Source organism: Bacteroidetes Order II. bacterium, from assembly GCA_016788705.1.
Lineage (GTDB): Bacteria > Bacteroidota > Rhodothermia > Rhodothermales > UBA2364 > UBA2364.
In genome coordinates this window covers 1-57671 of record JAEUSQ010000053.1, presented here as the reverse complement: position 1 = coordinate 57671, position 57671 = coordinate 1, and the positions used below count along the sequence as shown (strand labels likewise).

At 45.4% G+C, this 57671-nt stretch carries 45 protein-coding genes (1 of these 45 running past the window's edge); 19 read left to right on the top strand and 26 right to left on the bottom strand.

The genetic code is table 11. From position 1 onward, the window contains the following. From JNN12_13835 to JNN12_13820, 4 genes are all read right to left on the bottom strand, one after another. A protein-coding gene (locus JNN12_13835; protein MBL7979416.1) for a hypothetical protein crosses the window boundary here: on the bottom strand, nucleotides 1-51 show its start. Its footprint begins 909 nt before the window's first position; 51 of the gene's 960 nt are visible here — the first part of the coding sequence; it begins with the start codon at nucleotides 49-51; the stop codon falls past the left edge of the window. Between the two features lie 156 nt (nucleotides 52-207). Further along, entirely contained in the window at nucleotides 208-1065 is an 858-nt protein-coding gene (locus tag JNN12_13830) for a hypothetical protein (GenBank protein ID MBL7979415.1), read from the bottom strand. A gap of 147 nt (nucleotides 1066-1212) precedes the next feature. Next, entirely contained in the window at nucleotides 1213-2574 is a 1362-nt protein-coding gene (locus JNN12_13825; GenBank protein ID MBL7979414.1) for a hypothetical protein, read from the bottom strand. A 63-nt stretch (nucleotides 2575-2637) separates the two neighbouring features. Next, nucleotides 2638-3612, bottom strand: a complete 975-nt coding sequence (locus tag JNN12_13820; protein ID MBL7979413.1) for a hypothetical protein — start codon at nucleotides 3610-3612, stop codon at nucleotides 2638-2640. 275 nt (nucleotides 3613-3887) lie between these two features. On the opposite strand from JNN12_13820, the gene JNN12_13815 reads away from it, so the two are divergent. Beyond that, nucleotides 3888-4679: a M48 family metalloprotease gene (locus JNN12_13815; protein ID MBL7979412.1), complete on the top strand. Its 792-nt coding sequence runs from the start codon at nucleotides 3888-3890 to the stop codon at nucleotides 4677-4679. A 61-nt stretch (nucleotides 4680-4740) separates the two neighbouring features. Here the strand turns inward: JNN12_13815 and JNN12_13810 are convergent, their stop codons facing one another. The 4 genes from JNN12_13810 to JNN12_13795 form a co-directional block, all read right to left on the bottom strand. Then, the gene (locus JNN12_13810) at nucleotides 4741-5724 is read right to left on the bottom strand and encodes an amidohydrolase family protein (protein MBL7979411.1); all 984 of its coding nucleotides are present in this window, start codon (nucleotides 5722-5724) and stop codon (nucleotides 4741-4743) included. 388 nt (nucleotides 5725-6112) lie between these two features. Next, a complete protein-coding gene (locus JNN12_13805) occupies nucleotides 6113-9115 on the bottom strand; it encodes a TonB-dependent receptor (protein MBL7979410.1) in 3003 nt (1000 codons plus the stop codon). A gap of 75 nt (nucleotides 9116-9190) precedes the next feature. After that, nucleotides 9191-9883, bottom strand: a complete 693-nt coding sequence (locus JNN12_13800) for a DUF2064 domain-containing protein (GenBank protein MBL7979409.1) — start codon at nucleotides 9881-9883, stop codon at nucleotides 9191-9193. Between the two features lie 155 nt (nucleotides 9884-10038). Further along, nucleotides 10039-10452 carry a hypothetical protein gene (locus tag JNN12_13795; protein MBL7979408.1) on the bottom strand — a complete coding sequence of 138 codons (414 nt, stop codon included), beginning with the start codon at nucleotides 10450-10452 and terminating at the stop codon, nucleotides 10039-10041. A 450-nt stretch (nucleotides 10453-10902) separates the two neighbouring features. On the opposite strand from JNN12_13795, the gene JNN12_13790 reads away from it, so the two are divergent. Continuing rightward, complete coding sequence (locus JNN12_13790) at nucleotides 10903-16194, top strand: T9SS type A sorting domain-containing protein (GenBank protein ID MBL7979407.1); 5292 nt, start codon at nucleotides 10903-10905, stop codon at nucleotides 16192-16194. A 90-nt stretch (nucleotides 16195-16284) separates the two neighbouring features. On the opposite strand, the gene JNN12_13785 is transcribed toward JNN12_13790, so the two are convergent. Beyond that, on the bottom strand, nucleotides 16285-18120 hold the full coding sequence (locus JNN12_13785) for an excinuclease ABC subunit C (GenBank protein ID MBL7979406.1): 1836 nt from the start codon (nucleotides 18118-18120) through the stop codon (nucleotides 16285-16287). A 37-nt stretch (nucleotides 18121-18157) separates the two neighbouring features. On the opposite strand from JNN12_13785, the gene JNN12_13780 reads away from it, so the two are divergent. The 7 genes from JNN12_13780 to JNN12_13750 all read left to right on the top strand — a co-directional run bounded on the left by JNN12_13780 (nucleotide 18158) and on the right by JNN12_13750 (nucleotide 24754). After that, nucleotides 18158-19261, top strand: a complete 1104-nt coding sequence (locus JNN12_13780) for a hypothetical protein (GenBank protein ID MBL7979405.1) — start codon at nucleotides 18158-18160, stop codon at nucleotides 19259-19261. A 43-nt stretch (nucleotides 19262-19304) separates the two neighbouring features. After that, nucleotides 19305-20468, top strand: a complete 1164-nt coding sequence (locus tag JNN12_13775; protein ID MBL7979404.1) for a ThiF family adenylyltransferase — start codon at nucleotides 19305-19307, stop codon at nucleotides 20466-20468. 34 nt (nucleotides 20469-20502) lie between these two features. Then, nucleotides 20503-21822: a DUF2157 domain-containing protein gene (locus JNN12_13770; protein MBL7979403.1), complete on the top strand. Its 1320-nt coding sequence runs from the start codon at nucleotides 20503-20505 to the stop codon at nucleotides 21820-21822. Then, a complete protein-coding gene (locus JNN12_13765) occupies nucleotides 21819-22340 on the top strand; it encodes a GDYXXLXY domain-containing protein (GenBank protein ID MBL7979402.1) in 522 nt (173 codons plus the stop codon). The genes JNN12_13770 and JNN12_13765 overlap by 4 nt, the downstream gene beginning before the upstream one ends. 8 nt (nucleotides 22341-22348) lie before the next feature. Beyond that, complete coding sequence (locus JNN12_13760; GenBank protein ID MBL7979401.1) at nucleotides 22349-22978, top strand: nicotinamide mononucleotide transporter; 630 nt, start codon at nucleotides 22349-22351, stop codon at nucleotides 22976-22978. After that, complete coding sequence (locus JNN12_13755) at nucleotides 22936-23934, top strand: AAA family ATPase (protein MBL7979400.1); 999 nt, start codon at nucleotides 22936-22938, stop codon at nucleotides 23932-23934. The genes JNN12_13760 and JNN12_13755 overlap by 43 nt, the downstream gene beginning before the upstream one ends. Nucleotides 23935-24145: 211 nt before the next feature. Then, on the top strand, nucleotides 24146-24754 hold the full coding sequence (locus JNN12_13750) for a DUF2911 domain-containing protein (protein ID MBL7979399.1): 609 nt from the start codon (nucleotides 24146-24148) through the stop codon (nucleotides 24752-24754). A 3-nt stretch (nucleotides 24755-24757) separates the two neighbouring features. On the opposite strand, the gene JNN12_13745 is transcribed toward JNN12_13750, so the two are convergent. From JNN12_13745 to JNN12_13715, 7 genes are all read right to left on the bottom strand, one after another. Then, complete coding sequence (locus JNN12_13745) at nucleotides 24758-25135, bottom strand: RidA family protein (GenBank protein MBL7979398.1); 378 nt, start codon at nucleotides 25133-25135, stop codon at nucleotides 24758-24760. A 4-nt stretch (nucleotides 25136-25139) separates the two neighbouring features. After that, nucleotides 25140-26102: a formimidoylglutamase gene (gene hutG / locus JNN12_13740; protein MBL7979397.1), complete on the bottom strand. Its 963-nt coding sequence runs from the start codon at nucleotides 26100-26102 to the stop codon at nucleotides 25140-25142. 2 nt (nucleotides 26103-26104) lie between these two features. Further along, nucleotides 26105-27346, bottom strand: coding sequence for an imidazolonepropionase (gene hutI / locus JNN12_13735; protein MBL7979396.1), 1242 nt, complete (start codon nucleotides 27344-27346; stop codon nucleotides 26105-26107). Nucleotides 27347-27360: 14 nt separating this feature from the next. Then, a complete protein-coding gene (locus JNN12_13730) occupies nucleotides 27361-29043 on the bottom strand; it encodes a urocanate hydratase (protein MBL7979395.1) in 1683 nt (560 codons plus the stop codon). Continuing rightward, on the bottom strand, nucleotides 29015-30556 hold the full coding sequence (hutH, locus tag JNN12_13725) for a histidine ammonia-lyase (protein MBL7979394.1): 1542 nt from the start codon (nucleotides 30554-30556) through the stop codon (nucleotides 29015-29017). Before hutH ends, JNN12_13730 begins: the two co-directional genes overlap by 29 nt. Before the next feature lie 259 nt (nucleotides 30557-30815). Continuing rightward, nucleotides 30816-31439: a phosphatase PAP2 family protein gene (locus tag JNN12_13720; protein ID MBL7979393.1), complete on the bottom strand. Its 624-nt coding sequence runs from the start codon at nucleotides 31437-31439 to the stop codon at nucleotides 30816-30818. Beyond that, the gene (locus tag JNN12_13715; protein ID MBL7979392.1) at nucleotides 31436-32362 is read right to left on the bottom strand and encodes an NAD(P)-dependent alcohol dehydrogenase; all 927 of its coding nucleotides are present in this window, start codon (nucleotides 32360-32362) and stop codon (nucleotides 31436-31438) included. Before JNN12_13715 ends, JNN12_13720 begins: the two co-directional genes overlap by 4 nt. A gap of 243 nt (nucleotides 32363-32605) precedes the next feature. On the opposite strand from JNN12_13715, the gene JNN12_13710 reads away from it, so the two are divergent. Continuing rightward, the gene (locus JNN12_13710) at nucleotides 32606-32959 is read left to right on the top strand and encodes a helix-turn-helix transcriptional regulator (protein ID MBL7979391.1); all 354 of its coding nucleotides are present in this window, start codon (nucleotides 32606-32608) and stop codon (nucleotides 32957-32959) included. 74 nt (nucleotides 32960-33033) lie between these two features. On the opposite strand, the gene katG is transcribed toward JNN12_13710, so the two are convergent. Continuing rightward, the gene (gene katG / locus JNN12_13705; protein ID MBL7979390.1) at nucleotides 33034-35241 is read right to left on the bottom strand and encodes a catalase/peroxidase HPI; all 2208 of its coding nucleotides are present in this window, start codon (nucleotides 35239-35241) and stop codon (nucleotides 33034-33036) included. Nucleotides 35242-35410: 169 nt separating this feature from the next. Then, entirely contained in the window at nucleotides 35411-37243 is a 1833-nt protein-coding gene (gene aspS, locus JNN12_13700; protein MBL7979389.1) for an aspartate--tRNA ligase, read from the bottom strand. A gap of 352 nt (nucleotides 37244-37595) precedes the next feature. Between aspS and JNN12_13695 the strand changes: the two genes are divergently transcribed. Beyond that, complete coding sequence (locus tag JNN12_13695; protein ID MBL7979388.1) at nucleotides 37596-38939, top strand: NAD(P)/FAD-dependent oxidoreductase; 1344 nt, start codon at nucleotides 37596-37598, stop codon at nucleotides 38937-38939. Between the two features lie 43 nt (nucleotides 38940-38982). Next, the gene (locus tag JNN12_13690; GenBank protein MBL7979387.1) at nucleotides 38983-39510 is read left to right on the top strand and encodes a DinB family protein; all 528 of its coding nucleotides are present in this window, start codon (nucleotides 38983-38985) and stop codon (nucleotides 39508-39510) included. On the opposite strand, the gene JNN12_13685 is transcribed toward JNN12_13690, so the two are convergent. The 3 genes from JNN12_13685 to JNN12_13675 form a co-directional block, all read right to left on the bottom strand. Then, nucleotides 39500-40066, bottom strand: coding sequence for a GNAT family N-acetyltransferase (locus JNN12_13685; protein ID MBL7979386.1), 567 nt, complete (start codon nucleotides 40064-40066; stop codon nucleotides 39500-39502). The genes JNN12_13690 and JNN12_13685 overlap by 11 nt on opposite strands. An 18-nt stretch (nucleotides 40067-40084) precedes the next feature. Further along, the gene (locus JNN12_13680; protein MBL7979385.1) at nucleotides 40085-41023 is read right to left on the bottom strand and encodes a hypothetical protein; all 939 of its coding nucleotides are present in this window, start codon (nucleotides 41021-41023) and stop codon (nucleotides 40085-40087) included. Nucleotides 41024-41161: 138 nt separating this feature from the next. Then, nucleotides 41162-42493, bottom strand: coding sequence for a vanadium-dependent haloperoxidase (locus tag JNN12_13675; GenBank protein ID MBL7979384.1), 1332 nt, complete (start codon nucleotides 42491-42493; stop codon nucleotides 41162-41164). A 115-nt stretch (nucleotides 42494-42608) separates the two neighbouring features. On the opposite strand from JNN12_13675, the gene JNN12_13670 reads away from it, so the two are divergent. From JNN12_13670 to JNN12_13660, 3 genes are all read left to right on the top strand, one after another. After that, nucleotides 42609-43679 carry a galactose mutarotase gene (locus tag JNN12_13670; GenBank protein ID MBL7979383.1) on the top strand — a complete coding sequence of 357 codons (1071 nt, stop codon included), beginning with the start codon at nucleotides 42609-42611 and terminating at the stop codon, nucleotides 43677-43679. Between the two features lie 94 nt (nucleotides 43680-43773). Further along, a complete protein-coding gene (locus tag JNN12_13665) occupies nucleotides 43774-46146 on the top strand; it encodes a thioredoxin family protein (protein ID MBL7979382.1) in 2373 nt (790 codons plus the stop codon). Nucleotides 46147-46158: 12 nt separating this feature from the next. Further along, nucleotides 46159-47004, top strand: coding sequence for an alpha/beta fold hydrolase (locus JNN12_13660; GenBank protein MBL7979381.1), 846 nt, complete (start codon nucleotides 46159-46161; stop codon nucleotides 47002-47004). Between the two features lie 77 nt (nucleotides 47005-47081). On the opposite strand, the gene ppk2 is transcribed toward JNN12_13660, so the two are convergent. The 3 genes from ppk2 to JNN12_13645 all read right to left on the bottom strand — a co-directional run bounded on the left by ppk2 (nucleotide 47082) and on the right by JNN12_13645 (nucleotide 49919). Then, nucleotides 47082-48065 carry a polyphosphate kinase 2 gene (ppk2, locus tag JNN12_13655; GenBank protein ID MBL7979380.1) on the bottom strand — a complete coding sequence of 328 codons (984 nt, stop codon included), beginning with the start codon at nucleotides 48063-48065 and terminating at the stop codon, nucleotides 47082-47084. Nucleotides 48066-48267: 202 nt separating this feature from the next. Continuing rightward, a complete protein-coding gene (locus JNN12_13650; GenBank protein ID MBL7979379.1) occupies nucleotides 48268-49314 on the bottom strand; it encodes an alkane 1-monooxygenase in 1047 nt (348 codons plus the stop codon). Between the two features lie 77 nt (nucleotides 49315-49391). Beyond that, complete coding sequence (locus JNN12_13645; GenBank protein MBL7979378.1) at nucleotides 49392-49919, bottom strand: hypothetical protein; 528 nt, start codon at nucleotides 49917-49919, stop codon at nucleotides 49392-49394. 455 nt (nucleotides 49920-50374) lie between these two features. Here JNN12_13645 and JNN12_13640 point away from each other — a divergent pair, with 455 nt between their 5' ends. The 3 genes from JNN12_13640 to JNN12_13630 are packed head-to-tail and all read left to right on the top strand — an operon-like array spanning nucleotide 50375 to nucleotide 54207. Continuing rightward, nucleotides 50375-52912, top strand: a complete 2538-nt coding sequence (locus JNN12_13640) for a peptidase M14 (GenBank protein ID MBL7979377.1) — start codon at nucleotides 50375-50377, stop codon at nucleotides 52910-52912. Between the two features lie 17 nt (nucleotides 52913-52929). Next, entirely contained in the window at nucleotides 52930-53607 is a 678-nt protein-coding gene (locus tag JNN12_13635; GenBank protein MBL7979376.1) for a nitroreductase family protein, read from the top strand. A 30-nt stretch (nucleotides 53608-53637) separates the two neighbouring features. After that, nucleotides 53638-54207, top strand: a complete 570-nt coding sequence (locus JNN12_13630) for a hypothetical protein (protein ID MBL7979375.1) — start codon at nucleotides 53638-53640, stop codon at nucleotides 54205-54207. Nucleotides 54208-54617: 410 nt separating this feature from the next. On the opposite strand, the gene JNN12_13625 is transcribed toward JNN12_13630, so the two are convergent. Then, nucleotides 54618-55844 (bottom strand): glycosyltransferase family 1 protein, encoded by a 1227-nt coding sequence (locus JNN12_13625; GenBank protein ID MBL7979374.1) that lies wholly within the window; start codon nucleotides 55842-55844, stop codon nucleotides 54618-54620. Nucleotides 55845-56339: 495 nt separating this feature from the next. Between JNN12_13625 and JNN12_13620 the strand changes: the two genes are divergently transcribed. Further along, nucleotides 56340-56567 (top strand): hypothetical protein, encoded by a 228-nt coding sequence (locus tag JNN12_13620; GenBank protein MBL7979373.1) that lies wholly within the window; start codon nucleotides 56340-56342, stop codon nucleotides 56565-56567. 267 nt (nucleotides 56568-56834) lie between these two features. On the opposite strand, the gene JNN12_13615 is transcribed toward JNN12_13620, so the two are convergent. Further along, complete coding sequence (locus JNN12_13615) at nucleotides 56835-57269, bottom strand: hypothetical protein (protein MBL7979372.1); 435 nt, start codon at nucleotides 57267-57269, stop codon at nucleotides 56835-56837. Between the last annotated feature and the right edge of the window lie 402 nt (nucleotides 57270-57671).

Genomic DNA, 57671 nt, shown 5'->3' with positions numbered 1-57671 from the left:
GCTGCCGTGCAAGTGCTGTCGGTGGCGGGTGAGTATTTCTTCTTCGGTCATACACAGAGGATTGAGGGTATCTATGAAGCGTAAAGGGTGACTTGGTGTATCTCGATAATTTAGTAAGTTGGTTTCTTTGATGGTGAAAGCCAACACCTTTGCCCACTCCTTTTTGCCCATACAAACAAAATGGCTACACAATTTCCCCCAAAGGCCTCATACCTCTTGCAAGATTTGGGGCCGAAGTGCCAAAATGGCATTCCGGAGGAAGTTGGGTAAAACGCTGTTATAGGTCTTTAGTAAATAATTCGGATCGTATAAATGGCTCATTATCCGTTGGTACTTGGCTTCCCCAAAGTTTTCTTTTATGGCCTGTTGGCGTTCAGGTTGAATAAAGTGCCAAGCCATGCCAGGCGGGTCTGCTTCGGGATGAAATTGTACCCCTATCATTTCGGGGGTAATCCGAATGCCCATTACAGCACGCTCTAAGGGGACATGTGGACGTTCTTGTTCAATGCACAATATTTCTGCTCCCAAACCTGCAAGGCGTTCCCAATCAGGCTGAATCACTTGCCATTTCCGGAAGTCTGCAATGTAGAAAGGGTCATCGAGCCCTTCAAAAATGACTTCCCTTTTTCCGGCCTCGGTGAGCGAACAGGAGAAAATACCAAATGACTCTCCTTTTCGTGGGACAACTTTCGCCAGTTTGAAAAACCGAACGGCCATTTGGAAGGAATGACAAATAAAAAAGACATGCTTCCGGGCTTCTGGCTCATGGTCTAAATTGTAGGCCCATACATCTCGTATCCATTCAAAATATTTTTCCTCCCAGTCGGTTCCTTCTCCGTCATAAGGACTTCCGGGACCGCCGGACGAGATATAAATGTCATAAGAAAGATCCGGTACTTCGTTACGGGCACGAACATCAAAAATGTCATAATCCAATAGAACATTTTCTATTTCACCGGACTGTAGCTTGACCATCGTCCGGATGCAGTTCAATCCCAAATTGGGATGATTGTTGTTCATGTCCAGTATCGCCACCCGGAGGGGCTTTGTACTGAGGGACTCCATATCGTTTTGTTTAAATGCAAGGAGGATTCGGGGCGGGCCAATCCAATAAACCTACATAAAAGCAGGGCATACAGGCAAGCCGTACGCCCTTAATTCTCCACGAATCAATCGGATGTTAATTTGGATCCCATAAAAAGGGTTTCCATTTTAACTATACCGTAGGATAAAGGTGGGCAGCGACCCTGCACCAGCGGTGACATTCGCTAAATTTGAAGATGAAATACGGGTTAGGCACCCTCCCATGAGTGGGCCGTTCACATAGGGATCCAAGTCCACAACCACAGGAACCATCTTCCATTCCTTTTCGACAAACATGAGGTATGGTTCACGATGAATATCCACCACTTCTTGTACGACATATGGACCATTTGTGATGGCGTCATGAATCGCATCGTCCCACTCGCTCTGGCTTGCCGAGAAGCCGAGGGTGACGCCTTTGCCACCATATTCATCATTGGGTTTAATAACGAAGAATTGCTTATTGGCGCGAACAAATGGAACCAAATCTATGGGTAGCCCACGGAATTTGGTCTTACGTTCTTTGAGGATACGGGTCCAAGGAATATGTTGACGAATGGCTTCTGCTTGTTCGATGGTAAGCACACGGGTGTAGGACTCGTCGGTGAGGAATTCAAAAATAGATTTTTTATGCACCAACTTAGACCGGAATGTGTTTAGGTAGCACGTTTTTTGTTGACGATACCCTTCGAGATAATTTTTGCAGTCATCTTTGATATCATAATATTCATTCATCAATAAACGACGATAAAGAATGTCAATTTTACGGCCATTTGCATAAATCCAACCATCTTTGATGTCTAAATCTTTGGGATGAGCAATCTCGCAAGGAAAGCCCATTCGTTCCAGATAAGCTTTGGTCAGGTTAAACTCATGAATAGTGGGGACATCTAAGTGGTCCACAATACAGAACGTAGGCCGTTCTTCGGTACCGTCGAATTCCTCGTGGTATGCCCGCAACATCGCTTGAATGGTATGTTCTAATGGCGATATATAACGAACGGGAAATTGTTTCTCGAAAGCGCTAAAAATGGGAAGTTTTTTGTAAACCTTGTGCAAATGATGGTTATACGCCAGCCCAGCAGGGCTTTCTCCATTCAACTCCACAAATTTAAACCCGTGCTCGGTCACAAACGAATCCATGCGCGAAAGCACTGAAAAACGTGCAATTTTGGTTGGAATCGCGGCCAGTTCTATTTCCCAATCCTCCATGCACAAAATGTTTTTGAGGATGTGTTCGTCATTGAAAAAAGCTCTTGCAATACTAATTACGGCCTGCCGGAAGAGATAAATGACATCCTGCATTCGCGTATAAGTACTCTCGGTAATGAAGGCAGGGCGTAAAGTGGTGGTGAGGGGACGGTCTCCGAACAGGGTTTCTTCCTGTTGTTGCAAATCAGCCAAGAGGGTGAGTTGTGCTTCAGCCGAAGCAAGATCAGCGGAAATAAGCCCGTGATAGTGGTTGATGGCTTCGTATAACCGTTGTTGCATGGGACTGGTGGTCGCTTTAAATGGTTAAAAAATAAGCGGGGGCTTGGAGCCCCCTTCCAATAATTAGAAACCTTTCTTGTCTAAGGCTTTTCCAGGGGAAAACGCAAGAGGCTTACGCTTGTGGCTCAAGACCTTTTCGGCCATAAACTCGGCCATATGGGTCACAATCCATTCAAAGTTTTCGTGACCGACCGAGTGGTAGTCACCATCTGGTGCTGGATTCATAAAGTCAATCGCATACGGAATACCGTCCCGAACCGCAAATTCGACCGTATTAAGGTCGTACCCCAAGGCATTACACAGCGCCAATACATCCCTTTCTAAACGCGCATGTAGGTCTGGTGCAATAGGCTCCTGTGGTACATCTTTGTACCTTAAATGATGCGGCGCTCCAGGGTTATACCGCATGATGTGTACTTTTTTCCTGCCTACACCATAACAGCGGAAATATTCGGTAAATTCAATTCCTTCTTGGTACATCATGCAGTCTGTGCCAGACGCATTGTATGCAGTAAAAAATTCTTCGGGATTGTTGACCTTGGTAACACCACGCCAACCACCGCCGTCGTGTGGCTTCATAAAGGCTGGAAATCCAACATAATCAAATACCTTTTGCCAATCCAATGGATAGTTAAGGTTGCGGAAAGAGGTGGTCTGCGTATTGGGCGGATGTTGGTTGTGGGGGAGAATGACTGTTCGGGGAACGGCAACCCCAACTTGTTGGGCAACAAAATTATTGATAAACTTATCGTCGGCACTCCACCAAAATGGATTATTAATAACGTAGGTACCTTTTATGGCCGTTGCCTTTAGATACGAGCGGTAAAAAGGGACTTCGTGGGAAATACGATCGAGGATTAGGTCGTAAGCCGGCGCTTCATCCTGTGAAAAGGCGTCTAAATTACAAAACTCGGCAACCACGCCACGGTCCCCATAATGTTCGTTGATATAGGGGATTAACGCGTCCGGAAAGGTGGTTTCCATTCCACGTAAAATGCCAATTTTTTTTGGAACAGAGGAAATTGATTTTTTTGCCATGACCAAGTGTGTAGGGTGAGTAGTTCAAAGTTGCATCTGATGATATATGAAGTAGATGCCAATGGGCGCGTGAAGGTTGCCCTATTTTCCATATTACAACCTCTTTTGTCTCCCTGCAAGCCCTAATCCGGATGTTTTTTAAAGATTTTGGCCAAAAGCGTGAAAAAATATACGAGGCAGAAGCATACATCGAGGAAAACGAATAGGAAAAATTATGCTTGTGTTTTGAGAGGATACTTAGTAGCTTCTAGTTATTGTCTCATTTATTGCTTGTTATGAAAAACAATTCACGCCTATTCATTGGACTTGTAATGGCCGTTTTTGCTTTGATCTCTTATTTTGGATCGAGTAGCTACAACCCTGTAACAGGGGAAAAACAGCATGTTAGTATCACGCCAGATCAGGAAATTGCCTTAGGATTACAGGCAAAGCCCAGTTTGGTACAGGAATATGGTGGTGTCCACCCCGATGCACGTCTCCGGCAGTTGGTGGAGCATGTTGGGAAAAGGCTTTTGGAACGTTCCGAAGCCAGAAAAACCGATTGGAACTTTGAGTTCACATTGCTTGCAGACCCCCAAACCATCAATGCCTTTGCATTACCAGGGGGGCAGGTGTTTATTACCTATGCCCTTTTGAGTCGCCTTCAAACCGAAGGACAGCTGGCAGGCGTGCTTGGTCATGAAATTGCCCATGTTATTGCAAGGCATGGTGCACAACAAATGGCGAAAGAAGACCTAACTGGGGGATTATTGGGAGCGGTTTCGGTGGCGTCGGGTAGTGCTGGGGCCGACCAAATTGCACAGCAGGTGGCCATGATGGTCAATATGAAATATGGCCGTAATGATGAACTGGAGTCGGATAAATTAGGGGTGCGGTTTATGGCGGATGCAGGCTATAACCCCAATTCAATGGCCAGTGTCATGGAAATTCTAAAAGCTGCTGCCGGACCAAATCGTCAACCTGAATTTGCATCTACACATCCAGATCCGGATAATCGGGTTGTGCGGATTCAGGAGGAAATCCGAAAAAAATTTCCCAATGGTGTTCCCGCAAATCTTCAACCTTGATAAGGGATGATTTACTTTAATATTAAATCATTAGAGATGTTTTTATACTTCAAAAATTTTGTTAGGAAGTCTTAAATAATAGTTGATTTATTTCTTTGTCAGAAAGGTGTAATTTTTTTATTAAAATATTTAAGTATTCACTGCTTTTGTATAATGGATAGTCGGTGCCAAAAACAATTCTTTTAAATCCTATTTTTCGGGTATATTCAGCTAATTCAATGAATTCACTTTCTGTTAGTTGTTTAACGCCTTCTGCGTCTTTATCCAATGCAACCGCAGAAATATCAAACTTTATGTTTTGACGTGCAATGGGGTGATTTATGTTGAAAAGCGCGATAAATGTATCCAATACTTCTTTGGTTTTTGGGCTAAATCCTCCAGAAGTGCCAAAGTGGGCGATCTGGATATCCACAAAATCAAGTTTTGCGAGAACAGAATCTGCCAAAATTTGAACATCTGTTTTACCAAATTTCCGATGGCCATTATCAAAGTGCATTAGAATAGGTATTTTTTGATCTGAGGCATACTGGAAAAGGGCTTTAACCTTTTGAAGGTGTTCAGGCTCTGTTAAATATACTTGTGAAGCATTATGATGGATTTTAATCCCATCTAATTTTAGTATGTTATAACATCTTTTAATTTCTTCTAATGCAAATTCCGACAAAGGATCAATTCCAAAAAATGCTTTAATCCTATTTTTGTATTTACTTTTAGAGTAAGCAAGAAAATCATTTTCTTCACGAAATTTTTGGATGATATTTTGCGTGCCACCCCCAAATTCTTGTGAAGAATAAACATATGCCATAGAGATCAGGTTGATTTTTTCGGCACCAGAGGTCGTCATGATGGTATCTATGTCTGAATAAAAAGCCTCCTTCTTTGAAAAAGGAATGCCCATACTTTTCCAAAGAGCGATCAGTTGAGGGCTCATCAGGTGGACGTGGCCATCTGAGATGTGTTGATGATGGACTATAGCGATTTGAGGCTCTTTTGAGGGTGTGCAAGAAAAGAGCAGAAATGATAAAAATAGAAAGAGGTGTTTCATGTTATATAGTGATGTATTTAAGATGTTTGGAAATTAGTTTGGGTATTGGCAATAAAAAAACTCTCGGTAGTTAAAAACCTACTGGAATTATGCTTAAGAGTAATAGATACGCAAAGACCGTTTGGTATTTAATAAGACACGGTTACCGGTTGCGTACCTTCCTTTATGAAAGATGACATATCCGTTAAAATCAAGTACCTACGTCTTATGAAATAAGAAAATATAATGTACGAATTTACTGCCTCATTTACAACCCGTAAAGGTTTATAAGTTGGCCATAAAAGTGGTTTTATTGCTGCATCTCTCCATTTATGATACATCATCAAAAAGGGTTAAAGCCATCTTTTTGAGCTTTAACCCTTTTTTTTTCGTAAATGATCCTTGCCTGTTAAATCAAAAAGCGGATACCAAACTGAAATTGACGTGGAGGGCCAGCATTTTTCTTGACCAAGGGGTTGGTTCGGGGACCAACCTGAATTTGGTTGCTTTGGGTTGCATTATTTGCATATCCACTTAATACTTCTGCATTGAAGACATTAAAAATATCTGCACTTAGCTCAACTTGGTTTTTGCGAGCGCCCAAGCGATAACGCAGGCTGAAATCCATTATATTTGCCCAAGGCAATCTTCCGGAGTTACGGGTTTCTCCCGGCTGTCGGTCTGAGTTACCCACATAACTTGCGCCGAATGAACGTCCGTCTCCGTTGAGGTCGGTTGTACCATAAAGTGTAGCGTCTGGTATGCGGTTAATCGGTTGGCCGCTTTGGAATAGTCCTGCAAGGGCTACCGTAAGGTTTTTGAGAGGATACCAATAGCCTACGGCACTCATTACGTGGGTACGATCATTGACCGATGGCCCCCATTCTGCGTTGTATTGATTGGCATCTTGGGCTTTAAAATTAATGTCGTCGGTATCGTTAAGCAGGCGAGATAAGGTGTAAGAAATACGAAAACCATAGTTATCGGCGCCTCGGTCTTTCAAGATATTGAAGGAAGCCGCGCTGTATTCTGCCTTCCCTGCGGTTTCGGTCATGGTGATGGTGCGTGCAATGCCATTCCGTACTTTTTGGCCATCCACCAAAGCATAGACCCCTTGGACATCGGTGAAAATGGGGATGGGGCGCGTGGCATCGGCCTGTGCCTGCGATCGAACGACCACATTGTCTGGATTGATCGCATAGGCGGACGGGCTGTTTAAATCTCTTAGCCGCATCAGGTGATAAGATTTCGTGTGTACTAGGTCTAAATAGAACAAATACATCCGAGAAATTTGGCGTTGATATCCTAAAGAAAACTGATGGGTGGCGGGATTTTGGTATCCATTGGGATTCAAAATGCGTCGTTCACCTGCAAAAAGGTTTTCGCGTTGGGCTTGTAGTTGGGTTGCCGAAGGCCCTTTTAAATAACCAGAGGTAACAGCGGTCCCGTCTGCGGTCACATTTCCGGCAAAGGTGATTCGGCTCAAATCCGTGTCTTTGGGCAGAATGCCTTTATCAACCAGGGCTTGGAGTTGGGTACGGTATCCTGCTGCGGTCGAGTTTTGCTGCAAGGCGTCGGAATAAATGGCATATACAATTTTGTCGTAGAACAGGCCATACCCACCCCGAATTACACTTTGGGCATCAAGCAAGTAATTGAAATTAAAGCGGGGTGCAAGGTTATTTAAGTCTCCGCTTCCTGTGCTCCCTCCCTTGGAGAGGCTGTCATAATCCCAGCGCAGCCCTACGGTCAGGTTTAAGCGGCTGGCCACCGAAATTTGGTCTTCCACATATAAACCCACTTGGTTTTGTCGTGCGCCAAAAGACTCTGGACGCAACTCAATGCTATAATTTAATACGTGTGCGTCGGAAGGAATGTCGTTGATGTCTAAGTTACCCCCAAGGTTTTTGGCTTTGAGTGCATCCAATTGGGCTTTTGTCAGTTTTACCGTGTAAGACCCTGCTTCATTCCCCCCGCCATAAAGGTCAAAGCGCGATGTTAAGGCATCTACACCGAGCTTGAAGGTGTGATTCCGGCGGAAAAGGCTTGTTTTTTGCTGAAATTGAAGGGTGTTTTCAATGTCTTTGAAGATATAGCCAGGGCTGCCCAGGCCAGCAATAAATTGTTCTTGCGCATCCAGCACATTAACGCGGGGTTTGCGAAGGTCGTTTACTTGCGCATAATCCCATAAAAATCGGCTAAATTGGATATGGCCTTCATACACCAAATTGGTTCCGGCATAGGTGTTTTGTAGTGCCACCAAGGCCGACTGTCGGACTTGCTTATTGCTCGCTGACGGGAACTCCAACCCTCCTTCTAAGCCGCCACCTTGTCGGTCTATGGCAACATTGCCGAGGTTTACCCGCAAAGCGGATCGAAACGCATTGCTCCATTTTTGATCCAACCGAGTGGTAAGGTAGCTGAAATCATTGCGCCCCTGTACGGTTTCGTTGACGCCAAGTTGTGGGGAATTGAGCAAATTGTCCTTCAAATCTAAGGTATGCTCTGCATTCAGGTAGTAAAAGGTCTGGTCTTTACGCAACGCACCACCGACACCAAAACCCAGTTGGTGGCGTTGAAATCCATCCTTGACTTGGTTGCCCGAAAGGTCGCGCTGTGCATACGGACTTGCGGCATCGAGTGCTGGTCCGGGACGAACCACATAAAATCCTTCGCCCGTAAACGTATTTGCGCCCGATTTGGTCGTGACATTAAAAACACCATTCCCTGTTCGCCCAAATTCTGCCGAATAATTATTGGTCAAAACGGCAACGTCTTGTACCGCACCAATTGGAATGGCAAATTTTTGGCCGCCCAAAAAGTTTTCGTTATTGTCCATACCATCCACGAGGTAATTCGTAAACAAGCCATTGGCGCCATTGATGCTTACATTGGGGGCTTCTGGATAAAAACCGGTGGATTGTACCACATTGGGCAATCGAAATAAAGCCCGCGTGAGGTCTCGGCCTTCTACCGGAAGCGCTTGGACTTCTGCCAAACTGAGTGAAGAGGCCACTTCGGCATTTCGGGTATTAAGGGTGGCAATGCTGCTCGCCCGCACTTCTACCGTTCCTGCACTTTGGATAGAGGGAATGACATAAAGCAAAACACTTCTTTTTTCGGTATTCCGCAGGGTAAAAGGGGCCGAAAGGGCGGCATCAAACGTTACACCTTTATCGGTGGAAACGCGGTATGTTCCAGCAGTTGAAAGCCCGATAAATTGCACTTTCCCCTGTGATTGGGTGGTTTTTGCGGACGAGAATCCGATGTCGGAATTAACCAAACGAACAACCACATTGGCCGCCGGTGCATTGGTTTCGGCATTGAATACCACCACTTCTACTTCTGCTTGTGAAAAGACATGAAGCGGAAGGAGGCAAAAGAAAAGACAAAAGAATAAGCCTGATTTCATGGAATAAGGGTATAAATAACAGATTAACCCGCAGTCTGAAGACTGGGGCGGAAAAGCAAAGTGGAAGGAGGGGCGTTAGACGAAAGGGGGGGCTCTTAAGGAATGAGGGCCAATATAGACGCTTGATACGGGGAGCGTTGGGTAATGATCGGTTGAAACGGGTGTTTCAAGGGCTTCTATTTGGCGCTTTAGCCTAAGCGGGAACGCGGCATTGCCTATCTTTAGCCGCAGGAGGTCCGGATATTGGTCTATGTCTCCAAGGCGGTCTTCTAACACATGCACCGAGTGCTTCCGTTCAAAACAGCCAAACAATTCTGGTGTACGCCAAGGCAATTCCGCCAACCATTCGGGGTTAAATGCCGAATAGTTCACCCCTAGTACATAAATTCCCCCATCTGTGGCTGGCCCCACCACCCAATCCGACGAATCGAGGGCTGCCACGGCTGCCATGATATGGCGTGTTCTTAGGCCGGGGGTATCATTTCCGATCACCACCACATGCGCATATCCTTGGCCGAAAACCTGTAGCAAGGCATTTGTTAACCGTTCGCCAAAGGTTGTGCCTGTCTGTGCCGTCTCCGAAATATGGAAAAGGGGCAATCCGGTTTGTTCGGCCACGTGGTGCAACCACTGATTGAGTGCCCGATAAAAAGCCTGATTCCGTTTAAGCGCCGTTTTCCCAAACAAAGGCTTGTAAACCGATTCTTGACGATCGGTCTGGGCAAAAAGTAATAAGGCTGTTTGGAGAGGTTTATCTGGTGTAAACACGCGCTATGGAGGTCGGAGAAATTTACGATTAGTGCAGCGTAATCAAGCTACGTTACAGACCATCCCTTGAAAAGTCTAAAAGGATGAAAGCCGCAATAAAAACGCCGAAACCCATTTGTAGGGCTTCGGCGCTTCATACCAAACAAATAAAACCATTACGGATTCAGTTTTGCATTTATGATCCCTGCCACAATGGCTTGAATAATTCCATAGCCCAGCCACGACAAAATCATCATCATGCTTACGTTCATGGAGCTAAACGTAATCCACATGGTAGGTAGCGTGGCCACCAAGCCATATACCAGCCCTAACTCGATGCCACGCCAAATGAAGGAAGAAGAGTGGAAAAGCCCCTTAAATCGTTCCCAGAACCAAGCCAATGCAAAACTCAGTACAAAGGGATGCAAAAAATACAAGATGATCCGATCATTTCCGGTTTGAAAAACAGCCGGATTAAAATATTCGTCTGTAAGCGCGGGAAGCAGGGTGGGGGTCAGGGTCAGGAGTCCATAACTCACAATGAGGAGCACGATGCCAGCGGCAATGCCCGAAGTTAATATCTTTTGCATAATGTCTGGAGGTTTACCGGGTGAATAACTACTTGACAGGGTGGGAAGTACCCGTTTTGCCATGCTGTTGCAAGTTAGGCATCCACACATGGGCGTAATATCCGCTTTTTCCTACTTCGCATGACGGGGTTTTTCCGGCAAGGGAGCCTATGTTGGTCATTTCAAATTGACCGTAGAAAAATAAGGATCGAAGCAAGAATACGGGCGTAGTCCTGATGTCTTCGTAGGAAAAAGGTTCCGATTGGTCTGTCTTTTCTCGCCCAAGCAGTGATCGAAAAAGTTCTGACGAAATGAGGGCTGGCTTTTTGGCGACAAACATGCGACAAACATGCGACAAACATGCGACAAAAGGGCAAGAACACGCACTACACCTATCGCTTGAAGCGATAAACCCCTTATTTTGCCCAATCGTAACATTGATTGATTACCCTTCAAAACTGACTAACACCCATGCGTTTACCGATAAAAACCCTCTTTTTCCTATATCTATGCCTTTTTACCTTGTGTACTCAAAGCACATTTGCGCAAGACACTCCTATTCGTAACTTTGATCCTATTGTAACAACTTTTAATTCTTTGACTTTCTCTAAAGATGGAACAAAGATAATGACTGCACATCCAGATGGTGCAATACGAATTTGGGATGTTAGTACAGGTAAGGTCATTCAGGCAATAAATAATGCTCATCAAGGAGGAGTCGGTAAAGCGATCTATTCGCCTGATGGAAATTATATTGTTTCAAGCGGAGAAACTGGCTCTGGTAGCACTGGAATTCGGGTTTGGAATACATCAAACTTAAATTTAGCTCGAACCATTGCTCTGATTTCTCCATATAGCGGTGATATGGGAGATTTTGTGTTTTCTCTAGATGGAAGTAAAATAGCAATGACGTGTAATTGTTTTACAACTTCTGAAGTTCTAAAAATTGTCGATTTTGCCACAGGAAATATCATTAAAACGGTTACTGGTAGTAGTGGAGGAGGGGCAGTACAATGGTCGCCAAATGGTCAAATTGTCATTGTATTGGGGTTGTTAGTTAATTATAATGGCTTAATGGCGTTTCAAGGGAGTCCGTCTTTGTATGTTAACTATGATTTTATTAAGAAGGCTCATTATGGCTTTGGTCTTTCAAGAAACTATTCTTTTACAAATGATAATCAATATGTTACTGCAAGCGTATATAAATCTGGTACTACTTTAGGGGTCCAAGCTTATAATACCACAACGGCTCAAGTGTTCAAAGTGATAGGAGGTGAATCAATAAAATTAAATGGATTAAGTCCAGACAATAAAACTTTATTTACAACATCGGACAAGACTGTGGGTACTGGGGATTATGTATTAAAATTATATGATTTTACGACAGGAAACTTACTCAAGTCAATTGACACAAATAATTATTGGGGAATGGGTGGTGTTTCATTTTCACCCGATGGAAAAACGATTGCAACTGCTGGATCAGGTACCTCTGCAAATTATATCCAACTTTGGAATGTTTCGCCTCAAACATCTTTGTCTGCACCTACCCTCACAGCCCCAAGCAACGCCGCTACCAATCAATCCATCACCCCAACTTTAACCTATAATGCCGTAAGTGGTGCAACAGGGTACGAGGTGCAGGTTTCCAATAGCAATAACTTCACAGATGCCAGTCCATCACCCATTGCTGTTACAGGTACAAGTTATACCCCAAGTACGGCATTGACATATAATACGCCCTATTATTGGCGGGTACGGGCAAAAAATGCAACAGGTAGCAGCGCATGGTCTGGGGTGTGGTCATTCACCACACAAATATCGCCCGGTCTTACAGCGCCGCAACTCATCAGTCCTCTCAATGGCGCTACCAACCTAAGCGCTACGCCTACTTTTTCTTGGAACCCCGTAACTGGTGCAGCAAAGTATTTGGTTCAGGTGCTGTCTTTGGTCAATGGGAATTATAGCATTGTAACGCAATCCTTACAAACAGGCACGACGTTTACACCCAGTACGGCACTCACCGCAGGTGCTACCTATTATTGGCGTGCAAATGCCCAAAACAGCGATGGTAGCCGCTCCAGCGACTATTCCGAGATTCGGAGTTTTACTGTACAAGGGCAAAGTACCGCTTATACGGTATCAGGGCGCATAACCTTTAATGGCAATGGCTTGTCAAATGTTGCGCTTACCTTGGGCAATAAAACGGCTAGCACCAATACCAATGGCGACTTCACCTTCCAAAATGTACCCAATGGCACATACACGCTTACGCCTACTTCGTCTGCCTACACCTTTGCTCCAACTTCGCAAAGCATCGTTGTTAGTGGTGCTGCCCTCACAGGCAGAAATTTTACAGCTAATGCTATTGGAAGCAATAGTCTTGTTCTTTCTACAACTGCGATAAATTTTGGAGATGCATTACTTTTTGATCATAAGGAAGCATCGTTCACAATTACCAATAAAGGAACAATAGGGACATTTATAACCCCCTTTTTGTCAAACCCAAATGTGTTTGTAACCCTCTATAAGCGTACCTCTGATACAACGCCTAAAAGTTTTGATATTACAAACCCACCAACAGTTGCAAAAGATGAAAGTATAACCTTTACAATATGGTATAAACCAACGACACTGCTAAATTTAAGCACTAAAGTACAAATTAATAGTAGTTCAAACTTGGGCTGCACTACAACAATGGCTACCATTGCATGCGAGATTTCGTTGCAAGGTACTCCTAAAAACCGTTCGTATGGCACAACGGTTATTGTTCATGGCTTTACACCAGCAATAGGGTTATCAAATAGTGCTTCTGATACTTGGATGCATACGATGGCAAAGGCAATTTCGAATAGAGTTGGAGGATGTATTTACTTTATAGAATCCAGTAATATCGCACAAAAAGAATGTTTGTATCCCAGTGGTGAAAAAATCATCGTTTTCAATTGGATACCCGAATCAGACCGAAATACAGAAGGTTATGCGGAAGGTGCAGGAGATGCTTTGGCAGCTTTATTGGTAAAAGGCGCACAAGAAAATAAGTGGGGATTAAGGCAATTACATTTTATAGGGCATAGCAGAGGTGCTGTTGTATCTAGTGAAGCCATACAAAGGCTTGGTGTTTATACGAAAAATAATTGGATAAGTATTCCTATTGATAATCAAATACACTTTACAACGTTAGATGCTCACCCTACTAATTGTAAATCAAGTAATTGTGGGGAAGGGGTTTCTGATCCATTATTTTTCTCTAATGATTCGGGGGTGAATGGGGGTAAGGTAAAACCTGTTTTGGCATGGGAAAATATTGGATATATTGATAATTATTGGCAAGACAAAGGAAGTGTTTGGGAAAAAATAAAATGTTCTTTAAAACCAGACGGAAGTTTTTTAAGCTTCGCCAAGTGGCTTTTATGCCTTAATCGATTAAGTGGTTTAAGTATTATTGAGGGTGGACAGTATTCAAACTATTTAGGTAAAGTTTCACACTCTGTACCTCATCGTTACTATTATGGCACAATTGATCAATCTGCACAAAATAATGGATTAAAAGACACTGTATTAAACAGTGAATTATATAAAACACTTGTTGGAACGACACCTATAAATGATCTATCAGAAGAAGTAGTAGATTTAATAGCAACAGACATAAACCTTGCATGGTATAAAAATAATGACAGGGAGTCTATTGGCTTTAATAAAACAAAAGTTAATCCTGCTAATTTAGATTTATTTCGTGTACAAAACCAATTGCCATTACTCGACAACAAATTGAATAATGCAATTGATATTATCTTTAATGGGGACTTTGAAAAACATACCGTTACAGACCCAACAGAATATGATATACCAGGCTGGTCGCAACAAGGAGGCGGAGGTGGGGGATTTTCTATTGCAGAGGATTTAATTGGAGCTTGGTTAAATGTTTCTAATTTTAAGCTTAAGTTAGTGAAAGGTGAAAGTAGAACTCATAATAAGTTTTTTATTCCTAAAACAATGAGTAATATTTGCTTTAATGCAGAATTAGATTTTGTTTTAAACCCGCTAAGAGTAGGGCAAATAGCAGATACTCCTGCTATATTAGATGTTTATATGAGTGGAGAAATCATACATAGTATCGCTTTTACTCATATAGGTATTACTAGGCAAGTATGTGTACCAATTCCTAATAAATTTAAAGAACAAACCCATGACCTAACATTCTCTGTAAAAAATACTTCTGGTACATACCCACTTTTCCTTGACGACATTTCCGATAAACCAAGAACAGATATTGGGTTTTATAGTAACTACAAACCTACTAATAATGCTTTAAACAAAACATCATCAAGAGTAAAAAAAATCCCTGCATTTATTATTCAAGATCAGCAAGGACGAAAGTCTGGTGTTAATGAGAATAATATCTTGATCCAAGAAATACCTGAAAGCCGCATTGGTATTTCTACAGATAGTTTAAATGTAAAGGTATTTGTACCATATAGTGCTACTGGATATATCACCAAATTATCAAGTACAACTAATGGAAGTGTCAACCTTGCTGTTAAAAACTTTTCTGAAGGTAATTACGTAGGGGTAAATATATATAATAGTATCCCTGTTACCCCAACAACCGTCATCACACAAACCTACACCACCAGTACAGCCGCCATTACCACACCTATAAAAATAGACACTAATGGCGACGGCACACCCGAACAAACTAAGCTGCCCACGAGTTTTGTAAAACCTTACACCATCAAAGCAACCGTAGGCACAGGTGGTAAACTCTCCATTGGCGAAGAAGCCATTGTCAATCATGGGCAAAACCTAACCGTTACCATTACACCCGATAGTGGGTATCGGGTTAACAATATCCGAATAAATGGGAGTTCTATTCCCGCAACCAATACCTATACCTTCACCAACGTAACCACAGACCAAACCATTGAAGTAGCGTTCATCAAAGCATCCTTACAAAATGCAGGCGCACTTGGGGCATTAGACCTTGATATGTCCAATGGTGACCAAAAGCATACGGTTCTTAGCAGCCCCATTAAAGGAAACGGTATTTTGCCAATTGAGGTCCGTACGCAAAAAGTGTTGAACGTCAAAGGTTATCAAGTTCTGTTCACTTACGATACCCGCGACTTTGAATTTGATAGTTTTAATATGGCGGGTAAAAATGGAGAGGCCAATATTTTAACCAAAAATGGCGGAAGATTATTTTCGCCCATTACGACCACAAAGGTAGAAGGTACCCTTACCACGTTAACCATTGCGGTGGTTTTAGATGGTGGGTCACAGGATAAAATGGTTAGTGGGGATGGGCTGTTGGGGGTTGTAAACCTAACCGTAAAACCAACCTTTAGGGGGCAACAAGCAACTCCCGTTAAAATTCCATACATAGAGTATGTGGTACAGGACAACTCGCTTGAATCCATCCCAAGTAACGCCCAGATTGTCTTTATGGCTGGTTTGGTGAATAGTGAAATGGAAAATACCCTTCCTGAAACCTTTGTTTTGCAAGGAAATTACCCCAACCCATTTAATCCTATCACCACCCTTATTTTTGATACCTCAGACGCGACGATGGTTTCAGTTGATATTTTTGATTTGTTAGGCCGTAAGGTACAATTTATCCCTGCCCAACCCTTTGGAGCCGGAAAAAATCAGTCCCTCAACATAGATGGCCAAAACTTGCAATCTGGAACCTATATCTATCGCCTAACAGTGCAATCAAAATCCAAGACCACGTTACTACAAGGCAAGATGACCTTGTTGAAATGAGCGAACAAAACTCCCCAAAATTCCGCATAAAAAGGGAAGCGAGCCTGTTTTTACTTAAAATATTTGTCCAGTTTTGGGGAGCCTTGCGCTTTATTCCTCCTCAAAAAACCGCTTCACGGCTAAGGCCATTTTGGGCCCGACGGCATCCGTTAAGGCATCAGCAGGGGCTTCTTTTATTTTTTTGACGGAGCCAAAGGTTTTGAGTAGCTTTTCGACGGATTTAGCGCCCACGCCTGGGATTTCCATCAGTTCGGAGCGGAGTTGTGCGTTTTTGCGTTGTTGGCGTTGGAAGGTAATGGCAAATCGGTGGGCTTCGTCGCGGAGTTGTTGCATGAGCTTGAGGGCGGAGCTGGTGCGCGGGATCATCACCGATTTTTGGTCTTCGGGAAAAAAAACCTCTTCCATGCGTTTGGCCAGACTCACGACGGGTGCTTTGCCATAAAAACCAACCTCTTTAAGGGCTTCTACGGCATGTGAGAGTTGGCCTTTTCCGCCATCAATGATGATCAGGTCGGGAATGGCCAGTTTTTCTTGTTGAACACGGGTGAAACGGCGGGAAATAACCTCGTGCATGGAGAGAAAATCGTCTGGTTTGCCTTCTGCGCTTCGGATTTTGAACTTCCGGTATTCGTTTTTGGCGGGCTTTCCATCAATAAATACCACACAAGAAGCCACAGTTCCCGTACCCGAAAGGTGGGAAATGTCGAAACATTCGATGCGTCTGGGAAGTCGGGGCAGGTGCAAATCGCGTTGGAGGGACTGCACCGAGCGTGGGATGACCTCTTCGTGGCGCTTGGCTTTGGCCTGTAGGAACTCGCCCGTTAGCAATTTGGCATTGGCCTCCACCATGCGCATCAATTCCGCTTTTTCGCCGCGTTGCGGGGTATGGAGCGGCACTTTTTTTCCGGTTGCATTTCGTAGCAGTTCCAAGATGGGTTCTGGATTGGGGAGTTCGGCGGCCAGAAACACCTCGTCCGGAAAAAAAACGGCCTCGGCGTAGTAGTCTTCCACAAAAGACTGGAGCAAGGCATCGTCTGATGCATCGCCCAATTGGGTGAGGTATTTATGTCTTCTGCCCACGATTTTGCCTTCGCGCACCTGAAAAACCACGCCACAGGCCACATCCTCGTCTCGTTCCACGTAGAGACCAAAAAGGTCTCGGTTCACCTCGTTCTCCGTAACAATTTTTTGTTTTGCAGAAAATTGTTCTAAGGCCAAAATTTTATCCCGAAGTTCTGCGGCTTGTTCAAAACGGCGATTTTCGGCAGTAGAACGCATTTCTTGCTTCAAATGTGCGATCAATGCCCCCGTTTTTCCGCTCAGGAGTTGCCGGATTTGTGCGAGCGTTTCTTGGTAGTGTGCTTCTGTCTCCAATCCGATGCAAGGAGCGGCACACTTCTTGATATGGAATTGTAAACAAGCATTAAATTTGTTGCTTCGGATGTTGGCCTCGGATAAAAGGAGGTTGCAGTCTCGGAGTTTAAAGACGGAGCGGATGGTTTCTAACATCAGGTGCATGTTTTTGACATCGGTATAAGGCCCGAAGTATTTAGAACCATCACGAATCACCCGCCTGGTCGGAAAAATTCTGGGGAACCTCTCATTTTTTATGCAGATATAAGGGTAGGTTTTGTCGTCCCGTAGATTGACATTATAACGGGGTTTAAGCGTTTTGATCAGGTTGTTTTCCAAAATCAATGCTTCCGCCTCGGTATCGGTCAGAATAATCTCGATATCGGCCACTTTTTCTACCATAATGCGAATTCTGCCATCCGCCGGCCCGCCTTTTTGGAAATAGGATCGAACCCGATTGCGTAAGTTTTTGGCCTTGCCTACATACAAGGTTTTTCCGGACGCATCTTTATGCTGATACACCCCTGGTGAGGTAGGTAAGTGTTTCAGTTTTTCTTCGACGATAGGATTCATTATTTACGATTTTTCACGTTCAACCTTTGGGTATATCATGCAACTGCTAAAGTACGCCACCCGTTCCGTTCTGTTTCTGGCCTGTTTTTTTCTTTTAGGTTCGGGAGATACCAATCTACGAAACCAATATACCATTATGGGTTATCATCCGTATTGGATGAAGGATAATTGGAAGCAATATGATTTGAATATGTATGATCATGTAGTTTTCTTTGCGCTTTATGTGGAAGAAGACGGTAATTTTCGTAGTTTAAACGGTTGGCCCATGTCATGGGCAGATTTGGTATTGACGGCAAGAGAGAAAAAAGCGCGTGTGGTTCCTTCATTTACCCTGCTCGAAGCGCAGAAAGTAAATCGTTTATTTTCGGATCCTGCGGCGATTGCGCGCCTCAAAACCAATGTGATGAATGCCGCCCGTGTGGCAAATGCCGATGGTGTGCATTTGGATTTTGAGATGTTTGAGCCCATTTCCGCCACCGCTAAAGCAAATTATACCCGTTTTATTAAAGATATTCGCACACTGCTCAACCAGTGGAAATGGGGCAAGGAATTGGTGGTTTTTACCTTGGCCTTAGATCCTGCCGACGCCTATGATGAAGCCGCCATTGCGCGACATGCAGACAAGTTGGTGGTACAAGGCTTTGATTTACACTGGAAAACCGGACCCGATGCAGGACCTATTGCGCCTGTTTCGGGATGGGGGCAACGGAATTGGAAAAACATCCTCGCCCGCTACGACGCCTTGGGTGTTTCTCGCAAAAAACTGGTCTTTTCAGTTCCTTTTTATGGGTATGAATGGCCGACGGCAACGGGCGACCTCGGATCTACTACCCGTGGTCCTGGTGAAACCATTTCCTATTCTAACCGAGGGGTCCGTTATGCCAGTACCATTCGATATGCCGCAAAAGAGCGAGCAGCCAAATTTGGTTTGAAACGCGATGCGGTGAGTGGCTCGCCCTATTACGCCTATCAAACAGCGAATGGCTGGTTTCAGGGATGGTTTGAAGACCAGACAAGTCTTGCCAAAAAATATCAGTTTATCAAGCAAAATGGCTTGGGTGGTGTTGCCGTCTTTGTTCCTGGATACGATGATGGCGTCTTGACAGCCGGATTGAAACAAGCCTTTCCGGGGGCGAGATAGGTTTTTAAGCCGCATATTAGTATTTTCGGCCTCTGTTTTTGGACTGAGGCTTTTTTTGAACCCAATATTCGCGATTGTGTTTACATCAGAACGATACCAGCGCCAAATCATCTTGCCGGAAGTTGGCGTGCAAGGACAAGAAAAACTCCAACATTCATCTGTTTTGGTTATTGGTGCAGGGGGGCTTGGCGGGAGCGTTTTGCAATACTTGGTTGCGTCAGGGGTTGGGAGAATTGGATTGGTGGAGGCCGATGTGGTGGAAGAATCTAATTTGCACCGCCAAATCTTGTTTACCCATCAGGACATAGGACAATCCAAAGGAGTTATTGCCAAAGCCGTGTTGAACCGACTGAACCCCGATGTGGAAATCCAGCACTATAATGAGCGTTTCTCCATAAAAAATGCCTACTCTTTGGTTCAGCCCTATGATATGGTGGTGGATGGGAGCGACAACTTCCCCACCCGCTATTTGGTGAACGATGCGTGTGTACTACTCGGAAAGCCATTCATTAGCGGGGCGGTGCACCGCTTCGAGGGTCAAGTGGTGTTGCTGGGTTTACCTGAAGGGCCTTGTTACCGATGTTTATACCCCGAACCACCAGCGCCGGGTTTGGTGGCAAATTGTGCCGAAGAAGGGGTTTTGGGAGCGGTTGCGGGTGTCATTGGCGGGCTTATGGCTACTGAAACCTTGCGTTTTTTGCTGGGACTTCATACACCAAAAGGCGGAGAATTGCTGCAAGTGGATTTAAAGACTTTGCGCTTCGCGAAGGTTGCGCTTTCAAAAAATACGGCCTGTCTGCTTTGTGGTGAAGCACCCGAAATATTTGATCTATTAGAAAACTACGAAGCCTTTTGTGGCATCTCAGAACAGGTGCCCAAGGCGGTAACTCCTGCGGAACTGCACGATTGGAAAAGACAGGATATCCCGTATTTTATGCTGGATGTGCGGGAGCCGGAAGAATATAACGCAGGAAATATGGGTGGCCATCTGATCCCCTCTGGCCAGCTACCACTCAGGCTGGATGAACTGAGTCAATACCGAAACAAACGGGTGGTGGTGCATTGTAAGTCGGGTGGAAGGTCTCGTGAAGCCACAAAATTGCTCTTAAACGCAGGATTTACCGATGTGTGGGACATGAAAGGCGGATTTTTGGCGTATCTTGCTTTTCGCCATGCACTGGATGCTTTTGGTGAAACAACCCCTTAACGCCATTCTCAACACCCTTCATACCTCTTGATTTATGTCTGTCCCTCAAAAGCGCTGGTTGGCGCAGGAAATGCAAAAATGGCAGGAAGAAGGCTGGTTTCCGCCGGAAATCGCCGAAAAAATACAATCCCGCTATCAACTCTCTGAAATAAAAGATGACGGAACTAACCGTTTTCTGATGTCGGTGTATGCCATGGGGGCGCTCATTGTGGGCATGGGGGTTATTACTTTTGTGGCTGCCAATTGGGAAGCCATCCCGGCAGCTTTTAAATTGGTATTGCTTTTTGCGGCCATGTTTACCGCTCATGGGTTGGGCTATTATTTCTGGAAAATAAAAGGCAATGCACCACGCTTAGGTCATGCGCTTATCTTGTTAGGAACCCTGATTTTTGCCGCGAATATTGGTCTGATTGCACAAATTTTCCATATTCGGGGTAATTGGTATAATGGTTTTGGTGCGTCGGCTGTTGGTGCATTGGCTGCTGTTTATGCCTTTCGGAGCATCCCAAACGGGGTATTTGCCCTAATTTGTGCCTTTGTCTATGGAGTCGGCTTATATGAAGACCACGAATCGTTGGCGCATTGGATGTTGTTGGGGATTCCGATGTTGTTCTTGCCCTTGGTGGTTTGGGATAAATCGGTAGCCTTTTTTACCTTGCTCGCCATTGCTTGGATCGCTTATGTCGTGCTTGCTATTTTACATATGAATCCATCTTTTACCGATGGAATGTCTGTCTTCTTAATTGCCTTACAGGTGGTCTTAATAGTGGGTTTGGTTTTGGGAGCATGGCAAAAAATAGCTGGTTATCGTTATGCGGGGGTGGTTTTGGCTGTAATCCCCTTGCTGATGTTTTTTTACCTGTTCGGATTTCAGGAGTTGGCGAAAGAATTGACTGAAAGTAAAAAAACATTAACCTATGGATTGTCGGCTTTGGCCCTTCTTTTACCGTTAACGGCTTGGCCTTTCTACCGAAAAGAAGCGGGTACCGAACACCAAAAAGCCGTCCAGTTGAGCCTAATGGGATTAATTGGTTTGGCAGTGGCGGTAGCCCTCTTGTACCTCAGAGCGATGACCCCGGAAAATTATATGCTGTTTTTGATTATTAACAATGCGGCATCGCTTGCCCTTGGAGGGGGAATGCTCTACATCGGATATATTGGATTACGAAGAGGTTCATTCTGGATTGGTTTGCTTTATTTATTTATTATTATTGGGAGTCGGTTTTTTGAATACACCGAAGACCTCACATTAAAGGCCGTCGTATTTATTTTACTCGGTATTAGCCTGATTATAGTAACATTCCGATTTGAAAAACACCTGAAGGCCAAACAAACAAAGGAGGCCACCACATGAAAAAGTATCTTCCATTTTTGGTTATGATCGCCCTTCAAGTGCTCATCTTGGCACTGGTTCCAGCACGAACCTTGATGACACGGGCTGTCGGGGAAGAAATTTCGTTACCACTGGCTCCCATAGACCCGTATGACATGTGGAGTGGGTATTACGTAATTTTGAATTACGATATTTCCCGTCCAGACTTAACGCAGTGGGATAAATTAAAGTTTGAGGATGGTCAGACAGTTTGGGCGGTCGTGAAACGGGACTCTGTGGGGGCTTTTCGGCTTTCACGTTTTGCCAAGACGAAGCAAGAAAACCTGAGTTCCAATGAGCGCCAATTCGTCGGAACGTATCGTGATGGAAGCATTCGCTATGGCATCGAGGCATATTTTATTCCTGAAGCCCGCCGTTTAGAAATTGAACAGGAAGTCCAGAAAAAACGGGAACAAACCCGCATGATTGTCGCCGTTACATCAGATGGACATGCCGCTGTGAAACGCATGGTGGTTGGTAATAAAACTTATGAATTCTAAGTCTTATTATGCAGACACTGGTTGAAATCTGGAATTACCCATTGACATGGTTCGAGTTTATTGCCTTTGTCTTTAATCTGGTTTGTGTCTATCTGAACACCAAGGAAAATGTTTGGGCATGGCCCATTGGAATGGTAGGCATCGTCTTTTCGATGTTATTGTTTTTTAATTTTCAGTTGTATGGCGATTTTTGTCTGCAATTTATATTCCTTGGCTCTTCCCTTTATGGGTGGTACGAGTGGCTATATGGCGGTGAACATAAAAGCATTTTACAGGTCTCGCGTGCCACGCCAAAACTATGGGCGCTGGCAACTGCATTTATCGGCATTGGATGGCTTTCTATGGGGTATTTTTTTGCGCATATTCATGATATCTGGCCAGGAATTCCGCAAACCAATGTGCCCTACTTTGATGCATTACCCACCATGATGAGTGTTGTGGCTCAGATGATGCTCGCCCGTAAAATATACGAAAATTGGCATCTATGGATTATGGCAGATGTGATATACGTAACCTTGTTCATCGTTAAAGAATTGTATCTGACCGCACTTTTGTATGGCCTTTTTATTGCGCTGTGTATCCTTGGGCTTCGAGAATGGAAAAAGTCAATGATAAGCCCCGCTTCCGTCACGGCTTAATTATTGGAAAGTTTTTGCCACCACATGAAGGGCATTTATACCTGATTAAATCAGCACAAGATCAGGTGGAACGGCTTACTGTTCTAGTATGTACCTTGACTTCAGAACCGATTCTTGGTGCGCTTCGATATGAATGGATGAAGGCCTTGTGTCCTGGGGTAGAGGTGTTGCACCATACTGCTGAGAACCCTTCATATCCGCATGAACATGCAGAATTTTGGACGATTTGGACCAATAGCATACGGGCATTGGTTCCGGATGGCCCAGATGTCGTTTTTACTTCCGAGGCGTATGGAACACCGTTGGCTGCGTGTCTAAATGCTGTGCATATTTGTATAGACCAAAAGCGTGAGGCATTTCCAATTTCTGGATCGGAAATTCGGGAAAATCCTTTTAAACATTGGCCTTTTTTGCCAGAACCTGTCAAAAAGTTATATGTGCTTCGGGTGGCTATTCTTGGAGCCGAAAGTACCGGAAAAACCACGTTAGCCAAACGACTGGCAGAGGAATATCAGACCGTATGGGTTCCTGAATACGGACGTATTTTTGTGGATGAATACCAACGCTTGCCCAGGCCAGAAGAAATGTTACACATCGCCCAAAAACAAATTGAACAGGAAGACCAAGCAGCGGGCAAGGCCAATCGGGTGCTTTTTTGTGATACAACTCCTTTAACAACTGCTATTTATGCCCGTTATTACTTTGACTTGAACGATGCGTCCCTTTGGGAATTGGCTGAACAGCACCGTTATGACCTCGTTTTATTGGCAGACAACGATATTCCTTGGGAAGCGGATGGCATCCAACGCGATGGGCCTGCGGTAAGGGCAGCATTGCAGGCGGTTTTTCGAGAGACCCTAAGTGAATTGAACATGCCTTATATGGTCATTTCAGGCAGAATCGAAGACCGAATACAACAAATAAAGCCATTGATTGATGCCTTGATCTGTGTTTAATAGAATAAGACCAGCAAAAAACTTTGAGGCCAAGGCCATTAGAGCATTTGTTGAGGACATGGATAAGACGGAAAAAGCCTTTATTTGTGCTTACTTATTTTTTATGCAATGGATTCCTAAATTTTGTGCCATAAATTATCCTTTATTTGCATTTGGACAAAAATTGACGCATTTTATTCACTCCCGATTTCCTCACCCATAATCCTCCGTTATGAAACCCTATATAACACTAACCATTTGTGGAATATATTTTGCCCTCCTTTCGGCTTGTACCAGTTCTACTGATTCTCCGACGCCTTCTGAGCCGGAAAGCAAAGCCAGTGCTGGCGAAACCGCAAAAATACCTCTACGGGACAATAGCGACGCCCGGATGAGCCCGAATGCCATGATTGCACAAAATGTGGGCAAAACGGTTATCACCATTTCCTATGGGCGTCCGGGGGTAAAAGGCCGAAAAATATTTGGAGGATTAGAAGCCTATGGTGAAGTCTGGCGGACGGGGGCCAATGAATCTACCGTTTTTTCTACGCCAGATGATGTACTGGTGAATGGTCAATTGCTCAAAAAAGGGATATATGCGTTATTTGTGATCCCCACAGAAGAAGAATGGACCTTGATTTTCAACCGCAAGTCCGACCAATGGGGTGCTTTTAATTATAATAAAAATGATGACGCCCTTCGTCTGAATATTAAGCCAGAGCAAATTTCTTTGGTAGAATGGATGACTTTCTCCTTTGATCAATTGACGGAGAATAGTGCAGTTGCTGCATTGTCTTGGGAAACCATGAGGTTGCCTTTCCGCATCGAAAGTACACGATAACCTTCACGAAAGAAGGGCTGCAATTGCGTCTATTTCGATTTGAAAGCCATGATGTAGAGGGTTTACGGGTACGACGGCACGGGCTGGCTTGTGGTCTCCCAAAACTTCGCTGTAAATGGCATTTACGCGGCCCCAAAGTGCCATATCCGAAACATAAATGGTCACTTTAAGGAGATGGTTCAGGCTGCTGCCTGCGGCTTCTAAAACCATCGAAACATTGTGTAGTACTTGTCTGGTTTGGTCTTCGATGCTACCAACAACATGGGTTTGGCCAGGGACAATGGGTAATTGGCCAGCCACATAAACCAATCTTTCATGGACGATGGCTTGGCTGTAATGACCAGCAGGTGTAGGAGCGAGTGGGGTAAATATGGTATGCAAGGGATTATGTATTAAGTGTTTGGGCGAAAATGGTGTCGGAGATTAAGTGTGCCGCCAATTTGGCTGTACGGTCGTCTTGGTCGTAGGTTGGGTTTAATTCCGCAATGTCTATCGAAACCAGTTTTGATGAGTAAATGATGGGCCTAAGAACCTCTCTTAACATCGCATCAGGATGTAGGCCCATGGCGGTTGGTGCACTGACACCGGGTGCAAATGCCGTCGCAAAAACGTCTAAGCAAATCGTGAGGTATAGTATATCCACAGTTGACATAAAGGTATGTATGGTTTTCCGTATCCCTTCTCGGTAGTCCGTGTGAAAATCGTCTGCTTGGATAACGGTTACATTCAGCGTGCGGGCTTGCTCAAAAAGGGCGGCAGTATTACCGTTTCTTTGTATGCCAAGTGCTAAATAATAAAGGGGTTCTTCTTGGGCAATTTGCCAGAATCCTGTTCCTGATGTAGGGCCTGTGCTTGGTTCAACGGCCCGTAAATCAAAATGTGCGTCAAAGTTAATAATGCCGATCCTTGCGTCGGGGAAGGCTTGGCGCAAGCCTTTATAATGGCCATACAACACTTCGTGTCCTCCACCCATGACCACGGTAAAATATTGATTGGTCTGAAGTTGATGAATAGCTGCGCTAAGATGTGATTGGGCCTCTTCTAATTGCGTTCCCACGCAGACGATATCTCCGACATCCGTTACCGTCACAAAGTCGGGAAAGTGCCAAGGGAGGTTTCTACAGGCATTTCGCAAAGAAACTGGGCCCAAAGAGGCTCCTGTTCTACCTTGGTTCCGCCGAACCCCTTCGTCGCAAGCAAAGCCCAAGAGTGCCACGGCTTTTTCTGGAGGGGCTGGTCCTATGTCTGATAAAGAGCGTATTTTTATGGCCTGATGCCACCGCCAATATTCGGGCGTTTCTCCATCTATTCGACCCTGCCAATGGGCGAGATCTGGATTTTGGTACATAATTATCTAATTTTATAGGCTTTACCGTGCTTCCAAACGTAAAAAGGTGCTATTCTCCCTTGAGAATACAAGATTTCGCGGTAATCATTTGTAGGATAGGCCTGAAAGTCACCCACATAGCCCACTTGCAATGATCCTGTATCAGACAACTCCAATGCTTTAGCGGCACGAAATGTTAAACCAGCAAAGACCTCGGCGGTACTGAGCTTCTGGTAGGTGGCCAAAACGGAGGCTTGTAACAACAAATGGCCCATTGGAGCCGATCCCGGATTGAAGTCACTGGCAATGGCAACGGTAGCACCTGCATCCAATAGGGCCCGTGCAGGGGCAAAGGGTTCTCCGAGGCCCATCGAAGCACCTGGCAAGGCAATGGCAACGGTCTTGGAGGCTGCTATTTGTTTGATTTCTGTTGGTCCACTGGCTTCGAGGTGATCTGCTGACGCAGCGCCCACTTTTACTGCAACCGTTGAACCGCCTGTGGTGAACTGGTCTGCATGAACACAGACCGAAAACCCGGCCTCTCGTGCTTTTTGTAAGTAAAGAAGGCCAACTTGGGAAGGAAATGCCGAACGTTCAATAAAAATATCTATACGCTTACTTAGATTTTCTTTTAGGATGACGGGCCAGAGTTCGTGTTCAATATAGGCCAAATAGCTTTGGTGGTCCCCTGCAAAGTCGCGAGGCAGCATATGCGCTGCAAGGCAAGTGGGAATGATGGTTGCGGTACTTTCTTGTGCAGCACGCTGGATGGCCCGCATCATGTTTAATTCTGCGTTAACCGATAAACCATACCCGCTTTTAACTTCGATGGTGGTGACTCCTTGACGCAAAAAAACATCGGTGTGATGCAATGTTTTGGTGGCAAGTTCGGCTTCGCTGGCCTCACGGGTTGCACCAACGGTTCGCCAGATGCCACCGCCGCTTTCGGCAATTTCCAAATAACTTTTCCCGGCATTTCGGGCAGCAAAATCTAGGGCGCGGCTGCCTGCAAAACACGCATGGGTGTGCGCATCTACAAAACCGGGAAGTACCACGGCTTCTTGTGTGATCTCCTGAATGGAAGCGTGTGGAAATTGCCTATGCAAATTATCAAATCGGCCAATGGCCTTGACTTTGCCTGCCTCAACCAAAATTCCACCCGCCTTAATACTGCGTAACCGATCATCGGTCAAGGCGCCTTTAAGTGGCAAATCATCCAAAGGAAGAATTTGGGTAAAAGGGCCAATGAGTACGGACTGGTTCATGTCATCACCTTTTTTTAACCCCACATATCTAAGTCAAACCGTTTCGCCCATTCTTGCGCCTTGTCATATCCGGCATCTGCATGGCGAAAAACACCTAAGGCTGGATCGTTGTGCAACACCCTACGAATACAGGCCGCTGCCCGATCCGTTCCGTCGGCCACCACAACCATGCCCGCGTGCTGCGAAAAACCCATACCTACCCCGCCGCCGTGGTGAAAGGAAACCCAAGTAGCGCCTCCCGCAGTATTGGACATTAGATTGAGCAAGGCCCAGTCGGAAACGGCGTCAGTTCCGTCTTTCATGGCTTCTGTTTCTCGGTTCGGAGAGGCCACGGAGCCACAATCTAAATGATCTCGACCAATGACAATCGGTGCTTTCACTTTCCCAGAACGCACCAGTTCATTAAAAAGCAAACCCGCCTGTTCTCGTTCACCCATTCCAAGCCAGCAGATACGTGCAGGAAGCCCTTGGAAAGCCACTTTTTCCTGCGCCCCTCGAATCCAAGTGGCGAGGCCCGTGTTTTCGGGGAAAAGTGCTAATAAGGCACGATCGGTGGTGAAGATGTCTTCCGGGTCACCAGAAAGCGCCACCCACCGAAATGGGCCTTTTCCTTCACAAAAAAGTGGGCGGATGTAAGCAGGGGTAAATCCTGGAAAATTAAAGGCATTGGGTTCGCCACCCTGACGCGCAAATTCCCGTAAATTGTTGCCATAGTCAAAGACAACGGCGCCGTTTGCTTGGTGCTGTAGCATGAAACCGACATGACGGGCCATGCTTCTTAATGCACGCTCCTGATAGAGGACTGGATCACTCTTTCGTAATTTAAGGGCTTCTTCTGGTGTTAATCCATACGGTACATAACCATTTAAGGGGTCGTGGGCGGATGTTTGGTCGGTAAGAATATCGGGTGTAATGCCCGCTTCCAACAGTTTTTCCAGTACATCGCCAATATCGCCTACCAACCCCACCGAGAGGTTTTCCTTCTTGCTCATGGCGGTTTGAATCCAAAGCATGGCCTCGCTAAAAGAATCGGTCATGCGGTCTATATAGTGTGTTTCCAAACGTTTTTGGATACGAGTGGGGTCTATATCTACGCCCAGAAAGGTAGCACCAGCCATTGTGGCGGCCAAGGGTTGTGCGCCGCCCATCCCACCCAAGCCACCTGAAACCAAAAGTTTTCCACGTAAATTGCCACCAAAATGTTGTCGGCCACATTCCATGAAGGTTTCGTAAGTTCCTTGAAGAATGCCTTGCGAACCGATGTAGATCCAGCTTCCGGCGGTCATTTGACCATACATCATCAACCCCCTTTCGCGTAGTTCATTAAAATGTTTCCAATTGGCCCAATGCGGAACCAAATTGCTGTTTGCAATGAGTACACGGGGGGCTTCAGGGTGTGTGCGGACGATTCCAACGGGCTTGCCAGATTGGATTAAAAGGGAGTGGTTTTCGTCTAATTCCAAAAGTAAGGCAATGATTTTTTCGAGAGCCGGACGGTCACGGGCTGCTTGTCCGATGCCGCCGTAAACAACAAGCTCTTCCGGGTTTTCAGCAACGGCTGCATCTAAGTTGTTTAATAACATACGCAAGGGAGCTTCCGTCTGCCATGACTTTGCGTGTAATTGGCGTCCCATTGGCGCGCGATAAACTGGATGCGCAGCATATGTCTTAATAAAGTCCGAAAGAGTCGAATCCATCGTTGAGTTCTTCATGGGAGGCTAATGTTTGGGTGAGGGTGTCGGAAAGAATGAGTTGGTGCAAAGCATGGATGTCTGCAGATAACACTTTGTCTTGGGTAGCAAAATCCACTTTTTCACGCACCAGTCCAATGATTTCTTCGATAATGGGGCTTGATTTTAAAGGCCGCCTAAAAGCAATGGCTTGAGTGGCATAGAGTAATTCTATCGCCTGAATGTATGCCAAATTATCGAGAACCATGTGTAGCTTGCGCCCACTAATAGAACCCATCGAAACGTGGTCTTCTTGGCCAAGCGAGGTAGGGATACTATCGGCAGAGGCTGGGAAACACAAGGATTTGTTTTCACTCACCAAAGCAGCTGTGGTGTATTGTGGGATCATAAAACCAGAATTTAATCCCGTGTCATGAAGTAAAAGTCTGGGTAGGCCATACCGCCCTTCAAGCATTAAATAGCATCGCCTATCGGCGATGTTGCCTAATTCTGCTGCAGCCAATGTTGCATAATCTAATGGGAGGGCAATCGGTTGTCCATGGAAATTACCACCACTGAGGGCCTCTTCCATCCCTAAAACGATGGGGTTATCCGTAACGGCATTGAGTTCGATCTCGGTCACTTCCTTCAGGTGGAGCCAAGCGTTTCTGGAGGCACCATGTACCTGAGGGATACAACGTAAGGAATAGGGATCTTGGACGCGGCCACATTCGGCATGAGAAGCCAATACTTCGGAACCATTGATTAACTTCCTAAGGCGCTGGGCCACCAACTGACTGCCCCGAAAAGGGCGAAGGTCATGCAGCCGCGCTTCGAATGGTTTTACGGAACCCATTAGTGCCTCGATGGAAAGCGCGCCTATGACATCCGCCCATTCGAGGTGATGATGTAGCCGCGCTACGCCATGTACAGCATGGGCAAGCATAAATTGGGTACCATTAATCAATGCCAACCCTTCTTTAGGTCCCAATTGAATCGGAGAAAGGCCCAGTTTTTCCAAAACCCGACGAGCAGGTTGACGATTTCCCTGAAAAAAAACCTCTCCAAAACCCAGAAGAGGTAAGAAAAGATGGGCCAATGGCGCCAGATCGCCAGATGCTCCCACGGAACCTTTTTCAGGAACAACTGGCGTGATGCCTTCTCGAAGCATCGTGAGAAGGAAGGCAATGGTTTGGGGCTGTATGCCGGAAAAGCCACGTGCCAAGGCATGAACTTTGCAGATAAGCATGGTGCGGGCCATCGTTTCGGAAATGGGATCACCCACACCCACACTATGACTAATTAGTAAATTGTGTTGAAGTTCTGCAGTTTGTGCCGGAGAAATCAAGGTATCACAAAGGGGGCCAAATCCTGTATTGATTCCATAGACGGGGGTTTCTCCAGAGGCCATTTTGGAGACATAGGCCGCATTTTGAGAGATTTTATGAATGACGGCTTCTGAAAGAATGCCTAAATCTGGCTTTTTTAATAAATCAAGAACAAAACCGACACCAAGGTGGTCTTTTCCAAATGAAAACATATCCGTGGTCAAAGGTTGCAGGGCCGGCTCATGGAACCGCTTTCAGCAAGATACAATATTTATTGCCGACAAAAAAACGGAACAGACAATCTAAACAATAGGCACGATTGCTTGATATGGCCTCCACTTCTTTGCCAAACTTGGATGCGATGATGGGTAAGCAACAAAACCGGGAATGCAAAGCGAAACGGGTAATTCGCCATTTAAAAGACCTAACCATAACCTTTATTTTGAAGGACAATACAATACAAGGTGCCCATTACAAAGATTTTGATATGGCATTTTTTATGCGCCTTCCAACCTCTTGCCCGATGGCAATACCAATTATTCCGCCTGCGAGAGCATCCGAAAGCCAGTGAACCGTCATCGTAACCCCCCATCCAATATATAGGGCATACCAAACAACCAATAACCGGAGTTCTCGTCGCCGGATAAAAGGGAGTAGGGCAAATGACATCGCAAAAGCAGTCATGGCATGGCCTGATGGGAAACCCTCAACTAAGCTTTCCCATAAATTGGCTCCTTGTAAAAAACCAAACCGAAACTGGGCACTAAAATCCACTTCGCCCAATGCCTCGAAGGGTTCGCGGGGAATGCGGTTGGTGAAGGCTTTCATAAAAGTGGAAATGCCCCATGTGGCGATAAAAGCATAGAGTGCTGCTTTTGCACGAAAGGCATCCATCACATGCTTTTTTCCTCGTAGAAAAAGCCAGATAGGAAGCACTACGGGCATTAATATCCCAATAAATACTGAGGGAATCGCAATATATTGCAGCCACATCCATTGTTCACTCCATTTTGCCCAGATCCAATCAAGGCCACTGAAAAGGCAGAGTACAGCCAAGAAGACCGCGAAGACAAGTAGATAAAAAGGGTGCTTCATGGTATCTGGATAACAGTTTTGCCAACTACCCGTTTCCCTTGTTCGAAATCGGCAAGGGTTTGGATAGCTTGACCAAGCGATACCGTTTGTCCAATAACCGGACGAAGATGGTGTTCGGAAGCCAACTTTGCCAAGGCGGCCAAGTCTTCTTGACGTACTTGGGTGATAAGGGGCTTTAAGCGGCTATTAAACAATTGGAAAAGCAAATTGAATGGTTTGGGATTAAGTTCCAAAAAAATACCTTTTTGGGTGAGAAGCGGTTTTATTTGTCCGAATGTGAAGATTCCGACTGTATCAAACACAATATCGTAAGGTCCGGAAAAGTCCGAAAGGCTGGTTTTTTTGTAGTCTAATACCTCGTCTGCGCCGAGTGATTTGGCCAACGCCAAATTAGATGCGCTGCAAGTACCTGTCACGTTGGCATTGTTTGCCTTGGCAATTTGGACGGCCATCATACCCACACCGCCTGTGCATCCAATAACCAAAACGCGGTTTCCGGATTGTAAGGCTCCTTTTTCCAATAATGCCCGCAAAGCCGCAGTACCCGCCATTGGCAAACACGCCGCTTCCTCGAAAGATAAATGTTCGGGTTTGAGGTAAGTAAGTTCCGTAGAAACAATAGCTTGTTCTGCAAAGGTTTGTGCATCTTTGAAGGGAACAAAACCAAATACTGCATCACCTGCTTTAAATCGTGGAGAATTGGATTGGGTGACGGTGCCAGCGAAGTCACTACCCATCCCACGAGGAAACTTAGTGCCTGTAAAAAGTTTCATCTCGCCTCGCCGGATTTTGAGGTCAACCGGATTGACCGAGGCGGCATGAACCTCTACCAAGAGTTCTGCTGCTTTCAGCGAGGGTAAGACCCGATCGGTCAAGTGCATTTGTTCAACACCGCCATAGGCGTTGTATTGGATTGCTTTCATAGGGGATTGCAAGATAATAAAGAAGGTGAAGCGTTTATTTAAATTACGTATATTGGTCTTGTCATTTTATATAGTCTGTAATTTTATATGTAGTAAATAAAAATAGGCTATTGAAAAATACAATAGAAAATGAATGTTTTAGACGTTGTGGCCACACAAAGCAAGAGAAATCCATTTCAAGGGCTTGTATCAATGGGAGGCCGTTTTTTCAAAAGATGCAACCGCTAAACGAACGAAATCCGAATGAGAAAAAACAAAGACTTTAACCCCAATCAGTGCCCCGTAACTCATTGTCTGAACCTGATCGGTGGGAAATGGAAACCGATTGTATTGTATCTGATTCCGCGAGGGTGCAACCGGTTTGGAATGCTTCAGAAGGCCATTCCTGCGATCAGTAAACAAATGCTGGTGCAACAGCTGCGGGAATTAGAAGAAGATGGGCTGATTAGCCGGAAGATTTATGCCGAAGTACCACCACGGGTCGAGTACGCCATCACCGATTATGGTGAAACCCTGTTCCCGCTGATTAATGCGATGAGTGAATGGGGGCTGGCAGATATGGCGAAGAAAACTTCCAAAATATCCGAGTTGGGATAAGAGGAATGTATTTCCAAAACAAAAAAAGGTGACCTCGGCGAGATCACCTTAAAATTGCCTTCTCAGAAAGTAGATTATGCCAAGTGGAACCGATCTAAGTTCATGACTTTGTTCCACGCGGAGACAAAGTCCCGTACAAATTTGGCTTGTCCATCGGCACTGGCATAGACTTCCACCAATGCACGAAGTTCGGTATTAGAGCCAAAGACCAGATCGGCGCGGGTAGCTGTCCACTTGGTTTCACCTGTGGCGCGGTCATGGCCTATAAAAGCCGTGTTTTCGGCATTGGTGGGTTTCCAAATCGTCCGAATATCCAAAAGATTTACAAAGAAATCATTAGATAGAACGCCGGGTCGTTGGGTTAGAACACCCTTTTGTGATCCATCGGTATTGATGTTGATGGCGCGTAAACCGCCCAACAAAACCGTCATTTCCGGGGCTGTAAGGGTGAGTAACTGGGCTTTGTCCACCATCAATTCTTCTGTAACCGATGCAAAGGCGGTTTTGGCGAAATTGCGGAAGGCATCTGCGTTGGGTTCCATTACGGCAAAAGATACCACATCGGTTTGGTCTTGCGAGGCGTCGGCCCGACCCGGAGTAAAGGGAACTGAAACCGCAAATCCTGCATCAGTAGCGGCTTTTTCGATGGCTGCGCAGCCTCCTAAAACGATGAGATCGGCCAAAGAAACTTGTTTACCGTCTGTTTGAGTTTGGTTAAACGCGGCTTGGATCCCGCCGAGCACGCCCAGGACTTTTTCTAATTGTGCAGGATTATTGACCTCCCATGATTTTTGTGGCTCCAGACAGATTCTTGCGCCATTCGCGCCACCACGTTTGTCAGATCCTCGGAAAGTGGAAGCCGAAGCCCATGCCGTTGCGACCAATTCCGAGACAGAAAGGCCCGAAGTCAAAAGCTGTGATTTAAGCCCGGTAATATCGGCATCCGTAATGATCGGATGGTTTACGGCTGGAATTGGATCTTGCCACACGAGGTCTTCGGCGGGTACTTCCGGGCCGAGGTAACGGGACTTAGGCCCCATATCTCGGTGGGTAAGTTTAAACCATGCACGGGCAAAAGCATCCGCAAATTCGTCTGGATGTTCAAAAAACCGACGCGATATTTTCTCGTATTCCGGATCGAACCGCAAGGAGAGGTCGGTGGTGAGCATAATTGGTGCATGGCGTTTGTCTGCAAGGTGGGCGTCCGGAACGGTAGCGGCTCCTTGTCCATGCTTGGGGATCCATTGGTGCGCTCCAGCGGGGCTTTTGGTTAATTCCCACTCGTAGCCGAACAAATTCCAGAAAAAGTTATTGCTCCAGCGGGTTGGGGTGGTGGTCCAAGCCCCTTCCAAGCCACTTGTGATGGTGTCTTCGGCATGTCCTTTTCCGTAGCTATTGATCCAGCCAAGGCTTTGATCTTCGATATTGGCCCCGGCGGGTTCACGTCCTACATATTTTCCCGGATCTGCCGCACCGTGGGTTTTGCCAAAGGTATGACCACCTGCAATGAGTGCCACGGTTTCTTCATCGTCCATGGCCATACGTGCAAAGGTTTCACGAATGTCTCGTGCAGCAGCAACAGGGTCTGGATTGCCGTTTGGTCCTTCAGGATTTACATAAATCAGACCCATCTGAACAGCTCCGAGCGGGTTTTCGAGGTCACGATCTCCCGAATATCGTTTATCGCCGAGCCATTCTGTTTCTGCACCCCAATAAATATCTTCTTCGGGCTCCCAAACATCTTCGCGTCCACCTGCAAAACCGAATGTTTTGAATCCCATAGACTCAAGGGCACAGTTTCCTGCCAAAATCATGAGGTCTGCCCATGAGAGTTTGTTTCCATACTTTTGTTTAATAGGCCAAAGCAACATGCGGGCTTTGTCTAAGTTGGCATTGTCGGGCCAGCTATTTAACGGGGCAAAGCGTTGCGTCCCAGAACCTGCACCACCACGCCCATCGCCCACGCGATATGTCCCAGCGCTATGCCAAGCCATGCGTATAAAGAAGGGGCCATAATGCCCGTAGTCGGCAGGCCACCAGTCTTGTGAGTCTGTCATTAATACAAAAATATCTTGTTTAACGGCTGCCAAGTCTAAGCTTTTGAACGCTTCTGCGTAGTCAAAGTCGGGATCCATTGGGTTGGAAGCAGTCGTATGCTGACGCAAGATGTTCAGTTTTAATTGATTGGGCCACCAGTCACGGTTGCTGGTTCCCGACATGCGGACTTTAGGTGTGTGGTGTACAACCGGACACTTTCCGGTTTCCGGAGAAAGATTTTCCATAGTCAATGTTTAAAAAATGGTTATTGGATACAGGTTGTAATTTACGGAAAACGCTTTCTATTCAACTTATACATATGGGCTTTTAAAGATGTAGTAAATATGTTTTAGAGTAAAAATAAAGGTCTATACATATGTAAAGACCTGTTATAGATTTATTTGTTTTTATGGATCATTTTTTCGGCTCTGGCATCACCACACGAATGTGCAACTCCTCCAATTGGTGATTGTCCACCGAGTCGGGAGACTGTACCATTAATTCTTGGGCGGATGCTGTTTTGGGAAAAGCGATCACATCACGCAAGGAGGGTGAACCCGTGAGCAGCATCACCATACGGTCTAAGCCGAGTGCAACACCGCCATGCGGAGGGGCTCCAAAGCGGAAGGCATCTAATAAAAATCCAAAACGGGCTTGGGCTTCTTCGGCGTCAATACCCAATAATTCAAACATTTGTTGTTGTACTTCTCGGTTATGAATCCGGATAGAGCCGCCTCCGATCTCGAATCCATTCAGCACGATGTCATAGGCCCGCGCCCGCACCTTGTCGGGATCGGTTTTCATGAGTGGTAGGTCGTCTGGGTTGGGTGATGTAAACGGGTGGTGCATGGCATACCAACGATCTTCGGTACTGTTGGGATCGCGCTCCACGAGGGGAAAATCGGTTACCCAAAGGAATTCCCATGCTTCACCGTCGGGGATGAGGTTCAATTCGTTCGCCAAGGCCAAGCGTAGCCCGCCCATTTGCTCAAAGACCTTGGGCTGTGGGCCTGCCAAAATAAAGACCAAGTCTCCTTTTTGAGCACCAATGGTTTCTAAGCCTTTTTTAACAAATTCAGCAGGCAGCACCTCGGCTTTAATAGAAGAATAAATGGTATCGTCTTGTTGCCACTTGAAGTAGATCAGTCCGGCAGCGCCCAATTTCTTACGGGCCACGTCTTTGTCCATTTTATCCAACCACGCACGGCCACGCTCGCTTTCACCGGGAACCAAAATCCCAACAATGGCCCCTTTGTTTTCTAAAACCTGATTAAAAATCCGGAAAGGAGAACCCGCAAAGGCCGTACTTAGATCAAATAGCGGTAAGCCAAAGCGTAAATCCGGTTTATCAACCCCATAAGTTCGGATTGCCGCATCGTAGGTCATTCTTCGGAAGGGCGTTTGCAGGGTAACGCCTTTTAGTTCCTGCCAAACCTTCACCATCAGCCCTTCGATGATCTGTTGAACCGCCGATTCGGTAGCAAAAGTCATTTCAACGTCTATTTGCGTAAATTCGGGCTGTCGGTCTGCACGCAGGTCTTCGTCACGGAAACACTTCGTAATCTGGAAATAGCGGTCCATCCCGGCCACCATTAGAATTTGCTTGTAGGTTTGTGGAGATTGTGGGAGCGCAAAAAATTGCCCGGGATGTACTCGGCTTGGCACCAAATAATCGCGCGCGCCCTCTGGCGTGGATTTCATCAGGACGGGCGTTTCCACTTCTATAAAATCATTTTCTGAAAAGTGACGGCGGGTAATTTGGTATAATTTGTGTCGAAGGATAAGGTTTTGTTGTAGTCCAAGGCGCCGCATGTCCAAATAACGATACCGCAGACGTAGTTCTTCATTGACTTTCCCAGACTTTTCCTCGTGTGCCGAGAGAGAAAACGGTACCGGATCGGAAGCATTCAGGATAATCAAGTCATGTACCCGGATCTCAATTTGTCCGGTGGGGAGTTTCGGATTTACATTTTCGGCATCTCGCTCCTGTACCACGCCCTGAACTGAAATCACAAACTCGCTACGGAGCGCTTCTGCGGCGGCATGAGCGGTTTGGTTGTCTTGTGGGGAAAAGACGACTTGCGTCAAGCCAAATCGGTCTCTAAGGTCAATAAAAATAACGCCTCCCAAATCGCGGCGTGTATCCACCCAGCCTTTGAGGGTTACGGTTTTCCCTACTTCGACGAGGGTTAAACTGCCACAAGTATGCGACCGTTCACCATGGGTGTCTTTTCCGAAATGTGTCATGTTTATACAGGATATAAAAGGTTGTTTTGCACCAAATCGCTATCGCCAATGTCAGAAAGCGCTTTTTAAAAACTATTCCCATAAAAAAAGGCCCGTTTCCGGCCTTCGGTTTTAGGGTGTAATTCCAAAAATATAGTTTTTACCCATCGTCGTGGCAATCAAGATTGTAAAAAGAATCATTCTACAATGCGAGGTAGGCTCAATCTGGTGTATAGAGGAGCCGCAAAATGCCCCAAATTCGGACAATAGACCTTGAGGTGGTGTATTTAGATCGCCCGATTTTTTAAGGCCCGTAACAAAACGATTGCAAAACCATCGTACTTTATGTTCATACCCCGAAAACCTTCTCCTAATGAAGCACATTTTTATTATTGGCAATGGAATTTCCGGTATTACGACCGCTCGGTATATTCGGAAGCAAAATCCTGAAATCAAAATCACCGTTATTGGCAACGAGACGGATTATTTTTATGCAAGAACGGCTTTGATGTATCTGTATATGGGCCATCTTCAATTTAATGATACCAAGCCTTATGAAGATGGATTCTGGAAAAAAAACCGAATCTCCCTTGTCAAAGGCGATGTGGTGTCTCTTCGTCCAGAAGACCGCAAGCTTCTTCTGGCAGATGGCCGTAGTTTTGTCTTTGACCAACTGGTTATCGCCTCCGGTTCTAAACCGCTGATGGCAAATTGGCCTGGCGAAACCCTTTCTGGCATACAAGGATTCTATGGGATGAACGATTTGGCGCTGTTGGAGGAAAATACCCAGAATATCCGTAATACAACGGTAATTGGGGGGGGATTAATTGGGATCGAATTGGCGGAAATGCTGCACACCAGAGGGCTTCACGTTACTTTTTTGGTTCGTGAGGGCCGGTATATGGAACGGATTCTACCGCCCGAAGAATCTGAATTGGTACACCAAGAAATCCGCCGCAATGGAATTTGCCTCCAATTGAATACGGCGGTTAAGGCATTTCATGCAGACAGGAATGGTCGTGTATCTAAGGTTGAAACCACCACAGGTCAAGAAATACCCACCCAATTGGCGTGCATCAGCATTGGCGTTACCCCGAATATTGATTGGTTGAACGGAAGTGGTGTCAACACCCGTCGTGGCGTGTTGGTGGATGCCCATTTTCAGACTAATTTCCCCAATATTTTTGCGGTTGGAGATTGTGCGGAATTTCAAAATCCGTTACCCGGACAACGCCCCCTTGAACAACTTTGGTACACCGGAAAGATGCACGGAGAAGTATTGGGAAAGGTGCTAGGCGGAGGAAAAGCGATGTATCAAAAAGGGGTATTCTTTAACTCGGCTAAGTTTTTTGATATGGAATATCAGGTATATGGCGATGTAACGCCTGATGTTCCAGCCGGGGTTCAGGAAGTTTTCTGGCAACATCCGCACGACCACAAGTCTATCCGCATCCGATACAATGCCACAACAGGATCCGTTATTGGTTTTTTGGTGATGGGGATACGGTTTAGACAACAAGCCTGCCAAGAATGGATCAGACGAAAAACACCCATCAAGGAGGTGCTGACAAATCTGAAGATGGCCTTTTTTGATCCTGAATTTTTTGATACTTTTGGAACGGAAGTGAGAGAGGTCTATAAGGCTGCCACTGGAAAACCATGGACCATGCCTTCCATTCCCAAACGAACTTTTTGGCCGTTCTATAGACCCAAATAAAGTTTTTTGGGGAATTAATTAATACGTTCTTTGGTTATCAATCATGATTCAAGCACAACTTACAGAAAAACTAAATACCTTGGAAAATGCGACATGCGTCCTGCTAAATCACGCAGAAACCTTCCCGGAGGCGGCAAGAGTGGTGAAGCCTTCCCCTGATGTATGGTCGCCGATAGAGGTAGTGTATCACCTCTATTTGTCTGAAAGAATGTCTCAGGTTTTGGTTCAGCGGTTTCTTTCTTCTGGTAAAAAGGCGTCTCAGGCAAGCCTTAAATCTACCATCGGTATGTGGAAACTTCGGATTGGCAACCTCTTGCCTGTACAGATCAATGCCCCTGGTCCGGTCGCGAAAATTCCGCCGAATTTGCAATGGGATCATGTTCGGGAGGAATGGTTTGTCCAGCGAAGAGACCTTCAAACGTGGTTGGGGGGACTTCCCGACGAAGTGGTGACTTCTACTTGTTTTCGGCATCCGATTGCCGGAGATATATCTTTGGTGCAGATGCTGGACTTTTTCTTGATCCATCTGAACCGTCATGAGTTGCAAATCCGAAAGCGGCTTAAGGCGTAAGGGTTTTGTGTATAAGGTTTTTTTCCATCAAAACCACCGGAAGCTTCTCTCCATTGGGCAAGGGTACACGAATGTTGTTGGTCTCGTGATAACCGTGCCGTGCATATAACGGAACGCCCGCCAAAGTGGCCCCGAGGGAAAACCTGCGGAATCCCGCCTCAAATGCCTTTAGTTCGCACCACGCCAATAATTGCCCGCCTATTCCCATCCGCGCCCAAGCTGGATGAACAAAAAAGGCACGGATCCGAGCAGCTTCGGTTTGTGGATCCATCCATTCCCCGTCTTCGCGGTGGGTTGCATGGTCGCTCCCGAACAATGTTTTTCGGCCAGACCACCCACCACAGGCAACGACAAGCCCTTCATTTTCAACCACGTAATAAGTTCCATCCAGAATCAGCTGAGAATCTGCACCAAATACCGTTCCGATAGCACCTTCCAACTGCCGATCGGTATAATAAGGGGCCTGTAAAATGCGGGTAGAATGTGCAATTAAGTCATTAAGTATGTGTACTTCGTCCATCCGTGCGGGACGAATAGGGGCCTGAAAATGGGTCATGTTGTAATGGATAAAAATCTAAAAGCCCAAAGAATTAATCAAAGATATATCCTCTTCTGACGCAGTTCCAGTTTGCCGTTTTTCCAATAGCTCGGATACAAAGAGGGTGGCATAGGGGCCTAAGATGGTATCGCTGCGTTTGGCATGTTCCCTAAAATGGGTTACCAAAGCTACTGGAATCTTTTTACCATTTAGATAAACCTCCCGCTTGGTGCCATTAGGCCCTAAAGGGGCGGCATTGGGAAAACTTTTGTGGGGTTCGAATTGTCGAGAACCAAAATGACAACCCACACATTGCACGGGCGATTTTAAAGTTTGTGGTTTGGCCAGTGTTTGTTCTGCCAACTTGCCCGCTTGATCATATACCCAATAATCCCAAAAGCCATCTTGGCGCTTTTTCATTACCGTGGTTTCTACCCACTTTCCGTCTTCGCGGTGTTCGCCAACAAAGGTAGTTCCCACAGGATACAAAATTTTTTCACCATTTTCTTTGTACGAAGTGAGTGCTGTTCGGATCGCAGATTCAGGCACATAGACATCTCGTATGGCAGTGGTCATGACCCCCGAAACAGATAGTCTAAAGCCTTGTTTATACGAATCTTGCTGTAAAAATAATGAAAGTGACACAGGCATATTTCTGGCGCGGTTATAGGTGGCCGCAACCCAAGATTTTAGGCCGTTCCAGTCCATTTTATCCGCTGGCAGTTGGGCGGCTGCCTCAGGAGAAACGGCTTTAAGGGCTGACTTCCGGATAAAGAAGGCCGTTCCGTCTTTCACCAGAATCCCGGCTTTAATTGGATCTTGGCCTTCGGGGGCGGCATACCCACCAAGATAAAACAATAATAAACGTTCTTGATCGGACTTGTTTAGGCTAACGGGCAGTAAATCGGGATCGGATGTGGGTGAACAGCCGCTTATCATTGCCCAAAAAAGCCAAACGATAATAACTTTTTTCATCGGTATGATGTATGGTATGTGATGATCTGTGGGCAGGGAACTGCAAGATAATGCAATAACCCCTATAAGAATGTGGGGGAAATGATGAAACACAGACCGAACAGCAGCGACCATCGGTTGTCTTGGCGTCTAATACCCTTATTTGGACTTTCGCAACTGAATACGGGTGTACACGTTTTTTCCGACCAATGCACCTTGGTGCTTGCCGAGAACAAGGGCGTGCAAGTAGTGGATGCCCCCATAAAGCCTACTCATCCCAGCTTCGGTAGCGGCTTCCTCGAAGGAACGAAAGGTGCGTGGCTTGATCCCATAGCTCTCCTCGGATCGGTCCGTAAAGCGGAATTTATTGCCAAAGAAATGGGCCAATACAGTAGCGGCGGCCATCGAAATGACACTATGACCACTGGTATGTTCCGGAAAAGGTGGGGTTTCGAGCATGGGTCGCCACTCAGGATCTATGTACTTCCGAATCACCGTGATCGGGCGGACAAATTCATCGGCATACTTTTGTTCCCAAGCAGCAATGAAGCCATCGGCGAGGGCCAGCGAAACCATGCAATACGCTTCAGCAGTTTGAACCGGCGAACTTTTTTTTGTATTGGTTGCCATCTCGGTGATGCCAATCCAATGGGCGGGTGGGGATATTTTTTTTATGGTGATTGCAAGATGGCCTTGGTATTGTGTGGTTGCAGGACTATCGTCCCAAAAGTCGGCGATCCACTTTTGTTCTGCCGTTAGGGTTTTCGTGGTCTGATATACCCGCATCAATTCGGTGTGGTATTTGGATCCTGGCGTCATATCAAATTTGGGTGGGCCTTCTACCCTAAATTGGGCGCTTGAATCCATCACAAATGGACGTATCTTGCTCCAATTCGGCTCTAATGCCGCCATGTAATTTGGGGGCGTTGGTTGCCATTTATCTTCGCCCTTTTTTACATCGTACCGACGCATAGAGCGGGTTTGGGCGTATTGATCGGTTTTAGACCATGCCACCACTCTCGCGGCAATGGCATTGCCCAATTGTGTAGATCGTGCGGCTACTTCGGGCGGGATATTTAGTTTTTCAAATGCCGACATCGCGGTTTGGCGCTTTTCTGCAAGCATTGTAGTGGAAAAAACAAATTTTCCGGCAGTTTCAAAAAATGCCTGTGTTCCTACCAAAAGCCAATGATATGTTTTGCCCGGCTCTGGTTGCGGCATTTCGGGAAATGAACCCAGTTGCCCATATAAGCTACGATACGTTGGGTCTTGGCGATGAATGCCTTCATAAAGTGCGGTCATTGTGTACGCATAAACCCTGCTGGCGACGGGGGGCGAGAGAATATCATGTACGATGGTCTCCGTCAAAGCATGCACACTTTGGTGCATCAAGGTGCGGTGTAGGGTTTGCTCGGCTTTTGTGGAATGGGGTTGGGAAAAAGAAAAGGGCACCCAACAAATCCAAAGAAAGACATAAAAAAAACGTTTCATCAGTTTAAAGATCGGTGAAAAGGGTTCCAAAGAAAGCTAATTGGGGAAAATGAGGATTCCAAATGAAGAACCAAATGGGTTTCGGGGCGTAATGAAAAATTAAAGCAAAGAAACAATGAACGAACAAGAACGCCTTACTACGTCGGTTTTTGGTACTTTGCCCGATGGAAGGTCGGTGTACCGCTTTGTATTGACATCGCCTTATGGAATTGAGGTTGCTTTATGTAATTGGGGGGCAACGGTGTTGCAAATACAAATGCCCGATTGCAACCAAGACGTGGGTGATGTTGTTTTGGGGTATGATACGTTAGAGGGGTATATGCAAGATCCGTTTTACCTTGGGGCCACCATTGGGAGGGTCGCTGGACGAATCAAGGATGCCCGTTATTGGAAAAATGGAAAGCGGTATCAGTTAGGGCGTAATGCGGGGCTGCATCATCTACACGGCGGTGAAAAGGGCTGGAGCCGTGTCCTCTGGGACGCCTATCCTTTTGAAACCAATCATTCTTCGGGCGTGGTGTTCTGTCATACGTGCAAAGATGGAACCGAAGGCTATCCTGGAAATGTAACGGCTTCGGTTCGTTATACCTTGTGTGGCAAAACACTCCAAATTCATTATGAAGCAATGACCGATCAGGAAACACCCCTCAACCTAACCAACCACACGTATTTTAATTTAAAGGACGGGGGCGCAACGGGCATAGAATCCCACAAACTTTTTATTCGTGCGGCATATTACCTGCCCATGAGCGAAGCCTATGTCCCGCAAGGTTCCTTTGATCCGGTGTACAATACGCCTTTTGATTTTATGAAGCCCCGTAAATTGGCCAAAAAGATGGACGTACCGAACCCCCAATTACAGCAGGCGGGCGGATTAGACCATTGTTTTGTTTTGGAGGAAGAGTCTTACACGCCTTGTTTGGCCGCTACATTGCGGGAAAAATCTTCCGGACGATCCTTGGATGTCTTTACAACCTATCCCGCTGTGCAATGTTATTCGGGCAATTTTTTGGACGGTTCCCAAAAAGGCCGTGGAGCAATTCCTTATATCAGGCGTGCAGGAATTTGTCTCGAAACCCAATATTTCCCCGACTCCCCGAATCAACCCCATTTTCCCTCCATCTTTTTGCTTCCGGGGGAGGTTTATCAGCAACAAACCCTCTGGCGATTTTCATGGGGAGCATAGAACTTGTTAGAACAAGTGATCAAGAATTGCAAGATTGGCAACCATCTACAATACTTTGGGTTGTACATCCTTTAATTAAACCCGTCCTGTTTATATGAAATCCATTTTTTGGTTATTAAGTTGGTTGGTGCATATACCTTTTTTGCTCGCACAAACATCGGTGGTTACTTGGGAACTTACACCGGAAAAATACCGTGTTTCAGCAGGAAATGAGGTGCGGATTCAGATTATCGGACACATCGAAGACGGGTGGCATGTTTATGCAATGGGTTCGCCTGCGGGGCGGCCCCTTTCCGTAAAGTTTACCAAATTGCCATCGTTTTTTGTACAAAAAGGGGGATTTATACAGCGGGGTGAAGAAAAAATGTATGATCCGAACTTTGAGTCTGATGTGTTGCAATGGGATAAAACCGCATACATAGAAGGGGTACTGTACATTGCACCCGATGCGCCTGCGGGTGTACACGCCCTATCGGCAGAAGTGGCGTTTATGTCTTGTGACGATCGCCTTTGTTTGCCTGTAAAGAAAATACTGTTGATGACGAATGTAGAAGTGGCACCGCTGCCTAACCTTAATACAGACAACAAGGCGTCGAGCAATAAATCAATCGTTCAGGATTCTCTTACCCGCCCTGTTCCCATTCCAGAAATTCGTTGGACTTGGCAATTGGCCAATACCTCGGTGGCGCGTGGTGGGTTATTACAAGTGGATTTTAAAGCCGTTATTCCAGAAAATTGGAAACTGTACACCCCCGACTCGCCTGCCGGAAATCCACTCCGATTGGACCTCCGCCAGCCTGTGGGGGCCAAGGTGGAAGGTGCATTGCGGCCCTTTGACGGGAAAGAAGCGTATGACACTGTGTTTAAATCAAACGTGCGTCAGTGGACAGAAAAAGCGCAGTTTACGGCATTTCTCCGGATACCAGATGAAGTAAAAGGGGATGTACATTTGGTGGGGAAAATAAAGTACATGATCTGTAATGCCACCGTGTGCGTACCTCGGCAATCTGATTTTAGTGTAAGCCTTCCGATCTACAGGCAAAAGGGGGCCGCTTTGGGTGAGGGTACAGACGAAAACCGAGGAGGTGGAGCGGGGGTAATGGCTACCGACGCCTTAAAGCAGGCCAAGTCGGGCGGCTTATGGGCCTTTCTCTTTTTGGCTATTGGGGCAGCACTCGCGGCTTTGTTGACCCCATGTGTTTTCCCCATGATTCCGCTTACAGTCTCTTATTTTACACATCGTACCCAAAATGCGGTTAGATCTGCCTTGGTTTATGGCTTGGCGATAGTCGGCACTTTTACGGGATTGGGATTGTTGATGGCCGCTATTTCGGGTGCTGCTGGTGCACAAACCATTGCAGCCAATCCGTGGGTAAACCTCTTTATTGGCTTGGTATTTATGGCATTTGCGTTCTCGTTATTGGGATTTTATGAACTCACCATTCCAAATGGCTTGCTTAATTATTTTAATCAAAAAGGGAATGAAAATAAAGGTTATTTGGGGTTGATATTTATGGGTTTTACCCTCACGTTGGTTTCGTTTTCCTGTACGGTTCCCTTTGTTGGTGGCTTGTTGGCAGCCACCACGCAAGGCAATTGGTCGTGGCCTATCTTAGGAATGTTGGCGTTTAGCATCACTTTTGCATTACCCTTCGTCTTGTTTGCAATGTTCCCGAATTGGCTAACGGCTTTGCCCAAATCGGGTTCATGGATGAATACCGTAAAAGTGGTTCTCGGTTTTGTGGAATTGGCTGCAGCCATCAAGTTTTTGTCGAATGCAGATTTGGTTTGGGGTACGTTCTGGCTTTCACGCCCACTGGCCATTGTTTTGGCCGGTATTATCTTCTTGCTGACCGCTTTGTTTTTAATGGGCTGGTTACGTTTACCTCATGCCCAAATAGGTGAACGTATTTCTGCTTTTCGTTGGGCGGGAGCCTTGGCTTTTACTGGGCTTTCGGTCTATTTGTTTTCGGGTATCAATGGGGCGGCCCTTCCGATTTTTGATCCGTATTTGCCTCCGGCTTTTGTATCAACAGAAAAAAATACCCAAACCGCAAAAACAGCATCGCTTAAAGATGTTCATGGATGGATTGGGAATGATCGTCATCCTGCCGAAAAAGCCAAATGGGAGGCCTTTAGATTGGCAAAGACAACCGGAAAGCCCGTTTTTATTGATTTTACGGGTTATACCTGTACCAATTGCCGGCAAATGGAGGCCAGTGTATTTCCTCAACCTGTCGTCGAGCAGCGATTAAAGGAAAAATTTGTCCTCCTCCGTCTTTATACCGATGATGATGCCGAAGGACCAATGATGCAAGAATACCAATTGGCCATGACGGGAACGGTTGCCTTGCCCACCTACGCCATCGTAACACCCGATGGAAAACTGCTTCGGCAGTGGAATGGCCTCGCCGATTTGTCCACCTTTGTGGCATTCTTAGACGGAATCTCTGCGCGTTCTTCTTGACTGATAAATACCATGCACCGATATCCTTTTAAACTATCCAACCGTAGTGGAGACACCCTCTTTGGGGATATGACCCTCCCCGATGGCTTTGGGCCTTTCCCTGTTTTGGTCTTTGTACATGGCATTAAAGGGTTCAAAGATTGGGGGTTTTGGCCCTTTCTGGCTGAAAGGCTCGCTGAAGAGGGCATTGCGTCTATTGCCTTCAACCTGTCGTTTAATGGCATGGGCGCGGAAAATATGACGGAATTTACGCGCCTCGACTTGTTCGAGCAAAATACCCTTTCTCGTGAACTAAGTGATGTGGCTGATATGCTCGCCGCCATCCGAAATGGCTTGGTGGGGCGCGGACAATTGGATGCACAACGCATTGGCTTGATGGGGCATTCCCGTGGCGGAGGCATTGCGATTATTACGGCTGCCGAGCAAACCGATGCTTTAAAATGCTTGGTTACATGGAACAGTATCGCTGATTTTTTCCAGCGGTTTAAACCTAATATGATCCAAGATTGGACAGAAAAGGGATTTACCGAAATCATGAACGACCGAACGGGTCAAAAAATGCGTATGGGAAAAATCCTGTATGACGATGCATTGGCCCACAAGGAACGATTAGATCTGCCCAAGCGGGCCCAACAACTTACCGCGCTACCGTGGCTGATTGTACATGCGGAAGACGACAATGTGGTTCCGTTTGCACATGCCGTTTATTTATACAACATGGCCGCACAACAACCAATCTTGCTAAAAGCGGCTGGTCAACATGGCTTGGGCGGCTCGTTTCCGCAAGCCGTTCCGCTACCTCCAACATTGGAAAACGTCATTGCAAGAACCGTTCGGTATGCCAAAACCCATCTATAGTGAAAATCATCAAATGCGCCTTCGTCTCGATAATTTCTGTAATCTATAATCTGCGAATAACGATATTTTGATTGCCCTCAATGGTCAAGTTGACGAACACGGCGATGGTAGCGCGTAATGATGTTCGGATCGGGAATTAACGACGTAACAGCGTCTTCCTTTCCGGCATATGGTAAAATAGAAAGTGCATAGCGGATACTTTCTAAGCGTGCCTTTTGCTTGCTATTGGCCTTCACAATCATCCAAGGGCTAAAGGAATTATGCGTTTTGCTAAACATTAGTTCTTTATACTTTGTATAGGCTTCCCATTGCTCTTGGGCCTTCATGTCCACCGGACTAATCTTCCATTGTTTTAAAGGATTGATCATCCGTGATTGGAACCGCTTGAGTTGCTCTTCTTTCGTAATAGAAAACCAGAACTTGATAAGCAATAACCCATCTTCGTAAAGCATGTGCTCAAATTCAGGCACTTGTTGCATAAAGATGTCATATTGCTTTTGATTACAAAAACCATTGACGGGTTCTACCACCGCACGATTGTACCAACTCCGGTCAAAAAACACAATCTCGCCACGGTTAGGGATTTGTCGTACATATCGTTGAAAATACCACTGACCACGCTCTTCTTCGGTGGGTTTGTTTAGGGCGACTACCCGCATGGCACGCGGATTTAGATGCTCGGTAAACCGTCGGATGGTTCCCCCTTTTCCAGCGGCATCACGCCCTTCGAACAAGATGGCGAGACGGATGCCTTGGTCTTGAACCCAGCGTTGCATTTTCACCAATTCAATTTGGAGCCGCTCTAATTCTGCTTCATATTTAATGTCTGTCAGAATCCGTTTGGCATTTGCATTTGGATTGGTTAAAAAAGATTCTAATTGTCCTTTGTCTCTTAGGTTTCGCAATTCCCGTAAAGAGATTTTCTCATCCCAAAAAGCAGGAGTAAGGGCTTCCTCAGGGGTATCTATGGCAGAAACCAGTTGATCGCCTTCCAACTGAAAAGAGATTTCTGGTGTCCCATTGATTTGTATGCTTTCTGTATGATTTATATTTGGTTCCATAATGTTTTATTTTGTAGGATGTTGAATGACGGAGAGACCTGACGTCTCTTCAAAAAGTAGTATAGGAAATGAAAATTGAAACGCTGTAAGGGAACGTAGGGACGACGTATAGGTAAATTACGTACCCTTTTGAAAAGGGAAGAGCTAAGTTGAAAATCCAATGGTTAAGTTTAGCTAAAAACCAATCAACGGCCCAGCTCCCTTATTTTTGATGATTCAGATTTTCCATTTCGCGGTGCATGACATAAAACCAAAGGGGCGGTATCAAGGCCAAGAGCATCATACCTGGGTATCCGGTCGGCATTTGCGGGCTATCATTGAAGTGTCGTAAGAGTTGGTATTTCCGGCTGGCAACATAGTGATGATCGGAATGGCGGGATAGCTCCAATAATACCAAACGCCCAATAGGATGGTTGGAATTCCACGAATGGATGGGTAAGACTTTTTCATAGCGATGACCGGATTTTCTTCGGCGGAGTCCGTAATGTTCAATATAGTTGACGGTTTCGAGGAGTAAACAGCCAATGGTTGCCCCGCCTAAAAACCAAAGCAAGGTCGGCAGGCCAAAATATCCATAAATCAAACCTAATAAACAAAACTGAATCACCTGAAAACGTAACATCTCGTTGTGCCAAGTCCAGAATCCACGTTTTAACTTTGTTAACCGGCCCGCTTCCAATTGCCATGCCGAAATCCAACTACCCCAGATAGTACGAACGTAAAACGCATACACCGATTCGCCATATTTGCTAGAGGCCGGATCTTCGTCGGTGGAGACGTTTTTATGGTGGCCTCGGTTGTGCTCAATATAAAAGTGCATGTAGAGCGTGGTGAGCAAAAGGGCCTTGCTCATGAATTGCTCGTATCGTGTGCTACGATGGCCCAGTTCATGTGCGGCATTGATTCCCAAAACCCCACACGCCATCCCAAACGCCGTCATCATCCCGATTTGGGCATGGAGTGGAAGCGCTTCTTGACTGATCTGGAACAAAAAATACCCCAAAATCAGGTATTGAACGGGAACAAGACCATACAGCAGAAAATCGTAGCTACGGTCTTGCCGGGCCAGTTCCTCCTCTATTGCCGATAAATTGGCGGTAGAACCCTTGGTGAATAATTCTAAAAATGGGATAATCCCGAAAAGCGTAAAGACGGCAAGAAACGATCTCCAATCTGCCGACCAAAGTGAATACATAACCACGGCTGGGGTTATGTAAACCAATCCGTACTTGGCTGCACGAGTGGGCATGGACGTCCATTTTTGACACAAACAAAATACAAAAGCCCTTTGTTAAGGAAAGGGCTGTGAGCAAACCTAAAAGGGAATTAATTCGAGCAAATGGCCTTCAGAATATGTCGGCGATTATCCAATTGGTGTAGCCATTCTGTTTCATCCACCTCGTTGTCATCAAGGAAATAAGACCATTCGGCAACAGTTTGATGGTTTAGGACTACTTGGGTTTGCATGTCCGCTACGCGCTTCAAGATCGGGGTAGCACCCATTTGGTGGATAAAAACAATTTTACAGGCGCCGTCCTGATGTACTTCCTTAATAGAAAGCCAGTTGTCTCCGCAAACATGGCAAGAGAAAAACCGCGTTTCCTGTTCCATTAGTGCCTCGGAAAGTGGGGATGAATCCTCCTCCTCTTCCTCCTCCTCTTCGTCCAAGTCTGCATCATCATCATCATCATCGAGTTCAAAATTCGCCTGAAGCAATTCATCTAAACTCAGGTTATTTTCCGCCTCGTCCTCATCGGCCATCATATCGGCCGTAAAGTCCTCCATATCCCCCAGTTCCACATCCACCGGAACCATGCTGAAACAGCCACAGGCTTTACATTTTAGATATTCCATATTTTTAACTGACGTGTTCAAGTTCAGAGCAATGGCATGTTGGCTATATATAGCGGTGTACCAGTTAGTCATGCAAAAGTTAAAACGAAAAAAACCATCAATTGGTTTCTGAAAACGGAATTTTACCCAAAGATTTGACGTTTTTCGCACATTAGCCTTGTAATGCTCATGCCAAAGAGTGGGCCTACGATCGCTGTCGAAAGGAGTTAAAATAAAAAATTTGTGCTATTCATACTTAAAGGAAGTTTATGAGTAACGACGTAGCGGCAAGGGGGGGACAGAAAATCCATACAACCCTACTTTGTTACCGATGTCCTTGGTTTATTGAACAGGAGTAGTATGGCCGTTTTATCCTAAAAGTGGAAAAGAAGACCAAAAGACGGATAAATAAACTTGTAGTCTGGAGGCTTGATTCGTAGTTTTACCAGCCTAATGGTCATCAGCAATACCTACGTATGAAAACCAACCGCGTACTTTTTTGGATGGGGTGTTTTTTTTGCCTCGTCATTGGGCTACATGCACAACCCATGCCTTTTGTTTTGGACTATCGGCCTTCTGGCATTACCGGATTTGATCCCAAAATTCCAACTCCTGAATCCATTTTGGGATATAAAGTGGGTGCGCGGCAGAGCCGGCCCGATGAAGTGGTGCGGTATGCCGAGGCCATTGCAGCGGCCAGCAATCGGATAACGCTCCGAACCTATGCCTACAGTTACGAGGGCCGCCCGTTGGTAGTGGCCACGATTAGTAGTCCGGCAAATCATGCACGCATAGAAACCATTCGGCAAGAAAACCTGCGGTTGGTTCATGAACCCGAACGCGTTACCGATGCTGTGTTGAAACAAATGCCTGCCGTTTGGTATGCGGGATACTCGGTACATGGAAACGAAGCAAGTGGAACCGATGCCTCTTTGTTGTTCCTGTATTATTTGGCTGCTGGCCAAGGCCCAGAACTGGAGGCAATCTTGGATAAAACCGTGATTTTATTGGACCCTTGTATGAATCCAGACGGGAGGGCCCGATTTGTGGACCATGTCAACCGGATGCGCGGCGCCGTGCCAAACAGCGACCCCCGTGATGCCGAGCACAACGAGCCTTGGCCGGGTGGCAGAACCAACAAATATTGGTTCGACCTGAACCGAGACTGGGTGCTGACGGTGCATCCCGAATCTAAAGGAAGAATTGAAACGTTTTATCAGTGGCGGCCGCAATTGCTGACGGACCATCACGAAATGGGGAGTGAGTCCACCTTTTTCTTTCAGCCAGGTATCCCAGCCAGTACAAATCCACTCACACCGCAAGGGAATATCACCCTAACCGAAAAGTTGGCCGAGTTCCATGCCCGCTTTTTGGACCAGATCGGTTCTTTATATTTTACAAGAGAAAATTTTGATGACTATTATTATGGTAAAGGTTCTACCTTTCCAGACATCAATGGAGCCGTGGGCATCTTGTTCGAACAGGCATCGAGTCGTGCCTTGGTACGGGAAACAGCTTCTGGAGCATTGCATTATGCGCAAACCGTGCTGAATCAGTTTGTTGCTTCGTTGTCTTCGATGACTGGACTAAGCGCGATGCGCGAGGATTTTTTACATCATATGCGCGGATTTTACCGTGAAGCAAAGGAAGTGGGGAAAAACAATTCAGTAAAGGCGTATGTTTTGGATGATAGCCGTTATCCAAATCGAACGATGGAATTGGTCAACATGCTGCTACGCCATCAGGTGGTCATTCATCGGCTGAAAGGGAGTGTGGGTGTAATCAAAAGTGGGTACGTAATTCCAATGGAGCAAACTCAAGCGCGTTTATTGAAAGGCATCATGGAAAAAAACACCCAATTTCGGGATTCCCTCTTCTATGATATTTCTACATGGACGATGCCGTTGGCATTTGCCGTTCCGTATCAGGAATTAACCAATAACATAGCTCCGTTATTGGGTGATCGGATGCAAGAGCCCCTCCGGAAAAAAGGACAGATATGGGGGCGTTCGGCCAATGTGTATGCTTATTTGCTTCCTTGGGGGGATTACTATACGCCGAGGGCCTTGTATCAATTGCAGCAAGCGGGGATACAAACGCGGATGAGTAAACTGCCGTTTACACTGGATATCAATGGGAAAAAGCAATCCTTTGAACGTGGAACTATTGTGATTCCCGTATTGGGCGATAAGGGCGACCTATTAATGGGTAAATTAACGTCTATTGCCGAGGCTGAAGGCGTAGATTTTTATGCCGCCGAAACAGGATATACACCGGATGGCCCGGATTTGGGAAGTGGAAATATGCCGGTCTTGTCTAAGCCAACCATCGGGCTTTTTACAGGTGGCGGAATTAATAGCAATAATGCGGGAGAAGCATGGCATTTAATCACGGAACGCATGAAAATGCCGGTTTCGTTACTGGAGGCCAGTGATTTAAATCGGCTTGATTTAGACCCATACAATGTCCTCATTCTTTCGGAGGGAACGTATCCGAATGGCGCAGCCGAGAAGTTAAAAACTTGGCTCGCAGAAGGGAACACCCTGATTGCCCTTCAAGGTGCGGCACAGTGGGCTATCCGGAATAACCTAACCGACGAAAAAATAAAAGAACCCAAGCCTTTAGATTTGCGAAATGTGCCTTTTGAAAACCTATCACGTACCCGTGGTGCACAAAATATTGCAGGAGCTATTTTTGAGGCAAAACTCGATCTGACACACCCATTGGCCTTTGGTCAGAACGAGAAAATGGCTCTTTTTAAATCCTCTGAAACTTTGTATCAGGTCTCTGCTGTTCCTGGTGCAACCGTCGCCCGATATACCGATCAGCCTTATATAAGCGGTTATGTCTCTGACGAAATGTTGCAGGAAATAAAAGGAACCGCCGCATTGATTTCCAGAAAAAGCGGTCGGGGAAATGTAGTGCTCTTTGCCGATAATCCAAATTTTCGCGCATTTTGGTATGGGATGAATGGGCTGATGCTCAATGCCATCTTTTTAGGTAGGACTTATTGAACCGAAGAGGCACGATAATGGAAAACCATCCCACATCCCCTCATATTCCGTTGGCGTTTGAGCGTCTGCCGGAGGCAGAAATGACAAAACGTGCATCGGATTTTTTTCAATTGATGAACAAACGACGATCGGTACGCTTTTTTTCGGATGCTCCCGTACCGCGTGTCTGTATCGAACGGGCCATCCAGACAGCGGGAACCGCGCCAAGTGGAGCTCATCGCCAACCGTGGAAGTTTGTGGCTATTTCGAATGCGTCACTCAAGCATCAGCTCCGGGTGGCTGTCGAGGCCGAAGAACGTCGGTCATACGAATCGCGTATGCCCCAAGAATGGCTAAAGGCTTTGGCCCCCATCGGCACCAACTGGGAAAAACCATTCTTAGAACAGGCCCCTTGGTTGGTCGTTTGCTTCGAGGAGGTGCATGGCGTAACACCCGATGGTGGAAAACAAAAAAATTATTATGTTCAGGAGAGCTGTGGTATTGCTTGTGGCCTGTTTATTGCGGCGATTCATCACATGGGTTTGGTGACCCTGACCCACACCCCCAGTCCGATGGGCTTTTTGAGCACTTTGTTAAAACGCCCCGCAAACGAACGCCCCTTTATGCTGTTTCCAGTAGGATATCCGGCCATGGATGCCACTGTCCCTGATTTTGCTCGAAAACCACTTGCTGAACTGTCCGTTTGGTACGAATAAACCTATTTACCATTTAAATATTTTATCATTATGCTAAAAAAAACTATTCTATTCTTTGTATTGGCCCTTTGGGCCACCGCCTTTGTGTCCGCACAAGATGCGCCCATTGATGTAAAGAAAGGCGCAAAATACACCTATGATGTCAATTTTGGTGGGACAAAATATCAGTTCATCATGGAGATTACTGGGGCCGATAAATCGGTCGAATACAAATGGAACATGACCTTAGGCCCACAATATAAAGGGCATGTATCACTCAAAATACCTGCAATGAATAAAGCAATGGCTTTAGACAATTTTTACAATCCAGGTAATAAAAAATTAGAAGACTTCACTGCTGGGTTTATTTCGCGTGAAGCATATGAGTTGTTTACCAAGGGCAAGACAATTCAATTTAATGCAGGATCTGGCAAAAAAAAGTTTACAGCCCAACCAACCACCGAAGCAACCGCATTTAAAATGGGAGAAAATGTATTAGATGCCCTCTATGTGGTTAGCGAAGATGGGAAAGAAAAACTTTGGATCACCAAAAATGCGCAGCATCCGCTTATTCTAAAGATGGAAATTGGTTGGACAATTGCGCTCAGTAAAATTGAGTAGATTGTGAAAAATAAAAGGTAAGCAACTGCTGAGGACTACCTAAGCAAACTGAAAATAGAATTCGCCATTAGGTTGATAGACTCCTTCGTAAGCCCTTTTTTAGGTACCCTTTCGAAGGAGTTTACATTTTTTTACTTTCTGAATGCGATTATAGGGGAGCTGTAAAAAATATTGACTCCAAATAAATATTGGGTATTTACCGACCATTTATAGAGTTATTTTTTACATCAAAAAAGGCTTTACTTAGACAAAAAACTGTTGCAGTTGAAGATTGAATTTGCCATTAGATAACATGTCGTTTTACCATAGTTTATAATGCCCGTAATAATTTCACTAAACATTACATGGGCATATAGACAAGTATTGGCTTCGCAGGATGGGCTTTTGTGGCTATATGTAGTCATGTTCTGTTATCTATATTTTTCAATTTCAATACACGTATTAAGTACGCCGTTTTCATAATCTATTTTTGTTTTAATGTTTTGAGCGTTTTCATATAATGTTGGATTATTAATCAGTTCTCTTACGCGCTCGATTAATTTTTTTTCAGTCATTTTACTGAGGGGTATTGGCTCCACAGCAAGCCCTTTGCTAAATGATAGGTCTCCCCAAAATTGTTGGTCTCCAATTGGATGTAAAATGGGGCAGATCATAAAAGGTTTACCTGCTCTTAAGCATTCTGCCGTAGTGCCTATACCTCCATGATGAATGACGGCCTTTACCAAAGGGAATAATTTTTCATAAGGTGCACCACTTATTACTTTGATCTTTGGTGAAACTTCAAGACGTTCTGTTTGTGTTAATCCCCAACCCTTTACGACAATTAGTCTTACACCTAATTGTTCTGTCAGTTTCAAAATAGCGGTTTGTATATCCATTTTGCTTTTGAAGGGCATACTTCCGAATGTCAGGAGCAAAGGTGGCTCACCTGCGTGTATAAAATCATTCAGATCAGGTGAGATTTCTTCATTTGAGGTGCCAAACCAAAATCCTAAAAATGCTGAATTTTCAGGATAATCATTCGGAATGGGCAAGAAGGTTGGACTTATTCCATAGATGTTCTTAACAACCGGGACCTGAAATTTTTTAGGTAGATTAAATTTTTTTCTAAATCGGCCAATGGGGTTAGACAATAATTTTATGCTGAGTTTTGAAAATGTATAGGTCAATCTGTTTAAAAAATCAGGTATAGGTAATCCACTAAAAGCAGGATTTGGGAAGTAATTGGTTGGTTCAATAATAGGTAGAACAGAAGCACGTATCATTTTGTTAGGAAACTGGTCGGCAAAACTGTCCGCCAAAGTTTTTACATGATATAGAACCAAATCGCTTTCTTGGGATAAGGTGTAAAACTCTATTAAAGAGTTGGTGATGAGTGGATAAATCCACGTATTGAGGTTTTTCTTTATTGTAAAAGGATTACCCTTCATCATTTTTTTACCTTCTTCCGAGTCTAAAATGGCCTGAAAATCCGCTTCAACAGGTTTAAAGCCAATTCCATATGCCCTAACAAATGTTTCAAAATTCTTTGCTGTGGATAACGTTACGTCGTGTCCTCTTTGTTGGAGCGCCTGCCCTAATACTGCATATGGCTGTACATCCCCACGAGTTCCCATTGTCAGAATTGATATTTTCATTTTTTACGGAAGTTTTTGTTCATTGTAGATCACGATTGAAATCTATCCAAAAGTGGTAATTCCAAAGCAATTTACTGTCAATAAAGCGCAAATTTTGATAGAAGCACAGAACTTGATTTAAGTAAATAAGGTGAATAGTTCCAAAGCTCCTAAAAAGATTTTTAAAAACGTTTAACGTTTCTTATTGTAATCTAAATATTTTCAAAACTCGATTCCATCAATTCATTTGTCTTTCAAATCGTCAAAAATTCCAGTGCCTAATTCTTCGCGCGCTAATACAAGATTTTGTCAAATTGCTATTTTGCATTTTTTTGATTAGTATTATTGGCATGAAAAAACTTGTAGTATGTTTTACATTCCCAATGTCCACTAATAACATTTTCAAAAGCAAGAATTATATCTTACTGAGGCGGTCAGATTTAGTCGGACACAGATCTAAACTTAATTTTTAATTTTGTGTCATGAAGAAGCAAGTGCTGTTAGTGTAAACCGCTTGTGCCGCAAGAGGGCATTCAAGCAAGAGGTAGTGAGGATGCTGCAAAACGGCAGGGTCATAAAAGAAGTGGCCGAACCGCTCTCCGGCGTCAGCGAATAGGAGCTGTACAACTGGAAGAGCAAGGAATTGGGGCTATCGGCATCGGAGAGCAGCCTCGGGCTGAATGCGGCCCGTTAAGAGGTGGAACAGTTGCTCAAGCGGCTGAAAGAAGCGGAGACGGAACGTGACATTTTTTAAAAACCTTGTCCATTTTCAGCCGGACGACCTCGTGAAGACCTACGAGTTTATAGACGAACATCTTGGCCAGTTCTCCACAATGGCAGCGTGCTCCGGGATTTGGGTTTCTTGGGCACAAGAGGTTAAGAACAGGGGCAAATATTCAATACGTGTTTAAAAGACTGCATGATGATCTTGGGAGAGGGAGGATGAATTTTTTTGTAAAATAAGCAAATTTAATAGTTTTACAAAATTTTATGCTGCCTCTATCTAGTTATTTACTTACACTTAAAGTCATACACCGCCAGTCCAGGATTGGCCATTCCTCCGCACTTAAGACAAATTTTATCCGATTCTTGTTTGGTGGTTTCACGGAAGGCATATAGTTGGTCATTGTGAGTAGCCAATACAGAAATACTTGTTGATACAAAAGATTTTTGGTTACCATCCTCGTCAAGCAGCATCACCGAATATCTTGCTTCTGGCTTCCTTTTTACATTGAAGGAGTTAAAGAAGGTAAGAAGTGTGTTATTGCCAAACTTATGTGAGCCAAGGCTTAGGGATAGTTGAAAGATTGGGCTAAAATCGTCTTTATTTTTGAGATCACTTTTGGCCATCCGCAGGGATGAATGTTGGATATTAGAGGATCCTAAAAATTGTCCTGTAATGGTATATTTTAACAGATTTGAGGAAAAAGGCAAGGATATATACATGTTATTCTTGACGTACCGAATGCTGTTTGTTGCAACATGCCTGTTTGCAAGCGAAAAATTGTCTTCTATATCAAAAGAACTTTTCTTTGCACCTAATGAATCATAAATTTGTATTTTTTAAATCCTTTGCTATAGGTATAAATATCTCCATTTTCACCAATATCAATTCCCATAACTACAGACAATGTGGACCTCGCCCGCCGGAAACGGCTCTTGGTTTATGGTCTAACCTTGGGACTGTTTCCGTTGGTCACGTTGTATTGAGGTGGTCTAATTTAGGCGGACACAAATCTAACTTAATATTGTGTCATGAAGAAACAAGAACAAGCAGTAAGTCCTGCAAGTGCGAACCGGTTGCGGCGCAAGTATGACAGGGCGTTCAAGCAAGAAGCAGTGCGGATG

Excerpts from the sequence above, each read along its gene's own strand:
- JNN12_13830 (MBL7979415.1), bottom strand. The coding sequence starts at position 1,065 with ATGGAGTCCCTCAGTACAAAGCCCCTCCGGGTGGCGATACTGGACATG.
- JNN12_13825 (MBL7979414.1), bottom strand. The coding sequence starts at position 2,574 with ATGCAACAACGGTTATACGAAGCCATCAACCACTATCACGGGCTTATT.
- JNN12_13820 (MBL7979413.1), bottom strand. The coding sequence starts at position 3,612 with ATGGCAAAAAAATCAATTTCCTCTGTTCCAAAAAAAATTGGCATTTTA.
- JNN12_13815 (MBL7979412.1), top strand. The coding sequence starts at position 3,888 with ATGAAAAACAATTCACGCCTATTCATTGGACTTGTAATGGCCGTTTTT.
- JNN12_13810 (MBL7979411.1), bottom strand. The coding sequence starts at position 5,724 with ATGAAACACCTCTTTCTATTTTTATCATTTCTGCTCTTTTCTTGCACA.
- JNN12_13805 (MBL7979410.1), bottom strand. The coding sequence starts at position 9,115 with ATGAAATCAGGCTTATTCTTTTGTCTTTTCTTTTGCCTCCTTCCGCTT.
- JNN12_13795 (MBL7979408.1), bottom strand. The coding sequence starts at position 10,452 with ATGCAAAAGATATTAACTTCGGGCATTGCCGCTGGCATCGTGCTCCTC.
- JNN12_13790 (MBL7979407.1), top strand. The coding sequence starts at position 10,903 with ATGCGTTTACCGATAAAAACCCTCTTTTTCCTATATCTATGCCTTTTT.
- JNN12_13785 (MBL7979406.1), bottom strand. The coding sequence starts at position 18,120 with ATGAATCCTATCGTCGAAGAAAAACTGAAACACTTACCTACCTCACCA.
- JNN12_13780 (MBL7979405.1), top strand. The coding sequence starts at position 18,158 with ATGCAACTGCTAAAGTACGCCACCCGTTCCGTTCTGTTTCTGGCCTGT.
- JNN12_13770 (MBL7979403.1), top strand. The coding sequence starts at position 20,503 with ATGTCTGTCCCTCAAAAGCGCTGGTTGGCGCAGGAAATGCAAAAATGG.
- JNN12_13765 (MBL7979402.1), top strand. The coding sequence starts at position 21,819 with ATGAAAAAGTATCTTCCATTTTTGGTTATGATCGCCCTTCAAGTGCTC.
- JNN12_13760 (MBL7979401.1), top strand. The coding sequence starts at position 22,349 with ATGCAGACACTGGTTGAAATCTGGAATTACCCATTGACATGGTTCGAG.
- JNN12_13755 (MBL7979400.1), top strand. The coding sequence starts at position 22,936 with ATGGAAAAAGTCAATGATAAGCCCCGCTTCCGTCACGGCTTAATTATT.
- JNN12_13750 (MBL7979399.1), top strand. The coding sequence starts at position 24,146 with ATGAAACCCTATATAACACTAACCATTTGTGGAATATATTTTGCCCTC.
- hutG (MBL7979397.1), bottom strand. The coding sequence starts at position 26,102 with ATGTACCAAAATCCAGATCTCGCCCATTGGCAGGGTCGAATAGATGGA.
- hutI (MBL7979396.1), bottom strand. The coding sequence starts at position 27,346 with ATGAACCAGTCCGTACTCATTGGCCCTTTTACCCAAATTCTTCCTTTG.
- JNN12_13730 (MBL7979395.1), bottom strand. The coding sequence starts at position 29,043 with ATGGATTCGACTCTTTCGGACTTTATTAAGACATATGCTGCGCATCCA.
- hutH (MBL7979394.1), bottom strand. The coding sequence starts at position 30,556 with ATGTTTTCATTTGGAAAAGACCACCTTGGTGTCGGTTTTGTTCTTGAT.
- JNN12_13720 (MBL7979393.1), bottom strand. The coding sequence starts at position 31,439 with ATGAAGCACCCTTTTTATCTACTTGTCTTCGCGGTCTTCTTGGCTGTA.
- JNN12_13715 (MBL7979392.1), bottom strand. The coding sequence starts at position 32,362 with ATGAAAGCAATCCAATACAACGCCTATGGCGGTGTTGAACAAATGCAC.
- JNN12_13710 (MBL7979391.1), top strand. The coding sequence starts at position 32,606 with ATGAGAAAAAACAAAGACTTTAACCCCAATCAGTGCCCCGTAACTCAT.
- katG (MBL7979390.1), bottom strand. The coding sequence starts at position 35,241 with ATGGAAAATCTTTCTCCGGAAACCGGAAAGTGTCCGGTTGTACACCAC.
- aspS (MBL7979389.1), bottom strand. The coding sequence starts at position 37,243 with ATGACACATTTCGGAAAAGACACCCATGGTGAACGGTCGCATACTTGT.
- JNN12_13695 (MBL7979388.1), top strand. The coding sequence starts at position 37,596 with ATGAAGCACATTTTTATTATTGGCAATGGAATTTCCGGTATTACGACC.
- JNN12_13690 (MBL7979387.1), top strand. The coding sequence starts at position 38,983 with ATGATTCAAGCACAACTTACAGAAAAACTAAATACCTTGGAAAATGCG.
- JNN12_13685 (MBL7979386.1), bottom strand. The coding sequence starts at position 40,066 with ATGACCCATTTTCAGGCCCCTATTCGTCCCGCACGGATGGACGAAGTA.
- JNN12_13680 (MBL7979385.1), bottom strand. The coding sequence starts at position 41,023 with ATGAAAAAAGTTATTATCGTTTGGCTTTTTTGGGCAATGATAAGCGGC.
- JNN12_13675 (MBL7979384.1), bottom strand. The coding sequence starts at position 42,493 with ATGAAACGTTTTTTTTATGTCTTTCTTTGGATTTGTTGGGTGCCCTTT.
- JNN12_13670 (MBL7979383.1), top strand. The coding sequence starts at position 42,609 with ATGAACGAACAAGAACGCCTTACTACGTCGGTTTTTGGTACTTTGCCC.
- JNN12_13665 (MBL7979382.1), top strand. The coding sequence starts at position 43,774 with ATGAAATCCATTTTTTGGTTATTAAGTTGGTTGGTGCATATACCTTTT.
- JNN12_13660 (MBL7979381.1), top strand. The coding sequence starts at position 46,159 with ATGCACCGATATCCTTTTAAACTATCCAACCGTAGTGGAGACACCCTC.
- ppk2 (MBL7979380.1), bottom strand. The coding sequence starts at position 48,065 with ATGGAACCAAATATAAATCATACAGAAAGCATACAAATCAATGGGACA.
- JNN12_13650 (MBL7979379.1), bottom strand. The coding sequence starts at position 49,314 with ATGCCCACTCGTGCAGCCAAGTACGGATTGGTTTACATAACCCCAGCC.
- JNN12_13645 (MBL7979378.1), bottom strand. The coding sequence starts at position 49,919 with ATGGAATATCTAAAATGTAAAGCCTGTGGCTGTTTCAGCATGGTTCCG.
- JNN12_13640 (MBL7979377.1), top strand. The coding sequence starts at position 50,375 with ATGAAAACCAACCGCGTACTTTTTTGGATGGGGTGTTTTTTTTGCCTC.
- JNN12_13635 (MBL7979376.1), top strand. The coding sequence starts at position 52,930 with ATGGAAAACCATCCCACATCCCCTCATATTCCGTTGGCGTTTGAGCGT.
- JNN12_13630 (MBL7979375.1), top strand. The coding sequence starts at position 53,638 with ATGCTAAAAAAAACTATTCTATTCTTTGTATTGGCCCTTTGGGCCACC.
- JNN12_13625 (MBL7979374.1), bottom strand. The coding sequence starts at position 55,844 with ATGAAAATATCAATTCTGACAATGGGAACTCGTGGGGATGTACAGCCA.
- JNN12_13615 (MBL7979372.1), bottom strand. The coding sequence starts at position 57,269 with ATGTATATATCCTTGCCTTTTTCCTCAAATCTGTTAAAATATACCATT.